This window comes from Bacillus sp. REN16 (assembly GCF_020731355.1).
Taxonomy (GTDB): Bacteria; Bacillota; Bacilli; order Bacillales; family Bacillaceae_L; genus Ferdinandcohnia.
In genome coordinates, this window is record NZ_JAJFZK010000018.1 from 1 (window position 1) to 54,956 (window position 54,956).

Genomic DNA, 54,956 nt, shown 5'->3' on the forward strand with positions numbered 1-54,956 from the left:
GCCGATGGTAGTTGGGACTTTGTCCCTGTGAGAGTAGGACGTCGCTAGGCACCCAAAAAGATCAGCCGTTATGGTTGGTCTTTTTATTTTGTGTTTATAAATTAACGGAGACTTACCTGAGTTAATAGTCGGAACCCTTCCGTCTAATTAATGTTTTTTACTAATAATAACTGGTATAAACGATATTTTTCCGTCTATGTCCTAGCTATCCAGGTGCTCAGGTGTTTTACCTATCTCCCTCTCTTACATCACCGCAAAAAATCAAAAGAAAAGTAATATTTGACCTTTTTAACGGTTCACATATTTTTTTACACTAAGACATACACAAACTAGCTCCCGAACTTCATAGATTACTAAATGAACTAAATTACAACTGTTCGTTATTTTTATAATTGTGTATACATTTCAGTGAATCCGGACAAAATATGTGTATGGAGGTGGAGGCAGTGAGTTCACTGGCAAATAGAAACCATTATGGGGAAACGTGTATTATATGTGAGCAAGAAAAAAATAGAGGCATACACCTTTATACAAGATTTATTTGTTTGGATTGTGAGCAAGATATTATCCGTACGGAAACAAATGATCCGAAGTATCAGTATTATTTAGATCGGCTTAAAAAGGTTTCAATCCCAGAAATATATTCATAGTTTCAAACCGCTTGTTATTGCTTTCGCGTTAGGTGTAATCTCAAGTGGTTATCGGACCTAGTAGTGTATAGGTCCCTTTTTTGTTTTATAATAAGAAAAAGTATAGTAGAAAGGTATATATCATTATGAACCAACAACAAACCCCATTGTTTGATGTGCTTGATCAACATGCGAAGTTGAGAACTCAATCGATGCATGTGCCAGGTCATAAATTTGGACAAGTATTTTCAAGTAAGGGATATTCCTATTTTCATAAAGTATTAGAAATTGATGCGACAGAATTGACTGGACTCGATGATCTGCATCAGCCTGAAGGGGCTATTTTGGAAGCAGAACGGTTAGCAGCAGATTTATATGGAGTGAACAGAAGTTACTTTTTAGTGAATGGTTCGACGGTGGGAAATTTAGCAATGATTCTTGCGTCGTGTTCAGGAAATGATACGATTCTAGTGCAACGGAATTCCCACAAATCGATTTTAAACGGGTTAAAGATGGCAGGAGCAAGACCTGTATTTCTTCATCCTACATATGATAATGAAGTACAGGCGGCCTCCTATGTTACTTTTAAAACGGTTAAAGAGGCATTCGATACATACAACCCTGTACAAGCAATTATCTTAACGAGTCCTAACTACTATGGAATGGTGAATCATCATGAATTAACCCAGATTATTTCATATGCACATAAGAAGGGTGCAGTGGTTTTAATCGATGAGGCACATGGAGCACATTTTATGCTAGAAGGTTTTCCTTCTTCTGCTATTTCTTTAGGTGCTGATCTTGTGGTGCATTCGGCACATAAGACTCTCCCAGCGATGACGATGGGTTCCTTTTTACATATAAATAGCAGCCGTGTAAAAAATGAAGAGGTCGAGTCGTATCTTCAAATTTTGCAAACGAGCAGTCCATCGTACCCAATTATGGCTTCACTTGATCTTGCGAGGCATTATCTTGCTGCTGTAAATGAAAAAGGCACGAATGAAATCATTGATACGATTTCCACTTTCACAAAAAGGCTCGAAGCAATACCACAAATAAAAGTCGTGATTTCGAAAAATCAAGAAGTGCAGACAGACCTATTAAAACTTACAATCCAATCACAATGTGAGCTAAATGGATATGAGCTGCAAAATGCGTTTGAAAAAGAAGGTCTGTTTTCAGAGATGGCAGACCCGAACAATGTGCTGTTTGTGTTACCATTATCTGAAGGCCATGATCTTGATGAAATTTTTAAAAAGGTAAGTCGTGCTGTTAAGGAATATGCGCCGAATAAACGTACTTTTATTGATTTAGATAATGAAGGAAAAGCAGTTTCCACGCTTGCACTTTGCTATAATGAAATAAAAGGTTACAATAAAAAAGTTGTTTCCTTTGAAGGTGCAATTGGAAACATTTCCGGAGAAATGATTATACCGTATCCTCCAGGGATTCCTGTCCTGATGGAAGGAGAAAGTGTGACCAAACGACACATTGAAATCCTAACTTCCTATGTTGAGACGGGGGCACATTTCCAAGGCGGGGATATGAACGGAAAAAATATTAAGATATTAGATATGTAAGGGGCTTGAACGAAAAGTGACAGGTTATTTTATTACATTTGAAGGTCCTGAGGGTGCGGGTAAAACAACCGTATTAGGAGTCCTCCAAGAAGAGCTTTCGAAAAAAGGATATGATGTCATTTCTACAAGAGAACCAGGTGGAATTGATATAGCAGAACAAATTCGTTCTGTTATTTTAGATAAGAATAATACGAAAATGGATGGTCGAACAGAGGCACTTTTATATGCGGCTTCACGCCGTCAACATTTAGTTGAGAAAGTCATTCCAGCTTTAGAAAAAGGAAAAATAGTCTTGTGCGACCGTTTCATTGATAGCTCCCTGGCTTATCAGGGCTATGCACGCAGCCTCGGAATTGATGAGGTTTTATCCATTAATGAGTTTGCGATCAATGGGCTTATGCCTTCATTGACACTTTTCTTTGACATTCAACCGGAAAAGGGTCTGACTAGAATTAAAAAGAATGATGAAAGAGAAGTAAATCGACTTGACCTTGAGAAACTTTCATTTCATCAAAAGGTATATGATGGATATTTAATGGTTGCTGATCGCTTTAAGGAGCGATTCCATACGATTAATGCGGAGAATTCACTTGAAACCGTGACAAAGGAAGCACTTGAAATCATTGAAATACATTTGAATAAAGGCTAATTATGTAAATTCCCTCAAAAGTCTGATGATTTTTGAGGTTTTTCTTTTCGTTCTGGCTATAATTGGTATAGAATAAAGACAACTATGGACATTCGCACATTTAGTTACCAAATTTCGTAATATGAAGAAACACGTAAAAGTGATAAAATAAAGGGAGGCAAAATGATGAAGCTAGTCGTTGCAGTTGTGCAGGATAAGGATAGCAACCGTTTGTCACAGGCATTAGTTGAACATAATTTTAGAGCTACAAAGCTTGCTACAACAGGTGGATTTCTAAAATCAGGTAATACGACGTTCCTTGTTGGAACGGAGGATATCCGTGTAAATAAATTATTAGATATCATCCAGGATAATTGCAAACATCGGGAGCAAATGATTGCCCCTGTATCACCAATGGGTGGAAATGCAGATTCCTTTGTTCCATTCCCGGTGAAGGTTGAAGTGGGTGGCGCTACGGTGTTTGTATTGCCGATTGATGAGTTTCATCAATTTTAACTTTATTCATTGGCACTAATACGCCAAGGCGCATTTGATTTGAGGTGTACTAAAGTCTCATGAAAATAAATCAGGATTTTCGTGTTAATCTAGACAAGAATCAGCCAGCCACATCCAATAAAGTTTCAGGAAATCTGAGCTTCGGCAAAATTGTCAATCAAGAAGGAAATAAGCTTCATATGGAACAATTGACAAAGTTGCTTTCACAAATTGATATGGCGGGAGAACGACTCTCCCGCTCTCAAACTTTTCAGGATTTGGCTTCATATAAATCCCTTGTGAAACGCTTTATCCATGAGGCTGTAGAGTATGGGATGGATGTTAAAGAATCCCGCAGCTGGAACTTTAATGGACAAGGGAGAACACATCAACTTGTTGAGAAAGTTGACAAGGAACTAATAGATTTAACAGAACAAATGGTTGACCAAGAAAAAGGGTCAATTGATATACTCGAAAAAGTGGGATTAATAAAAGGGTTATTAATCAACTTATATACGTGATTTGAAAGAGTGATATATGGTGGAAAAAACATGGGAACAACTTCAAGAATATCAGCCACTTGTATTAAAAATGGTTGAAAATAGTCTCAAGAAGAACAGAGTGGCCCATGCTTACTTATTTGAGGGAAGCCGGGGGACAGGCAAAAAGGAAGTAGGCTTTCTCTTAGCGAAAAGTCTTTTCTGTCAGCACCCAAATGGGTATAAGCCATGTAATGAATGTACAAATTGCCGCAGAATTACATCAGGAAATCATCCCGATGTCCATGTCATTGAGCCTGATGGCCTATCGATTAAAAAATGGCAAATTCAAGCGCTACAAGAGGAGTTTTCAAAAACAGGTGTGGAATCAAATCGTAAGGTGTATTTGATTAATCATGCTGACAAAATGACAACAAACGCGGCAAATAGTTTGTTGAAATTTTTAGAAGAGCCGGCAAGTCAAACAGTAGCCATTTTGTTAACTGAACAAATTCATTGGATCCTAAACACGATTTTATCCCGATGTCAGGTTTTATCTTTTCAGCCACTCGTTCCAAAGGTTATTTCGGAACGACTTATCGATGAAGGAATAACCCCTACGATTGCTTCACTTGTTGCTCATACAACCAATAATTTAGAAGAAGCACGTGAATTAAGTGTGGATGCTTGGTTTGGACAGTCCCGGTCAATAGTGTTACAATTATATGAAGTAATCCATACAAGGCCAACTCATGCTTTCTTTTTTCTGCAGGACCAGTGGTTGCCGCATTTTAAAGAAAAAGAGCAGCTTAGCTTTGGTTTAGATATATTATTGCTTATATTTAAAGATTTATTATATATACAGCTTGGTGATGAAAAAAAGCTTATTTTTCATGACCAGGTTACTAGCTTTAAACAATATGCACTTACAACGTCAACAAGACGTGTAAGTGATCAAATAACAGCAATATTAGAGGCGAAACGTCGTCTGCACACCAACATGAACCCACATTTATTAATGGAGCAATTGGTAATAAAGTTACAGGAGGGATATAAGCTTGTATGATGTAGTTGGTGTACGCTTTAAAAAAGCGGGTAAAATATATTACTTTGATCCAAATGGATTTACAATTCCTGACGGCGAATATGTCATTGTCGAAACGGTTAGAGGAATTGAATTTGGCAAGGTTGTCATAAATAAAAAACAAGTCGATGAAAACGACATCGTACTTCCGTTGAAAAAGGTGATCCGCATTGCGGATTCAAAGGATAAATTAATTGTTGAAGAAAATAAAGCTGCGGCTACCCAGGCCTATGATGTATGCCAGGAAAAAGTAGTAGAGCACAGCCTGGATATGAAGCTTGTTGATGTAGAATATACGTTTGATAGAAATAAAGTAATCTTCTATTTTACAGCAGATGGCCGTGTTGATTTCCGTGAATTAGTTAAGGATTTAGCGTCAATCTTCCGTACAAGAATTGAATTAAGACAAATTGGGGTACGAGATGAGGCCAAGATGCTTGGTGGAATTGGTCCATGTGGGAGAATGCTTTGTTGCTCAACCTTCCTGGGTGATTTTGAGCCGGTTTCAATTAAGATGGCAAAAGATCAAAACCTTTCATTAAACCCTACTAAAATATCAGGTTTATGCGGGCGGTTAATGTGCTGTCTAAAATATGAGAACGATGAGTATGAAAGTGCAAAAGAACAGCTTCCAGACCTTGGCGATGTGATTGAAACGACAAGTGGAACTGGGAAAGTTGTTGGACTCAATATTTTAGAACGGGTACTTCAGTTAGAATTAGTAGGCCGAGAGCGTGTTGTTGAATATACGTGGGAGGAATTACTGAAAGACGGAGCGGTTTCGATTCAAGCCACAGAATGACGAGGTGGAATGCGTGGACAAAAAAGATATTTTTGAATCTGTTAGTAGTATGGAGACCCAAATTGCAAATCTGTATACTCAACTAGGAGAATTGAAAGAACATCTTGGGCAATTACTTGAAGAGAATCACAATCTGAAAATGGAGAATGACCTTTTGCGTCGCCGACTAGATCAATCCATTTCAAAGAAAAAAGAAGAAAAAAATGATAAGACTTTACAAGAAGCAAGGCTAGTTGATATCGGTGAAGGATATGATAATTTAGCTAGACTATATCAGGAGGGCTTTCATATTTGTAATGTTCATTATGGAAGTGTCCGTTCTGATGGCGACTGCTTATTTTGTCTCTCCTTTTTAAATAAGAAATAGGTCCTTTCCAATTGGAGAGGGCTTTTTCATTTCCAAGGAAAAGCTTTATAATGATGATACATAGATAAAATGTAGGGAAGGAAACATAATGCAATGGTTCAATTACACGATGATGAACGATTAGATCATTTACTAGCAGAAAATTTACGAATCATCCAAAGCCCATCAGTCTTTGCTTTTTCATTGGATACGGTACTTCTAGCCAAATTTGTGTATGTACCGATTCAAAAAGGAAAGATCATTGACTTATGTACAGGCAATGGGGTGATCCCATTATTATTAAGTAAACGATCAAAGGCAGAGATAACAGGCATTGAAATTCAGGAACGAATTTATGATATAGCAAAACGGAGCATTGACTATAATGAGTTATCAAATCAACTTTCACTCATTCGTGGGGATATTAAGGATATGCCTGAAAAGCTAGGCCACGGAAAATATGACGTTGTGACCTGTAACCCACCGTATTTTCCAACACCAAAGGCAGATGAAATGAATAAAAATGAACATCTTGCAATTGCCCGCCATGAAATTTTTTGTACATTGGAGGATGTTGTCCGTGTTAGCAGCCAATTGGTTAGGCAGGGAGGGAAGGTTGCATTTGTTCATCGTCCAGGGCGATTAATGGACATCCTTACCTTAATGAGACAATATCGAATTGAGCCAAAGCGTTTACAATTCGTACATCCAAGATTCGGCAAAGAGGCAAACACCATTTTAATTGAAGGAATCAAACAGGGAAATGCCGACCTGAAGATTTTACCTCCACTCTATGTATATGATGAACATAAAGAGTACACAAAGGAAATAAGGACGATCTTGTATGGAGACGAATAAGCATTATTTTTATGTGGTGGAGTGCAAGGATGGAACCTATTACGCAGGTTATACAACAGATGTTCAAGAACGTTTGAAAAAGCATAATGAAGGAAAAGGGGCAAAATATACAAGAGGCAGAGCTCCGATTACGTTATTATTTGACCAGGAATTTGAAACAAAGGAAGAAGCGATGCGTGCAGAATATAGATTTAAACGATTAAAGCGGCCAGAAAAGGAACAGCTGCTGGCGATGGAAGGTGAGGAGCGGTATGTGGCAGCAAAAAAGCTTTCAACCAAATTATGAATATGGAACCTTATATCTCGTTCCAACTCCTATTGGGAATTTGGAGGATATGACTTTCCGAGCGATTAAGATAATGAAGGAATCTGCTTTTATTGCAGCAGAGGACACAAGGCAAACAAAAAAGCTTTGCAATTATTTCGAAATCGAAACACCGGTGATTAGTTATCATGAACACAATAAAAAGGTGAGCGGGGATTACATTCTGTCTTTATTACGTGAAGGAAAAGACGTAGCGCTTGTAAGTGATGCAGGAATGCCGACAATTTCCGATCCTGGCTATGAATTGGTCGTCGAAGCGGTTAAGGAAAAAATGTACGTCGTTCCACTACCGGGTGCGAATGCCGCGTTAACATCTCTGATAGCCTCTGGACTAAGTGCACAGCCTTTTTATTTTTACGGTTTTTTAGACCGAAATAAGAAGGAAAAACGAAAGCAGCTAGAGGGCTTGTTACATATTCAAGCCACGATGCTTTTTTATGAGGCGCCCCATCGTTTAAAAGAAACATTAAAGATCATGAAGGAGGTACTTGGAAACCGGAAAATCACCATTTCCAGAGAATTAACGAAGAAGTTTGAAGAGTTTATTCGTGGAGACATGGAAGAGGTTGTTACATGGACTGAAGAGGATACAATCCGCGGTGAGTTTTGTCTTGTTGTGGAGGGGGCCCAGCATAGTGAAGCAGAGATTTCCGAGGCTTGGTGGGAACATCTATCAATCGAACAGCATGTAAATCACTATGTTGAGAACAAATCCATGTCCTCAAAAGAAGCGATCAGGCAGGTCGCAAAAGACCGAAAACAGCAAAAGAGAGAAATTTATCAGGAATACCATGGTTTGTAAAACAAAAATCAAAAACGCCTTGGCGTTTTAGCCGCCCAGATTTTTTCGAGCTTGATCGAAAAGTTTCCTTTGAAAATCTGTGGCATCCGCCGAAGGCTTTTTTTTATTCGATAGGTCCCATCCTATCGAATAAAAAAAGCTTCTCTGCACGAGAAGCTCCTTTTATATCATCTATTATTTTACAGCTGTTAGGTTATCTTGAAGTTCTTTAAGGATTTGTTCAGCACCTTCACGGCTAAGAACGATCTTACCATTAGCAAGAGTGAAATTGTCATCAGAAATTTCACCTGTAATTTGGCAAGTCATATTTGGCTTGTATTTCTTTAAAATGATTTTGTCATCGTCAACATAAATTTCAAGAGCATCTTTCTCAGCGATATCTAATGTACGACGAAGCTCGATAGGGATAACAACACGACCTAATTCATCAACTTTACGAACAATACCTGTAGATTTCATTTGTTTTTCTCCTCTCAATATTTGTTTCTATTTATCTCTCTATATCGTCAATTTTCGACAAATTGATTTCTAGATAATAATATCAAGATTTCCATTTAACGTCAATCACTTTTAGCTACAATTCTTATAAAATATGTATAAAAATGGTACATGGTGTCTCATAACAGAAGGGTTTGATGGATTCTTCCACATTATAAATCTACTATTTTTGGAAAAAGACTGTACCATAATAGTGGAAAAACTGTAAAATAAACTTGCCAAAAATCTATAAATTTAAGTCGGATTTTGTCGAATAATGAATATGGATGCTTTTTGATCGCTGTCGAATTTTCTTTTCACTTTAATTTCCATATATAAAATCTGACTTGCAGACGATGTGTCAGATTTAACGTTGGCTGCGTGATTCGCCTTACAAGCGCTTGCGCTTTTCTCGTGCTTTAGGTATATTTTGAAGATATAATAGGAATAGATGAATTCGAGCTTTAACTTTTTTCAGTCCGCAAAAATCTTGGTAGGGACGAACTCAAAAAAATGTATCCAATACAGTAGGGGTAATCTCTATTGAAAAAAGTTAAAGCCTCCGGCGGATGCCTCAGATTTTCAAAGGAAGTTTTTCGAGCTTAGGATCAAAGACTAAGAGCGCCACGTCCTGTGGCAACGTCTTTGTGACCCACATCATGTGGGCCTAAAAAATCTGGGCGCAAATACGCCGTGGCGCATTTGATTAAGAGGAGGTTTACCGATGGCTCAAGAGAATAAAACATTTTACTTAACTACACCCATTTATTATCCAAGTGGGAAATTACATATAGGACACGCATATACAACTGTAGCAGCGGATGCTATGGCTCGATATAAAAGACTACGTGGATATGATGTAATGTTTTTAACAGGAACCGATGAGCATGGTCAAAAAATCCAACGTTCTGCAGCGGAAAAAGGTGTTACGCCCCAAGAATACGTGGATGAGATTGTGTCTGGGATTCAAGATCTATGGAAGAAGCTGGAGATATCTTACGATGATTTTATCCGAACAACAGAAGATCGCCATAAAAAGGCTGTTGAAAAGATTTTTGATCAACTTGTAAAGCAAGGAGATATTTACCTTGACCAATATGAAGGGTGGTACTGTACACCATGTGAGTCCTTCTTTACTGAGAGACAATTAGTGGATGGAAATTGCCCAGATTGCGGTCGTCCAGTTGAAAAGGTGAAGGAAGAGTCTTATTTCTTCAAAATGAGCAAATATGTAGATCGCTTATTAAAGTACTATGAAGAAAATCCTGAATTTATCCAACCTGAATCCCGAAAAAATGAAATGATTAATAACTTCATTAAGCCAGGACTTGAGGATTTGGCTGTATCAAGAACGACCTTCGATTGGGGAGTAAAAGTACCAGGTGATCCAAAGCATGTTATTTATGTATGGATTGATGCATTATCAAACTATATTACCACTTTAGGATATGGTACTGATGATGATGCCAATTATCAAAAGTACTGGCCTGCGGATGTTCACTTAGTAGGAAAAGAAATTGTTAGATTCCATACGATTTATTGGCCAATCATGCTAATGGCATTAGATTTACCATTACCGAAAAAAGTGTTTGCACATGGATGGTTATTAATGAAAGATGGCAAAATGTCAAAATCAAAAGGGAATGTCGTTGACCCTGTCACATTAATTGACCGTTATGGCCTCGATTCCCTACGTTACTACCTGTTACGTGAGGTTCCTTTTGGTGCTGATGGTGTCTTCACTCCAGAAGGCTTCGTCGAAAGAATCAATTTTGATTTAGCAAATGACCTAGGGAACTTACTTAACCGAACAGTTGCCATGATCGGACGATATTTTGATGGTACAATTCCAACATATCATGGAAATCAATCAGAATACGATACTCAGCTTGCGAATTTCGCGATTGAAACTATTGCAAAATATGAAGAAGCAATGGAGAAAATGGAGTTTTCTGTTGCACTTACTTCCCTTTGGCAGTTTGTTAGTCGTACAAATAAATACATTGATGAAACTAGAGCCTGGGTTGTGGCAAAAGATGAAGCGAAAAAGGATGAATTAGGCTCTATTATGAGTCACCTAGCTGAATCTCTACGTTTTACAGCTATCATGCTTAAACCATTTTTAATTAAAACTCCAGTAGAAATTTTTGTGCAGCTTGGAATGAATGACGATGCATTGAAAACATGGGATAGCCTAGCTGAATTTGGAATCAAGCAAGAAGGACTTCAAGTTACAAAAGGTGAGCCAATCTTCCCGCGTTTAGAAATTGCAGAGGAAGTTGAATATATTAAGGAAAAAATGCAGGGTGGTACGAAAAAAGAAGAGCCTGTAAAGGAAGTGGACCAAGCGGATGAAATCACAATCGAAGATTTCATGAAGGTTGAGCTTCGTGTCGCAGAGGTGCTTCAGGTAGAACCAGTGAAAAAAGCAGATAAGCTTTTAAAGCTGCAATTAGATTTAGGCTTTGAAAAACGTCAGGTTGTTTCTGGTATTGCTCAGTACTACACTCCAGAAGAATTAGTAGGTAAAAAGGTGATTTGTGTAACGAACCTAAAACCTGTAAAACTTCGCAGCGAACTATCACAAGGTATGATTTTAGCGGGATCTGTTGACGGAAAGCTATCAGTTGCAACAATTGACCAAAGCCTGCCAAACGGAGCTAAAGTAAAATAACAAAAAGGGACAGAGTGATCTGTCCCTTTTACATTCAAGTACATTAATAGCAAAGGAGTCTTAACTATGTTAATTGATACACATGCACATTTAAATGCGATCCAGTATCAAGAAGATTTAGAAGAAGTAATTGAAAGGGCACTCAGTGAAGATGTTGAAAGAATTGTTGTCGTTGGTTTTGACAGAGAAACGATCACAAGGGCGATTGAATTAGCGGATCAATATGAGTTTATCTATGCAACAGTTGGCTGGCATCCAGTAGATGCGATTGATATGACGGATGAAGATTTAAAGTGGATTGAAGAGCTTTGTGCTCATCCAAAAGTTGTGGCGTTGGGAGAAATGGGTCTTGATTACTACTGGGACAAGTCCCCGAAGGATATCCAAAAAGAAGTCTTCAGGAAGCAAATTGCTTTAGCGAAAAAAGTAAAACTACCGATTATTATTCACAATCGAGAGGCGACAGCCGACATTATTGAGATTCTGCAAGAAGAGAATGCGAGTGAAGTAGGTGGAATTATGCACTGTTTCACTGGCAGTATCGAGGTTGCCAAACAATGCATCGATATGAATTTTTACATCTCATTTGGTGGTCCAGTTACCTTCAAAAATGCGAAAAAACCGAAAGAGGTGGCAGCAGAAATTCCACTTGATCGCCTCTTAATAGAAACGGATTGTCCTTACTTAACGCCACATCCATTTCGAGGAAAACGAAATGAACCAAGCTATGTGAAATATGTAGCAGAGCAAATTGCAGAGCTAAAAGGCATCTCTTTTGAAGAAATTGCACAAAAAACATCCGACAATGCGAAACGATTTTTCGGCATAAAATGATAGCAATTTTTGTCAAATAATCGGGTAGCTTGTCCAATAATAAGTTGATTAGAAAAAGTTCTACATGTCTCCTTTGTCTCATATATATCTTTGTCGACAACTAATTCTTTCTTTTTAAAAACTCTTCTTGCATAATATTTTACAACGGTGATGTAAAAAAGAGGTGGGGTTGACAGATTAATATATCCTTTATATAATCCACTGAGAGAAGGAGGCGTTTTTCATTTGCTTAAAAACATGAAAAAACTGTTTTCCGAGTCAAAGCACAAAAAGAGATTGATAGTCTCGATAAGTAGTTTTATAGTCTTAGCAGGTGCCGGTACAGGTTATGCTGCATATGAAACCACCAAGGATACAGTTTCACTATCATTAAATGGAAAAGAGCAAGTTATAAGGACGCACGCAAACACGGTTGCTGAAGTTCTACAGGATTTAGAGATAGACGTCTCAAAGCATGATGAGCTTTCACCATCAATGGATACGGCAATCAAGGACAATTTAAAAGTCACGTGGCAAGAGGCAATTCCGGTTGAACTTGTAGTTGATAACCAACCGCAAAAGGTCTGGACAACAGTCAAAACTGTGGGTGATCTTTTCAAAGATGCAAAAGTAGAGATTACAGAGCATGATAAAGTCAATCCGAGTTTAGATACAAAGTTAACAAAAGATATAAAAGTAGAAGTTGAGAAGGCATTTCAACTAACCCTAAATGACGGCGGTACGGAAAATCAAGTTTGGTCCACTTCGACTACTGTCGCTGACTTTTTAAAAGGTCAAAATGTTGCACTAAATGAATTGGATCGAGTAGAGCCAGGAATGGAAGAACAGATTACAGCAAATAGTGTCGTTAATGTTGTACGAGTAGAAAAAGTCACCGATGTAGTGGAAGAATCAGTTGCCTTTGCTGTTGTTCGTAGAAAGGACAACAATATTGATAAAGGCAAAGAAAAGGTTGTAACTCCCGGTCAAGAAGGGAAAGTTGCAAAGCACTATGAAGTTGTTCTGGAGAATGGAAAAGAAGTTTCAAGAGATCTAATCAAAACAGAAAATCTAAAAGATAGTACAGATAAGGTTGTTGCAATTGGTACGCGTGAAATCGTGCAACAGGTTTCCCGTGGTACAGCGAGTGCAACGAATGAATTCTATGTTTCATCTACAGCCTATACGGCGTATTGTAGCGGGTGTTCAGGAACAACTGCTACAGGAATTGACCTTCGCGCAAATCCGAATGTAAAGGTTATTGCGGTTGACCCAAGCATTATCCCACTAGGTACAAAAGTGTATGTAGAAGGATATGGCTATGCTGTCGCTGCCGATAAAGGCACGAATATTAAAGGTCATAAAATTGACGTCTTTTTCTCAGAGAAATCTCAAGCCTATCGTTGGGGGCAACGAAAGGTTAAAATACAAATCTTAAATTAACTTGCTAAAAACAGAGGGATTTCCTCTGTTTTTTTATGTCTAGCTTCAGCGCCTAGCCCCTCGAGGTCATAAGCCAATCCGTCAAGAAGGATAAACTGCATCCTCCTCGCCGGCTTTTCTTATGCTTGTCGGGGCTGGGCAAGGCGCTTCCGCATTTCTTTTTATGTCTATGTCTTTTTTGTTATAATTATGTAATATTTGTATCTATATTGTTAGACGAAATAAAATGAGAAAGGTTTCAATAATAATGAAAATAAAAGAAATAATTGTTGTAGAAGGAAAAGACGATACGGTCGCAATTAAAAGAGCGGTCGATGCCGATACAATCGAAACGAATGGTTCAGCCGTTAATAAAGAAGTGTTAGAACGAATCAAACATGCGTATGAGGTAAGAGGTGTTATTGTCTTTACAGATCCAGATTACCCAGGAGAGCGAATTCGAAAGATAGTCGCAAATGCTGTGCCAGGTTGTAAGCATGCGTTTTTACCGAAAAGTGAAGCCATTGCAAAGTCGGGGAAAAAGGTAGGCGTTGAGCATGCCACCCCAGCAGCCATTCGTAAGGCCCTAGAAGATGTAAAACAGGAACAAGAGGACTTTCACTCAGAGATTGAGTTTGACGCTCTAGTGGACGCAGGATTGATTGGTGGAAGCATGGCGAAGGAACGAAGGGAAAACCTAGGCGTTCTTTTGAAAATTGGTTATACTAACGGAAAACAGCTTTATAAACGTCTACAAATGTTCCAAATTACAAAAGAGGCATTTGACCAAGCCGTGGAAAAAGTGTTACAGGGGGAAAGGCAACGTGATTAAAGATATAGCCACACCTATAAGAACGAGAGCGATTCTAGAAAAGCACGGTTTTTCTTTTAAGAAAAGCCTAGGACAGAACTTTTTAATTGACACGAATATTTTACATCGCATTGTTGACCATGCAGAAGTGACAGAAGAAACAGCTGCGATTGAAATTGGGCCAGGAATCGGTGCGTTAACTGAGCAGCTTGCTAAGCGTGCGAAAAAAGTTGTAGCATTTGAGATAGATGGGCGGCTTTTACCGATTTTAGCCGACACCCTATCGCCATATCCAAATGTTGAAATCATCCATGAGGATGTTTTAAAGGCGGATGTTCAGTCTGTCATAGATGAAAAAATGCAGGGGATCGACGATATCATGGTAGTCGCCAACCTCCCTTACTATGTAACAACGCCAATCATAATGAAATTGCTAACGGAAAAGCTCCCATTGAGAGGAATCGTTGTGATGCTCCAAAAGGAAGTGGCAGACCGAATTTCAGCTTCTCCTGGTACAAAGGATTATGGATCCCTTTCGATTGCCATCCAATATTACACAACTGCTGAAACCGTTATGATTGTACCTAAAACTGTTTTTGTTCCGCAGCCAAATGTCGATTCAGCAGTCATCCGTTTGTTAAAAAGAAAGGAACCAGCTGTTAAGGTAGAAAATGAATCGTTCTTTTTCGACGTGGTTCGTGCTTCTTTTGGACAAAGGAGAAAGACAATCTTAAATAACCTGACTTCCAATCTGCCAAACGGAAAGGCATCTAAGGAAGCAATAGAGGGCTGTTTAGCCGCATCAAATATCGATCCAAGACGCCGTGGTGAAACATTATCGATTGAGGAATTCGGGCGTTTAAGTGATGAATTATATAAAACTTTATACTAAGGGCTTACTGTTTCAGTAGGTCCTTTTTTCTATCCCAAAATGTCAGTCTCCTTTCTCCTCACCACTTATGGTTATGCTGCATAGGCTAACAAGAAGGCATCTCAATTGTGAAATAACCTCAGAAAGTTGGAGTGGGTGAGGATGGATATAAAAGTTGGCGATATTGTTGCACGCAAATCACATCAGTTTGATTTATTGTTCAAAGTAACAGAAATAACACATAACCAAACTGTTAATTTATATGGTGAGGATGTAAGGTTGATTGCAGATGCTCCGTATGATGACTTAGTCCTAGTAGACGAGGGAGAAAGACAAAAAAGGCAGCGAACGGATCGAGAAAAAGTGGATCATTCCTATCGATTGTTTCGACAGGATTATCAGTTAATTAGACAAAAAAATGAATACCATGCAACGGGCGGATATTCAAATGATGCAGAGTTTTTTCAAATTCCCGGAAGAGTTTTGCATATAGATGGTGACCCTAGCTACTTAAAGAAGTGCCTAGCGTTATATGAGAAAATTGGCATTCCCGTATATGGAGTCCATTGCCATGAAACGGAAATGCCTGAAAAGATTGATGAATTACTTGATAAATATAGACCTGATATTCTTGTTATAACGGGTCATGATGCTTATTCAAAATCAAAGGGTAAGGTTACGGAGCTCAAGGCATACCGCCATTCCCGTCATTTTGCTCAAACCGTTCGACAAGCCAGAAAAAAAGTTCCGCATTTAGATCAGCTTGTCATCTTTGCTGGTGCCTGTCAGTCTCATTTTGAGTCATTAATACGTGCAGGAGCAAATTACGCAAGTTCACCCTCTAGAGTCAATATACACGCCCTAGACCCTGTATATATCGTTGCTAAAATTAGTTTTACTCCATTTGATGAAAGAATTAATGTGTGGGACGTACTTCGCAATACATTAACAGGAGAAAAAGGTCTTGGTGGTGTTGAAACAAAGGGTGTATTACGAACCGGTATGCCTTATCAAAGATTGATGGATAATGAGGAAAACGGGGGTCTCTAACGGTGAATCGCTAGAGATCCTTTTGGTATTTTAATACATATTAAGGATAGTGAAAATTTTGTCGATGCAAAAAAATCTTGATTTATATACATATTGGCTGCGATTTTGAACATACTATCAGTTGTGTGTTGAGAAACTTGTTGGAAAAAACTTATTGACAAGTATTTTGTATCATTGTTATAATTTTAGTTTTGTTTGACGTTCGGTGATTTTTTTGGTATACTGATAAATAGTGAGGTGGAGTGAAATGGGAAAAACTTTGCTTGATATTAAACGGTCTTTAGATACAAATTTAGGTAAGCGACTTACCTTAAAGGCCAATGGTGGCCGTAGAAAGACAATAGAGCGCTCAGGAGTGCTCGCCGAAACGTACCCATCCGTATTTGTGATAGAACTAGACCAGGATGAGAATTCATTTGAGCGGGTTTCTTATAGCTATGCTGATATCCTTACAGAAACCGTTCAATTAACCTTCTTTGATGAGACATCCGGGAACGTAGCGATAAGTGGGCAGTAGACTTCATTGTTTACTGCTTTTTTATTTTGTCCGAAAAACGTGGTACTTTTTCATAAGTGTCACGTTTTTTTGTTTAAGAATATTGCGTCGTATTCTATGGATTTGCGTCCCCACGAGAAATTATGCGTCTCCACTGTTTAAAAAAAAGCAAATAGGATAATATTTGTTAATATAACAAACCCTTTTTATCCAAACACTAAGTATGTCGTAGATAACTTTATTCAGCTAGGACTGAATAAAGTTATAGCCTCCGGCGGATGCCACAGATTTTTTAACGGAAGTTTTTCGAGTGTATGATCAAAGACTAAGAACGCCACGGCCTGATGTCTTCGTCTTTGTGACCCACCTCGTGTGGGCCTAAAAAAATCTGGGCGCAAATACGCTGGGGCGTATTTGATAAAGGGGGTTGCAATTATTGGGAAGACGTCGAGGTATCATGTCAGAAGCCTTTAAAGAAGAATTAGCTAAGGAACTTGGTTTTTACGATACCGTTAAAAGTGAAGGTTGGGGTGCGATTCGATCACGCGATGCTGGAAATATGGTGAAGCGTGCAATTGAAATTGGACAACAACAGCTTGCCAATAAAGGACAAAACCAGTAAGTTGTGTTTTGAACTACGACGCCGAAGCTTAAATTGCTTCGGCTTTCTTTATATAGGAAAAAGGTCATCTTATACAAATTACATAAAAAACAGGCAAGACACTATTGTGTCACTGTTTTACGAGGTTTACTTTGTGGTACAATGGCAATATTGAATTTTACGTTTAAAGCAGGTGTTTTCATGAAATTATTAGTTAAGGCCCCAGCGAAGATCAATTTGGCGCTTGATGTTTTACACAAACGACAGGATGGCTATCATGAGGTGCGGATGATTATGACAACCATTGATCTATCGGATAGGCTTGAATTATCTGATTATGGGGGAAATGAAATTAAGGTCATTTCTCATAATCGTTTTGTACCAGATGACAGCCGCAACTTGGCATACCAAGCCGCCAGTTTACTTAAGAAACGTTATGGTGTGAAAAAAGGCGTTGTCATTTCGATTACAAAATCAATCCCAGTGGCTGCTGGACTAGCGGGTGGTAGCAGTGATGCAGCCGCAACGTTAAGAGGATTGAACAAATTTTGGGACCTTGGACTCAGTTTGGATGAACTAGCCTCAATTGGTGCTGAAATTGGCTCAGATGTTTCTTTTTGCGTATATGGGGGGACGGCACTAGCGACAGGTAGAGGGGAAATTATTTCCGAGTTGCCTGCACCTCCACATTGCTGGGTTATTTTGGCGAAGCCAACAATCGGTGTTTCAACAGCTGAAGTATACAGAAATCTTTCCATTGATCAAATTAACCATCCGGATGTCGACGGGATGATTCATTCAATCGAAACGAAGGATTTTACTGGGATTTGCGATCGAGTCGGCAATGTTTTAGAGGACGTAACCTTAAAGCTTCATCCTGAAGTGGCCCATATCAAAGATCAAATGAAGCGTTTTGGTGCAGATGCTGTGTTAATGAGCGGCAGTGGTCCAACTGTTTTTGGTCTTGTTCAAAGAGAATCGAGAATGCAACGTATTTATAATGGATTACGTGGTTTTTGTGACCAAGTTTATGCGGTAAGACTGCTTGGAGAACGAAATAGAGTTGAATGATACCGTACATTAGTGGTATATTATCTGTAAAATATTCGGATTTTGGAGGCAAGCCATGAAATTTAGACGGAGTAGTAGACTTGTTGATATGACAAATCACTTGCTTTTACATCCACAGCATCTTGTGTCTCTTTCCTATTTTGCTGACAAATACGATTCTGCTAAATCCTCTATTAGTGAAGATTTAACGATTATCAAGCAGACCTTTGAGCAACAAGGAATTGGGACATTAATTACAGTGGCGGGAGCAGCTGGTGGTGTGAAATTCATCCCATTGGTCGGAGAAGAAGAAGCAAGTGAGGTTGTCAGGGAACTTTGTGAGGTAATAGCAAATCCAGATCGACTTCTTCCAGGTGGATATTTATATTTAACAGATATCCTTGGTGATCCGAGAATTGTAAACAAAATCGGGAAAATCTTTGCCTCTGTTTATTCAAATTACGAGATTGATGTTGTCATGACTGTTGCGACTAAGGGAATTCCCCTTGCCTACGCAGTTGCTTCTTACTTGGACGTACCGGTAGTGATTGTAAGACATGGCAATCGGGTAACGGAAGGCTCTACCGTGAGTATCAATTACGTTTCCGGATCAACAAAGCGTATTCAGACGATGGTATTGGCAAAAAGAAGCCTGAAGGAAGGTTCTAATGTTTTAATCATTGATGACTTTATGAAAGCCGGCGGTACTGTTAACGGGATGGTCAGTATTCTGGAGGAATTCAATGCGAACCTTAAAGGGATTGGTGTTCTAGTTGAGTCTGAGGGAGTAGAAGAGAGGCTTGTGGATGAATACATATCCTTAGTAAAGCTAACAGATGTTGACGTGAAAGAAAAACAAATAAAAGTAGCGGTGGGTAATTATTTATCTTACCTGCAGCAAGTTGAAATCGAAGACGAGATGGGGGAAGAAGAATGAGACAAGTTCAAACAAACCAAGCTCCGGCAGCAATTGGCCCATATTCACAAGGAATTGTTGTTAATAATATGTTTTTTAGTTCAGGCCAAATTCCATTAACTCCAGCTGGCGAATTAGTGAGTGGTGGAATTAAAGAACAGACGGAACAGGTTTTTAAAAACCTTCAAGCTGTTTTGGCTGAAGCAGGTGCGTCTTTAGATTCGGTCGTAAAAGCTACTGTTTTTATTAAAAATATGGATGACTTTGCAGAACTAAATAACATTTACGGAGAGTTTTTTGCTGGACATAAACCAGCCCGTTCAACGGTTGAAGTAGCAAGACTTCCCAAGGATGTATTGGTCGAAATTGAAGTAATTGCGCTTATAAAATAAAAGGGATGTCAAAAATCCGGTTGAAAATGACACATCGAATTTCTGCGTTGGCTTGTTTTTCCGTTGCTCACGTATTAACTACATACGTTCCGCTACTCAAAACTGCGCCGCCTTGAACTTCTCGGTCCTTTTCATCCTACTTTTTGATCTATTAATTAAGACTTTTTTCACAAATATTCTGTTCATTCACAAAAAAGTATGAATCTTTTTAAAAAATTATTTAATATTTAGCAGGAGTTTCAGATTTTCCGTTGAATATGAATAATTAAGTTTTAATATAGTAAAAAAGGTGGTGAACAGAATGGAAGTGACAGACGTTAGATTACGCCGCGTTAATACTGAAGGTAGAATGAGAGCGATTGCATCAATTACGTTAGACCATGAATTTGTTGTTCATGACATTCGTGTCATTGATGGCAACAATGGTTTATTTGTTGCTATGCCTAGCAAACGTACTCCAGATGGAGAGTTTCGTGATATTGCTCATCCAATTAACTCAAGTACGCGTGGAAAGATCCAAGACGCAGTATTAGCTGAGTATCACCGTTTAGGTGAAGTTGAGGTTGAGTTTGAAGAAGCAGGAGCATCTTAAAAATAAACGTTTATTACATCGAAGAGCCTACATGAAAGACAGGCTCTTTTTCTTATCCCCTAAAAGCCCCTATAACCCATAAATAAAAACTTTCCAATCAAAAAAATCATGTACTTTCGTTAGTTTTCTTGAAAATGGTCTTTTTTTAAGATATATTCAGAATGGATATTAACGTTGATAAGGTTCGAATTGATATGGAGGCCTAAACATGACAAAAAGATATGGCGTAATTTTGGCCGCAGGGCAAGGAACACGTATGAAATCTAAGCTTTATAAGGTTCTGCACCCTGTATGTGGAAAACCAATGGTACAGCATGTAGTGGATCAGCTTGAAACATTATCCCTACAAAAGCTTGTGACAATCGTTGGACATGGAGCGGAAAAAGTAAAAGCACAAATTGGAGATAAAAGTGAATATGCTCTTCAAGATGAGCAATTAGGTACTGCACATGCAGTTATGCAGGCAGAAAACCACTTAGCAAACGAAAAGGGAGTAACATTGGTTGTTTGTGGTGATACTCCACTTATCCCAGCTGAAACAATGGAAGCTCTACTAGCGCAGCATGAAAAGGCTAATGCGAAAGCAACAATTCTTACAGCTGTGGCAGCAGACCCTACTGGCTATGGAAGAATAGTTCGCAATACAGAAGGACATGTTGAACGCGTTGTAGAACACAAAGATGCAACAGATGAAGAACGTACGATTACCGAGATTAATACCGGTACATATTGTTTCGATAATGAAGCTCTATTTGAAGCACTCTCAAAAGTTTCAAATGATAATGTGCAAGGAGAGTACTACCTTCCTGATGTGATTGAAATCTTAAAAAACAATGGTGAAATCGTAACTGCTTTCCAAACAGCTTCCTTTGAGGAAACGCTTGGGGTAAATGACCGTTATGCTTTATCACAAGCGGAAAAGCTTATGAAACAAAGAATTAATAAGCAACACATGATGAATGGTGTTACGATCATTGATCCTGACAATACGTACATTTCATCAGATGCTAAAATTGGTTCAGACACTGTTTTACATCCTGGAACAATGATTATTGGTGATGTTGAAATTGGGACAGAATGTGAAATCGGTCCAAATTCAGAAATTAAAAATTGCAAAATTGGTGATCGAACAGTAATCCGTCATTCTGTTGCACATGATAGTAATATTGGAAATGATGTGGCGGTTGGACCGTTTGCACATATCCGTCCTGCATCACAAATTAGCGATAAAGTTAAAGTAGGAAACTTTGTGGAATTGAAAAAGGCTATTTTCGGTGAAGGCAGTAAGGCTTCTCATTTAAGTTATATTGGGGATGCCGAGGTTGGTAAAAATGTAAATATCGGTTGTGGCTCAATCACTGTAAACTATGACGGAAAGAATAAATTTTTAACAAAAATTGAAGATGATGCCTTTATTGGTTGTAATTCAAATCTAGTGGCTCCGGTAACGATCGGAAAGGGAGCATATGTTGCCGCAGGCTCAACGATTACTAGTGAAGTGCCAAGCAACGCTCTTTCCATTGCAAGAGCACGTCAAGTCAATAAAGAGAATTACGTAGAACGTCTGAACGAAAAGAAAAATTCCTAATGGAGGTCGGGAGATATCATGTCTAAAGAATACCGTGACTCAAGTTTAAAGGTGTTTTCGTTGAATTCGAATGCACCTTTAGCAGAGGAGATTGCTAAATCGATTGGTGTTGAACTTGGAAAATGCTCTGTCACACGCTTTAGCGATGGAGAAATTCAAATTAACATTGAAGAAAGTATTCGTGGATGTGATGTTTTTGTCATTCAATCAACGAGTGCACCTGTAAATGAGCATATCATGGAAGTGTTGATCATGATTGATGCACTTAGACGTGCATCCGCAAAAACGATTAATATTGTAATGCCATATTACGGATATGCAAGACAAGACCGAAAGGCACGTGCGCGTGAGCCGATTACTGCAAAGCTCATAGCCAATCTTTTAGAAACGGCAGGGGCGGACCGCGTGATTACATTAGACCTTCATGCTCCGCAAATTCAAGGCTTTTTTGATATCTTAATTGACCACTTAATGGGTGTGCCAATCCTATCAGATTATTTTAAAAGCAAAGATTTGGAAGACATTGTCGTTGTCTCTCCTGACCATGGTGGGGTTACACGTGCTCGTAAAATGGCAGATCGTTTAAAAGCTCCAATTGCAATTATTGATAAACGTCGCCCAAGACCAAATGTAGCTGAGGTTATGAATATTGTTGGTAATATAGAAGGAAAAACAGCGATCTTAATCGATGATATTATTGATACAGCAGGAACAATCACATTAGCCGCAAATGCGCTTGTTGAAAACGGTGCTTCAGAAGTGTATGCATGCTGTACACATCCGGTTCTTTCAGGACCAGCGATTGAACGCATCCAAAATTCAAAGATAAAAGAATTGGTTGTCACAAATACAATTCTTTTATCTGAGGAGAAAAAGATCGATAAAATCAAAGAGCTTTCAGTAGCTCCATTAATTGGTGAAGCAATCATCCGTGTTCACGAGCAACAATCTGTCAGCACACTATTTGATTAATGAGAAAAGGATTAAGTGTCTAGAGTAAAGGTTCGATTTTCTTTTCAAAAAGAAGGTTTACTTCACCATCTTTAGGGGAAATTTAGTAATATGACTAAATCTTCCAAAGGATGGTGTATAACATGTCTGCAGTTTTAGAAGCGACAGAACGAGCAATAGATAAACATTCCACACTAACAAAAATTAGACAAGCTGGGAACTTTCCCGCGATTTTGAACGGTCCCAATCAAAGTCAGCCGATTTATGTAAGTAGTGTGGATTTTTTAAAAACGATTCGCGCTACTGGGCGAAATGGGATTATTAAGCTGTTAATTAACAATAACCAGCATTCGGTCATGCTGCACGACCTTCAAACCGAACCAATTAAAGGTGAAATCATTCATGCAGATTTCCAAATTGTGAATATGTCATCAGAGGTGACTGTTGATGTCAATATCAATTTAGTTGGGGAAGCTGCAGGTGTGAAGGATGGCGGAGTGCTTCAGCAGTCGATTCATCATGTGTCAATTTCTGCTCTTCCGGCTGATATTCCACAAACCATCGATGTTGATGTTTCACAGGTAGAGGTTGGGGATGTTATGAAGCTGGAAGATATAGATACAAAAGGCAAGTACACAATTAATCAGGACCTTTCACAGGTTGTAGCATCTGTTCTGGCTCCAAGACAGGAAGAAGAGATTAGTACAGGAGAGGAACAAGAGCCTGGTGAACCAGAAAACGCAGAAGGCAGAGAAACAAACGAGTCCGAGTAATGCAACTAAAAGGACTAAAAAGGTTTGGACGTAACCAAAACGGTTACGTCCTTTTGCCACAGGCACGCTAGTTTTTTACGTAAATAAATGGGGGAAATAACATGAAGCTAATTGTTGGGTTAGGAAATCCAGGTAGGCAGTATGAAGAAACAAGACATAATGTCGGCTTTAAGGTTATTGATGAGTTATCCGATCAATTGCATATCTCTCTTGACAAGTCGAAATTCAACGGGATGTTCGGACAAGGTGTAGTAAATGGGGAGAAGGTTCTACTTTTAAAGCCACTTACATATATGAATTTATCGGGAGAAAGTATCAGGCCGCTCATGGATTATTATGATATTCTAGTAGATGATATACTTATTATCTATGATGAGCTTGACCTTCCAGTAGGCAAAATCAGGCTTCGTGAAAAAGGAAGTGCTGGCGGCCATAATGGAATGAAGTCCATTATCAACCATTTAGGCACCCAAGAGTTTAAGCGCATTCGAATTGGAATCAACCGTCCAACAAACGGAATGAATATCGCCGATTATGTCTTAGGGCGTTTTCAAGCAGAAGAGTCACAGGATATTAAGGATGCGATCCAAAAAGCAGCAGAAGCTGCAGAAAAGTGGGTATCAACACCATTTTTACAGGTAATGAACGAATTTAACGCAAAGTAGTGTAGTATGATTAGGTAAGTGAATAAAGAATCGATTCGAGGTTTATACTAGAAGGTGTAAACTATGCACTAAGTTTTAGTGTCTAGCTTCAGGCGCCATCGGCTCTTTGGTCTAAGCCAATCGCTTCTGAAGGCAAAAAACGCCTTCTGTCAGCGCTCGTCTTATGCTTGTCGCCGATAAGCAGTCGCCTTACGCTTTTCTCTAGAGGAGGATTCTTATGTCACTACACTACCATTGTCGACATTGTGGTGTGAAGGTTGGTAGCATTGATAACTTGTCCCTACATAGTGAAAGTCTCGGATTCCATCAATTAACGGACGAAGAACGGCAAGAGATGATTTCATACCAATCAAATGGCGACATTCATGTAAAGACGATATGCGAAGATTGTCAGGAAACGTTACAACGAAACCCTGATTATCATCAATTTGAATCATTTATTCAATAAAATAAGAAAAAAGCTTTGGCCAACACCAAAGCGTTTTTCTATTTATGTAAGATAGAGACTTGAGATTCCTAAGTTCGATTGAAATCAAAGGAAATATGACGAACTTAGAGAGGGGGTAACCGAGTTGCTTAAGGGACTACAACAGTATGTTGGAAACAATGATGAGTTAAAATCGATTATTAACGGAATAGATGGGGGCTTACGGGAACAGTTAATTGCTGGTTTATCCGGATCTGCCCGCACTGTGTTTGCGGCAGCTCTTTATAGACAAACAGAACGACCTATTTTAGTTGTTACACATAATTTGTTTCAGGCTCAGAAAATCTATGAGGATCTAAATGGGCTTTTAGAAGAAGACGAGGTTTTCCTTTATCCAGTTAATGAATTAATCGCATCAGAAATTGGAATTGCAAGCCCTGAGCTAAAGGGGCAGCGAATTGAAGCTTTGAATTATTGGAGTCACCAATCCAAAGGTGTCATTGTTGCTCCAATTGCAGGATTGAAAAGGCTGCTTCCACCTAAAAAGCTATGGAATGAAAGTCAGTTGACATTTACTGTCGGACAGGATATTGAACTATCAGATATATTAGAAAAGTTCATTGAAATGGGCTATGAACGGGTATCAATGGTGTCTGCACCGGGTGAATACAGTGTCAGAGGTGGAATTCTCGATGTGTACCCGTTAACAGAGGAAAACCCGGTTCGGATTGAGCTATTTGACACAGAGGTTGATTCAATCCGCACATTCTCACTGGAGGACCAACGTTCGCAAGGAAAAGTTAACTCGGTCGTACTTGGACCTGCAACTGAAATTCTATTAACACCAACCCATTTAGAAAAAGCCGTAAATAAATTAGAAGAAGGGCTAGCCAAAAGCTTAAAGAAGGTTAAGGATGAGAAGGCAAAGGAACTATTAATAGAGAATATTTCATTCGAGCTCGAACAATTAAAGAATGGGCAAACGATTCAGCAAATGTTCAAATATCTATCCCTCATCTACGACCAGCCTGCTAGTTTACTAGACTATATACCTGCAAACGGGCTCGTTTTATTAGATGAAATTAGTAGAATCCAGGAAATGGCGGATAGTTTGGACAAAGAAGAGGCAGAGTGGGTGACAAGTCTTTTATCACAAGGTGAGATTATCCATAATAGTACATTGTCACACTCGTTCACAAAGCTTCTTCAGCAATCAACCAATCCATTGGTTTATTTATCGCTATTTTTAAGGCATGTACCACATACAAGCCCACAGAACATCTTGAATATATCCTGTAAACAGATGCAAAGTTTCCACGGCCAAATGCATCTTCTAAAATCAGAACTTGAACGTTGGCAGAAAGGGAATTACTCTGTAATTTTCCTCGGTTCAAATGAAGAACGGGTGAAAAAGCTTGAACAGGTCCTGTCTGACTATGAGATTCATGCAGTTACTAGTAAGAGTGATGGAGAGGTTTTGCTAGGAAATGCACAAATCATGCTTGGTGATCTTCAGGATGGTTTTGAATTGTCGTTACAACGAATCGCCGTTATTACGGAAGAAGAGCTTTTTAAGAAAAAAATGCAAAAGACGAAACGTAAGCAAAAGCTATCAAACGCAGAGCGGATCAAGAGCTATTCCGAATTACATGTTGGAGACCACGTTGTTCACGTCAACCACGGGATTGGGAAGTACTTAGGAATTGAAACATTAGAAATTAACGGAATTCATAAGGATTATCTGCATATTCGTTATCAAGGGAATGACAAGCTTTATGTTCCTGTCGAACAAATTGAGCAGGTGCAAAAATATGTTGGCTCTGAAGGCAAGGAACCAAAGATTTATAAACTAGGCGGTACCGACTGGAAGCGTGTGAAGAAGAAGGTTGAATCATCTGTACAGGATATTGCGGATGATTTAATTAAGCTATATGCTGAGCGGGAAGCAAGTAAAGGATTTGCTTTCTCTCCAGATGCAGAAATGCAAAGAGAATTTGAGGCATCCTTCCAGTATCAAGAAACAGAGGATCAGCTGCGATCAATCCAGGAAATTAAAAAGGATATGGAACGCGAGCGCCCAATGGATCGTCTGCTTTGTGGGGATGTTGGCTATGGAAAGACAGAGGTTGCGATTCGTGCTGCATTTAAGGCAATTATGGATGGAAAACAAGTAGCCCTCTTAGTTCCGACTACAATTTTGGCGCAGCAGCATTATGAAACGATTCGCGAAAGATTTCAGGATTTTCCGATTTCAATTGGACAACTAAGTCGTTTCCGTTCAAAGAAACAGCAAACAGAGGTTACAAAAGGGCTAAAGGCAGGGACGGTTGATATCGTCGTTGGTACCCATCGCCTTCTGTCTAAAGATATTACCTATAAAGATTTAGGTTTATTAATTATTGATGAGGAACAACGTTTTGGTGTAACACATAAGGAAAAAATCAAACAATTGAAAGCAAATATTGATGTGCTTACCTTAACAGCTACACCAATCCCACGTACACTTCATATGTCTATGCTAGGTGTTCGTGACTTGTCCGTTATTGAAACACCGCCTGAAAATCGATTCCCTGTTCAAACCTATGTGGTCGAATACAATGGTGAACTTATCAGAGAAGCGATTGAAAGGGAGATGGCAAGAGACGGACAGGTGTACTTCTTATATAACCGGGTTGAGGATATCGAACGTAAGGCGGAAGAAATCTCGATGCTTGTTCCTGATGCAAGAATTGCTTATGCACATGGTAGAATGACTGAGAATGAACTTGAAGCAGTGATTTTAAACTTCCTTGATGGTCAATATGATGTCCTAGTGACGACTACTATTATTGAAACAGGCGTTGATATTCCAAACGTGAACACGTTGATTGTTCAGGATGCGGATCGAATGGGCCTTTCCCAGCTTTATCAGCTCAGAGGTCGTGTAGGGCGTTCAAATCGTGTGGCATATGCGTATTTTACGTATCGAAAAGATAAGGTATTGAATGAAGTCGCGGAAAAACGACTCCAAGCGATCAAGGAATTCACGGAGCTTGGTTCAGGATTTAAAATTGCAATGCGCGACTTGTCGATTCGCGGTGCGGGGAATATTTTAGGAGCCCAGCAACACGGATTTATTGATTCTGTCGGATTTGATCTATACTCACAAATGCTAAAAGAGGCAATCGAGGAACGTAAAGGAGATGCAACAGCAGTTAAACAAACGAGTGTGGAAATTGATGTAGAAGTAGACGCGTATATTCCAGATGCGTACATTTCGGATGGCCGCCAAAAAATTGATATGTATAAGCGATTTAGAGGCATCACCTCAATGGAGGATGTTGAAGAACTCCAAGAAGAAATGGTTGACCGCTTTGGTGAATACCCAGCAGAAGTGGATTATCTTTTTGAAATTGCCAAGATTAAGGTCTATGCTTTAGCAGAGCAAGTGATCTCCATTAAACAGGTTAAACAGGAAATCACAATTCTTTTATCTGAACAAGCAAGTAGCCAAGTTGATGGCCAAAAGATTTTTAAATTAGGAAATACATTTGGTCGAATGATCAGTCTTGGGATGGAAGGCAGCAAGTTAAAAATAGTTATCCAAACAAAGGGATTAGATGTGAACCGATGGTTAGGAATTATCCATGATATGGTCAAAGGGTTACAAGGTGTAAAAAAAGAAAATGTAAATGCGGTTTAGCTTGGGGTAAGTGATCCTTCGGTACACAAAGATCTATTTAAACGACGACGAATAGAACCAAAGTATGAGTGGCCTCTAGTTCTGATGTATGGTTATTTTTTCCTATAATGAAAAATCACAATCATCGTGAATAGAACTCTGTTGGTGTAAGATACTAAACTCAACAACAAATGGTGATTTATTCAAAAGTATACAAAATGTTCATTAAGTGTTTGTTCAAAAGGAGGATGAAGAGGACCGAGATTTTCAAGGCGGCGCAGCTTTGAGGACCGAAGTGTATGCAGTTAATACATGAGGACCGGAGAAGCAAGCCAACGCAGAAAATCGATGCGTCATATTTACCGGAGTTTTGAACATTCCTATCAATCACCACTAATCTTTGATCATCAGATGAAAGTGAGGCATCATGAATGAAGGCAACTGGTATTGTTCGTCGTATTGATGATTTAGGTCGAGTAGTTATCCCGAAAGAGATCCGCAGAACGTTACGTATTAGAGAGGGAGATCCATTAGAGATTTTTGTTGATCGTGATGGAGAGGTTATTTTAAAGAAATATTCCCCGATTAGTGAATTAAGTGACTTTGCGAAGGAATATGCAGAGGCCCTCTTCGATAGCTTGGGGCATCAAGTACTTATTTGTGACCGCGACCAATTTATTGCGGTTACAGGAGGCTCCAAAAAAGAATACTTAAATAAAAACATAAGTGAGCTAATCGAAAAATCGATGGAGGACCGATCCTCTATTTTAGAAACAGAAGAACGCCAAATGTCCATCGTAGAGGGTGCCGATGAAACAATCTCATCATATACAATCGGTCCGATCATTGCAAATGGAGATCCAATCGGTGCAGTTGTGATTTTATCAAAAGAAAAGGCGCTTGGTGAAGTAGAACAAAAGGCAGTCGAAACGGCAGCCGGTTTCCTAGCGCGACAGATGGAACAATAATAGAAGATGTGATAAGTGAAAAGGTAGCTATTTTAGCTGCCTTTTCTTCCGTTACGAGGAAATTGTCCTACCTAGGACAGTCTTAGACAGGGAAGTATGTTATAATACACTCGAATTATTCGATTTGAAAGGAGATGGGCGATGAACGTCCAATCCGAGGAGCGGTCAAAACGAATTTGGGAGGGTGCATTTGTACTTGCCTTTGCCGGTTTGATCACCAAGATACTAAGTGCCGGTTACCGTATCCCTTACCAGAACATTGCGGGGGATATCGGCTTTTACATATATCAACAAGCATATCCAATTTACGGAATTGTTCTCGTGCTTTCTACATACGGATTTCCAGTGATTATTTCAAAGCTTCTTGCAGAGAAATTAGAGGAACATGACGTAGCTTCTGCCATGAAAATCCTCTATATCACCTTACTTACATTACTAGGACTGGGAATCGCGATTTTTAGTCTTTTATACTGGGGATCGGAAATTGTTGCTGGCTGGATGGGTGACAAGGAGCTCTCAGCACTGATTAAGGTGATTTCATTTTCCTTTTTACTCATGCCGTTTATTTCTGTCTTTCGCGGTTATTTCCAAGGTCATAAAAATATGGTCCCTACTGCTGTTTCACAAGTAACAGAACAATCAATTCGCGTTGTGACCATTCTATTGTTGTCCTTTATTCTACTTGAATATGGATATGGAGTATATGAGGCAGGGGCGGGAGCGATATTTGGTTCGATTACAGGCGGGTTTGCAGCAATATCCGTTTTATTGTTTTATTTGTTGAAGAGGAAGAAGACTGGTCAAAAACGATTATTTCAAAAAGCTTCAATCAAAACAATGGAGATAGTCAAAATCCTTTTCACCCAAGGAATGACGATTTGTATAAGTGCTTTATTGCTCATACTATTTCAGCTAGTCGATTCTTTCACTGTCTATTCCTTGTTAGTTTCAGGTGGAATGGAGGAAGAAGCAGCAAAACAAGTAAAGGGAGTTTATGACAGGGGTCAACCTTTGCTTCAGCTCGGAACAGTTGTAGCCACTTCTTTGGCATTATCACTTGTTCCACTCATCGCAAGTGCCAAGGCAAGAAAAGATATGGCTTTTATTCAAAAAAAGGTCGATTTAACATTCCGGCTAAGTGTTGTCGTCGGACTTGGAGCGGCAGTAGGTCTTGCGTGTGTCTTAGAGCCTACAAATATTATGCTGTTTCGAAATGATCTTGGAACTACGGTTTTAATGATTATCGGTTTTTCAATTTTATTTACGACATTGTCACAATCCATTACTGCAATATTACAAGGGCTTGGTCATCCGTTTATTCCTGCCATTGTTGTAATGGTTGGAATGCTTTTAAAATGGCTTTTCAATCTGATACTTATTCCTAACTTCGGGACCATGGGTGCGGCGATTGCAACCTTAGTTGCCTTTGGGGTGATAGCAGTTATACATATTTTTATCCTAGAAAGAAGGCTGCCAGGGGTAATGAGAAAATGGACATTTATTTACCATGTTCTTTTTGCCACATTTGCGATGGTGTTCGTGATTTTCTGTTATTCATGGGCCTTGCACCATTTTTTTCCGAGGGCAGCAGAAACTCGTACATTTGCAAGCTTTGAAGCATTGTCCTCTGTTTGTATGGGGGGAGTAATCTATCTTTATTTTATTTTAAGAGGGAGAGTGTTTTCAGAAGAAGAACTCTCGGAAATCCCGCTTGGATCAAAAGGAACCTTGCTAGTTAGGATATTTAGAGGGGGTAAGAACACATGATAACAGTTATCGGGTTAGGAGCGGGAGATTTATCACAGCTCCCACTTGGCATTTATCGAAAACTTTTAACAACTGAATATTTGTTTCTTCGGACGAAGGAGCATCCCGTGATTAAGGAATTAGAAGCCGAAGGAATTTCCTATCAATCCTTTGATGAAATTTATGAAAAGCATGACCAATTTGAGGAAGTTTATGATGAGATCGTTACTATTTTAAAAAATGAAGCAAAAACAAAGGATATTGTCTATGCTGTGCCAGGACATCCGATGGTAGCAGAAAAGACCACTCAACTATTACTTGGGGATAAAAACCTCAAGGTTCAAATTGAGGGTGGTCAAAGCTTTATTGATCCGTTATTAGCGTCATTGAAAATTGATCCAATTGAAGGATTCCAATTCCTAGATGCTTTAGCATTTACAAAGGATGAATTGCAGCTGTCTCAGCATATCATCATCTGTCAGGTATATGACCAATACATTGCGTCTAATGTGAAGTTAACGTTAATGGAGCAATTACCTGATGAACATGAAGTGTATATCGTAACAGCAGCGGGCAGTGCCAATGAAAAAATCACGAAAGCCCCTCTTTATGAATTAGATCGAGGAGTAGAAGTGAACAATCTGACAAGCGTCTATGTCCCGCCGGTGAAGGAAGAAGAGCTGCTATACCATGATTTTCGTACTTTTAGAAAAATTATTGCAGCGTTAAGAGGACCGGGCGGATGCCCGTGGGATCAAAAACAAACCCATGAGTCATTAAAAAAATACCTGTTAGAAGAAGCCTACGAAGTTCTTGATGCCATTGACAGCAAAGATGATGATCATTTAACAGAGGAACTAGGGGATGTGCTTCTGCAAATTCTCCTTCATGCCCAAATTGGGGAAGATGAGGGGATGTTTACCATTGATGACGTCATTCGTGGGGTTTCTGAAAAAATGATCCGAAGACACCCACATGTATTTGGGGATATTTCAGCAGAAACAGCAGAGGAAGTCGTGACCAATTGGGAGCAAATTAAAAAATTGGAAAAAGGCAGCGCTGCTGAGGAAAATTCGATTTTAGATGATGTCACAAAGGGTTTACCAGGGCTAATGAAGGCTGTTCAATATCAAAAAAAAGCAGCCAAAGTAGGATTTGACTGGGATGCTGTCGAACCTATGTGGGACAAGGTTTTTGAAGAAATACACGAATACAAGGATGCAGTAGCGAAAAAAGCAAAAGCAGAAGCCATTCAAGAGTTTGGAGATATTCTATTTGCGCTAGCCAACATCGCAAGATTTTATAAATTCGACCCAGAAGAAGCACTTGCGATGACGAACCAAAAGTTCGCGAGACGTTTTCAATTTATAGAAAATGAAATCAGAAATCAAGGGTTAAGATTTGAAGAGCAAACCCTAGAGCAGCTTGATGCCATCTGGGAAAAAGCTAAACACAATGGACTATAAAAATATAAAAGAGGTGAAACACATGCGATTGGATAAATTTTTGAAGGTTTCACGTTTAATTAAAAGACGTACACTGGCAAAAGAGGTAGCTGACCAAGGAAGAATCCTCATTAATGGCTTAGCAGCCAAGGCAAGCAGCAATGTAAAAATTGGGGATGAGTTAACCATTCGTTTTGGACAGAAAATTGTAACGGTGAAAATTGAAGACCTTAAAGAAACAACAAAAAAAGAAGATGCAAACAACCTTTACTCCTTAGTGAAAGAAGAAAGAGTAGAGGCTTAAACATTCGATATTCACCACAAGGCTTGTTCTAAAACCCACCATAAACTCATACATTTTACTATTAAACAAGTGGTCATTCTGACTGCTTAAGTATGAATGTGGGGGTTAAAAAATGAACCAATACTATGATGGAGCGCCATCCAATAAAGGAACCGCACAAGAGCATGATGTGATCATGAGAAGTCGCAAGCTTCTTGATATAACAGGTGTAAAACAAGTAGAAAGCTTTGATAATGAGGAATTTTTACTTGAAACTGTTATGGGCTTCCTAGCAATTCGTGGCCAAAACCTGCAAATGAAAAATCTTGATGTGGAAAAAGGCATTGTATCAATCAAAGGAAGGGTCTATGATATAAGCTATTTAGACGAACATTCCACGGAGAAGGCTAAAGGATTCTTTAGCAAGTTATTTAGATGACCCTTACCACCCAATTTTACACATTACTTGCAATGATTTGCATGGGGGGCTGGCTAGGAGCCTCCCTAGATACGTACCAGCGCTTCCTAAAGCGCCCGCGACGAAAGTATTTCTTCGTATTTATCAATGATATTCTTTTTTGGGTTGTACAAGGCCTGTTGTTCTTTTATACGCTTTTGCTGGTAAATGAGGGTGAACTGCGATTCTATGTATTTATCGCGATCCTATGTGGATTTGCCGCATACCAAAGTTTATTAAAATCAATATATGTGAAAATATTAGAACATATTATTCAAGCCATCATACGGTTATACGAATTTTTACTGCGAACCGGTGAATTACTCATCGTTCGGCCCATCAAAATGCTTTATAAGCTCATTATCGTGATCCTGTTGGGGATACTCAATATCCTCCTCGTGTTTGGGAAAGTCTTTCTCAAGATTTGTTTGATGATCCTTAAAATTTGTTTTGCTCCGATTAAGTGGATTGGAATCATGATCTGGAGACTGTTACCGTCCGCTTTTACGAAAAATGTAGAAAAGATTTTTCGAAAGTGTGCAGGATTATTCAAAAAAGTAGAGAATATCAAACCTATATTGGTAAAATGGTGGAAGAAGATAAGGAAACAATAGGAGGCATTCTTTACAATGAGTGCAGTAAGAAAGAAAAATGTAACACAGTTACAATCAACCTATATGGAAAAGTATAAACAACAAGAACAAGCCATTCAAGTGAAACGAAAAGGCTTGATTAGAAGATTGATTGCCTTTTTCGTTTTGGTGGCAATCATATCTTATGGGCTTATTACAATGGTGGTGTCGCAACATAAGACAATGAATGAAAAGGTTGCTGAAAAGGAACAATTACAAGAACAGCTAACCGCGCTTAAAGATGAGCAAGTTCTTCTTGAAGAAGAGGTCGTAAAACTCAACAGTGATGAGTATATCGAAAAAATAATTCGCAGGGATTATTTTCTATCTAAGGAAGGAGAAATTATTTTTAAAGTCGGTGATGGGTCTTAGTCTTATTGACACTTGATTTTTATATTATGTATAATGAAGTAAATAGATTTTTTTTCGAATTTAAGGAGGAGCATTTTTTTTATGTCAATCGAAGTAGGTAGCAAGGTTCAAGGGAAGGTAACAGGAATTACGAATTTCGGAGCGTTTGTGGAGCTTCCAGAAGGATCAACTGGTCTTGTCCATATTAGTGAGGTTGCGGACAATTATGTAAAAGATATTAATGAGCATTTAAAAGTCGGCGACCAAGTTGAGGTCAAGGTTATTAATGTTGAGAAAGATGGAAAAATTGGTTTATCCATTAAAAAGGCAAAAGAAACACCACAACCGCAACGCCCGCGTCACAATGGTCCGCGTAATAACAGAAACGACCAACGTAATCAAAACAAAACTGAAAACTTTGAACAAAAGATGAATCGCTTTCTGAAGGACAGTGAAGATCGTCTATCTTCCTTAAAGCGCAACACTGAATCAAAACGTGGTGGGCGTGGAGCAAGAAGAGGATAACCTGCTGCCGTAGCTTATATATATATATTAAGCACCCAATCCCGGGTGCTTTTTTGTATAAGATTAAGTACCAGAGCTGATGAATAGAGGGAAAAACTCCGCTTAATTTGTAACTATTACTAAAAAAGTCATAAATAGAGGGAAAAATTCCTTCTATATGCTTAAAAAGTGCCAAAATGGGGGATTTTTCATTACATAACCGGAAAATCTACTCTTATTTACTCCGAAACATGCTTCATTCTAAATTTAACCGGAAAATCTCCACTTATTTTACTTTTACTGGTTACTGGTAAGCGCAAGACATCTTATATCTCAATTATCCAAGGGAACCTCCTTTTAATGCATTACGGTATGAATAATAAGGTTTTTTTCCACTAAAAAAACTCACCAATTAATATGGCGAGTTTTTGGAGCTTTGTATGACCCGTACGGGATTCGAACCCGTGTTACCGCCGTGAAAGGGCGGTGTCTTAACCGCTTGACCAACGGGCCATCATAATTATGGTAGCGGCGGAGGGGATCGAACCCCCGACCTCACGGGTATGAACCGTACGCTCTAGCCNCATAATTATGGTAGCGGCGGAGGGGATCGAACCCCCGACCTCACGGGTATGAACCGTACGCTCTAGCCAGCTGAGCTACACCGCCATGATTTAGTAAAATGATAAGTTATACATACTGTACTAGTTTATCGTTCTGGCTTCGCCTGCTTCTCTTAACTCCGTTCTTCGTCGCATGTCCTCAATGAGGATGACTCGAAGAAGTAGGGACAAGCTGAGCTACACCGCCATGATTGTATTTACTTAGTGTTCGACAATCATTTTCTCAAACTCTAGTAAGTAAGCACAAGTAATATAATACCTTCTGTCTATTCGTTCGTCAATATCTTTTGTGTTAAAGGAAAATAATACAAAAATTCACACAATATACACATCAAATCTATAAAACTTTCCCTAAACCTATCAAATAAGACTGCTAAAATTCGTCATATGCCATTTATTTTGTAGGAAAACTAGACAAGCAGTCGAATGATTTTCACTTTCAATCCTGTTGTTTTGACAAATTATGAATTCCTCCAACTGTATAATAACAGCAACTATTAAATACGGGGAGTGTTTGTAAATGGAAAGAATAGAGAGGAATCTGAGCGGGCCGATCACTGAGGTAGACATTGAAAGAACACAGGATACTGTGTCCAGATGGTTTCATCGTTTTCAAGTCAAACTTGAAAATCTATTTTTATTAAACGGGCTTTTACTTGGAGTCGTTGGTTTTTTATTGGGACGAGCCCTCATCCTAAATGAATTAACCCCCTTTGCATTACCGTTTTTTGCGGCTGTCTTTATGATGAAAAAAGGAAAAGCTGGACTTGCGATGGTAGCTGTTATCGCGGGATCCTTTACGCTATCGGCAGAGGTGACCATTTTTACATTTCTATCAATTGTGCTTTTTCTTGGAATCTATAAAATTCTTCAAAGATTTAAAGTAGATTTGATCAAGGCGCTGCCGGCTCTTGTGTTAATTTCTTCTGCCATCGTAAAGGCGGGAGTCCTTTATGTAACTCAGGGAGCGATCACCATCCATGATGGGGTAATGATTGGTGTTGGATCCGGATTAGCCTTTATCTTAACCTTGATATTCCTGCAAAGTGTACCATTGTTAACAGAGAGACGAAGGAGACAAACCTTTAAAACAGAAGAAGTTATTTGTTTGATTATCTTAATTGCCTCTGTGTTAACAGGAACGATGGGATGGCTCGTATATGAGATGTCGATTTCAAATATACTTTCAAGATATGTTGTCCTCTTGTTTGCGTTTGTTGCAGGGGCAACGATCGGTTCAACGGTAGGGGTTGTAACCGGACTAATTCTAAGTTTGGCAAATGTAACAAGTTTGTATCAAATGAGTCTGCTTGCATTTTCTGGTCTGCTGGGCGGTCTCTTAAAAGAAGGTAAAAAAGCAGGGGTTGCATTTGGTCTCATTGTTGGAACACTATTAATTGGTCTTTACGGTGAAGGGGCTAGTCAAATTATTCCCACCTTATATGAATCCGGTGTAGCGATTTTATTGTTTTTATTAACACCAAAAAGTCTAATAAGCAAGGTAGCGAAAAACATACCAGGAACTCCTGAACATCATGCAGAACAACAGCAATATTTACGTAAAATTCGGGATGTCACTGCAAATCGTGTTTCGCAGTTTTCAACAGTATTTGAGGCTTTGTCCAACAGTTTCTCGGAATATGGGTATCCCAATGATGAAGAGGATGAAGGACGTGAAGTTGATCTGTTTTTAAGCAATGTAACGGAAAAAACCTGTCAATCCTGTTTTAAAAAGGAAGCGTGCTGGTCCAAGAACTTTAATAAAACATATGACTATATGAAGGATATTATGCATGGATGTGAAACAAATTCACTTCAGTACAATCACAAACTTACGAGGGATTGGGACAAGCATTGTCACCGCTCGAAAAAAGTAATTGATGCAGTTGAACAGGAGCTGATGTATTATCAAGCAAATCAAAAGCTTAAAAAACAAGTGAAGGAGAGTAGAAAGCTAGTAGCTGATCAATTATTAGGGGTATCACAGGTAATGAGTGATTTTGCCAAGGAAATACAACGTGAGGGTGAAAATCACCATCTGTTAGAAGAGCAAATCTTGGATGCGTTGCAGTCGTTTGGAATTCAAATTGGGCATGTTGAAATTTATAGTGTGGAACAAGGTAATGTTGATATTGAATTGAGTATTCCATATTGCAATGGAAGTGGGGAGTGTGAAAAATTAATTGCACCGATGCTATCGGATATTTTGGAAGAAACAATCCTTGTAAAAAATGAAGAATGCTCAGCATACCCAAATGGGTTTTGCCATGTGACACTTGGTTCAGCAAAAGCTTATGTGATTGATACAGGTGTCGCTCATGCTGCAAAAGGAGGCGGATTAGTATCAGGAGACAGCTTTTCAACCATTGAACTAGGTGCTGGAAAGCATGCGGTTGCCATCAGTGATGGGATGGGCAATGGTGAACGGGCTCATTATGAAAGCAACGAAACCTTGGAGTTATTAAAAAAGATTCTGCAATCTGGCATTGAAGAGAAGGTCGCGATTAAATCGGTTAACTCCATTCTCTCGTTACGAACAACGGATGAGATATTCTCGACCCTCGATTTAGCGGTGATCGATTTGCAGGATGCAAGTGCAAAGTTTTTAAAAATCGGCTCTACGCCAAGCTATATTAAGAGAGGAGATAAGATTAGTAAAATACAAGCAAGTAATCTACCAATGGGAATCATTGAGGAATTTGAAGTGGAGGTAGTAGATGAACAATTGAAGGCTGGAGACCTGTTAATTATGATGAGTGACGGAATTTTTGAAGGACCAAAGCATGTTGAAAACTATGATTTGTGGATGAAGCGTAAAATCAAAGAAATTCAAACAAAGGATCCTCAAGAAGTTGCAGATCTAATTATGGAGGAGGTAATCCGCACAAGATCCGGTCAAATTGAAGATGACATGACTGTTGTTGTGACAAAGATCAAGCATAATACACCAAAATGGGCAGCGATTCCCGCGTATGGGCATCAGAAAACGAAAAGCAAAGCAATTTGATTCTAGTAAAAGGTTTAAAAAATGTTTTATTCGTCCATCCTGTTACTACCTTAAGCAGGAGGGGATGAAACGTGCAAAAAGGCACTTTGAAGCAAATTCTATTAATTACGGACGGTTGTTCAAATCAAGGGGAAGATCCGATTGCAATGGCAGCACTTGCCAGAGAGCAAGGAGTAACCATTAATGTCATTGGTGTAGTGGAGCAGGATACAATTGATGAACAAGGAATGCAGGAAATAGAAGGAATGGCAACTGCTGGTGGAGGTGTTAGCCAAATCGTCTATTCTACGCAGCTGTCGCAAACGGTTCAAATGGTGACAAGACAGGCAATGACCCAAACTCTTCAGGGGGTGGTTAACAAGGAACTTCAACAAATCCTTGGAGCTAAGACATCAATGGAAGACCTTCCTCCGGAAAAACGCGGAGAAGTAATGGAGGTCGTCGATGAACTTGGTGAAACAGTTGATTTAGAGGTTCTGGTTCTAGTGGATACAAGTGCGAGTATGAAGCATAAATTACCAACTGTAAAAGAAGCCTTGCTTGACCTATCAATTAGCTTAAATGCAAGAATGGGAGACAATCAATTTTCTGTTTTCGTATTTCCGGGGAAACGGGTTGAAGTAGAAAGGGTATTAGATTGGACGCCAAGACTAGAATCCTTGTCTAGTATTTTTCCAAAGCTGACTACTGGTGGAATCACACCAACAGGACCGGCAATTCGAGAAGCACTTACCTACTTTAAGAAAAAACGATCATTAAGGAGCTTGTTATCTCGTGATGATGAACAATACTACGAAGAGTCAGGTATGTAAGGCTTCCCCTGGTACTGTCATTACTGGAAAATGGCATAAAAAATCATATCGCATTGTGAGACCTTTAGGACAAGGTGCTAATGGAATTGTCTACTTAGCTGAGAGTATTGATGGTCCTGTGGCATTAAAAATTAGTGAAAATGGAGTGACAATTACGTCGGAAGTAAATGTGTTAAAACACTTCTCTAAGGTCCAAGGCTCTGCCCTTGGACCTTCTTTTATAGATGTTGATGATTGGATTCGTCCAGGATTTTCGAGTCCAATCTCCTTTTACGTTATGGAATATATTCGTGGCGAAAGCTTTTTATCGTTTATTGAAAAAAGAGGAAAAGAGTGGACGGGCATCCTATGCTTGCAATTGCTATCTGATTTAGACCGGCTCCATCAGGAAGGCTGGGTTTTCGGGGACTTAAAACCTGATAATCTACTTGTTGCGGGAAATCCCCCAAAAATCCGTTGTATTGATGTTGGAGGAACAACTGTACAAGGAAGGGCGATTAAAGAGTTTACCGAGTTCTTTGATCGCGGTTATTGGGGGGCAGGCTCAAGAAAGGCGGAAGCCTCCTATGATTTATTTGCCGTTGCGATGATTATCATGAATACCGCCTATCCAAACCGATTTACACGGGCAGACCAACCGGTGAAGCAATTAAAATCCATTATTGCAAACACAGATTCCCTTCGAAAATTCGATACTGTGCTTAATCATGCGATTGATGGGAAATACCAACGGGCAGCTGACATGCGAAAAGATCTGGTCATGATGTTAAGTCAGGTTAAGTCGAGTCGGGTCAAAGTAGATCAGGATCCTATCCAAAAAAAACGGGCAACAAGAAAGTCACAAGTCAATTCAAAGGCAACTAGTCATTCACAGGCAAGGCCCAATTTATCAAGGGCAAATAGACAACTAAAGCCGAAAAAACAAAAAGGCGGGGTTCTTGAAACAGTATTATTACTGCTGTTTGTATCTCTCGGATATTTGCTTTATCTATATGGACAAATTCTGTAAAAAAGATTCGGAAAGTGATACGATAGCAGTATCAGTTACCAAAAGGGATGTTCCGGCAATGATTGAAAAAGTAAAAGAGTTTATTGAAACAAATGAATTAATAGATAAGGGTTCAACAATAGTAGTTGGGGTATCCGGGGGCCCAGATTCCCTAGCCTTACTTCATTATTTATTACATCATCAAAAGGAATCAACCCTAATTGCAGCCCATGTTGACCATATGTTCCGCGGGAAAGAGTCAGAAGAGGATTTACAATATGTAAAAGAATTTTGTGAAACCTATCAAATTCCTTTTGAATCAATCCAATTTGATGTGACATCCTATAAAAAGGAACACGGAATAAGCTCCCAAGTAGCCGCACGGGAAGTGAGGTATGATTTTTTTAATGAAATCATGCGAAAACACAATGCTGATTATTTAGCGCTCGGGCATCATGGGGATGACCAAATCGAAACGATATTAATGCGTCTAGTTCGAGGGAGTAAAGGAATTGGCTATGCAGGCATGCAGGTGAGCCGTCCATTTTCATGCGGGTTGATTATCCGACCGTTTTTAGCTGTCACAAGATCGGAAATCGAAGACTATTGCGGGGAATGGAAACTTTCACCAAGGCGCGATCCGTCAAATGAACAAGATGACTATACAAGGAATCGATTTAGACATCATGTTCTTCCATTTTTAAAACAAGAAAATCCGGCGGTACATGAACGTTTTTTGCAATTTAATCAGTATATGACAGAGGACAATGAAGTTTTAGATGAATTAACCATTGAAAAAATGAATAAAGTAATGAGGAGGAATGGAGATAGCGAAATAGAGATTGAAATTCCACCCTTTTTAACAATGCCAAAATCTTTACAAAGGAGAGGGATTCAACTAATATTAAACTATCTTTACAAAGAACTTCCTCCTTCTCTTTCTGCCGTACATATTGACAATTTGTTAACCTTCTTGGCGAATAATCATCCATCCGGAGAATTGCATTTTCCTGCAGGTTTACGAATTGTGAAATCTTATGAGAGTTGTACATATACTTATACGGATTGTAAGGAACAGTTAAGCCCCTATCGATTTCACATTGAAACACCTGGGCTTTATAAACTTGAAGATGGTAGTGAAATAAAGAGTCAAGTGTGGAAGGGCTATCCTCATGCGTTGGTTGGAAATGACTGTTTCGTCATTGATCCAGACACCATCCAATTACCAATTTGTGTCCGAACTAGAAAAATCGGCGATAAAATGAGACTAAAAGGAATGAATGGTTCTAAAAAAGTGAAGGATATTTTCATTGATAAAAAAATACCTCTTCACAGACGAGACCTTTGGCCAATTGTCGAGGATGATCAAGGAAAGATTTTGTGGCTTCCAGGATTAAAAAAATCACCATATGAAGCAACTAGTAAAACAAAATCGCACTACATAGTACTACAATACACGCAAATGATTTAGGGGGCTTTAAAAGAAATGAAGCAGGATATCGAGAAGGTTTTAATCAGCGAGGAAGAAATTCAGCAAAAAATCAAGGAATTAGGTAATACTTTAACAGAGGACTATAAGGACAAATTTCCTTTAGCCATCGGAATTTTAAAAGGCGCTATGCCTTTCATGGGCGATCTGTTAAAAAAAGTAGATACATACTTAGAAATGGATTTTATGGATGTATCAAGCTACGGAAACTCAACGGTATCCTCTGGTGAAGTAAAAATCATCAAGGACTTAGATGCATCCGTAGAAGGAAGGGATATTCTTGTTATTGAGGATATTATCGACAGTGGTCTTACATTAAGCTACATTGTTGAACTATTCCGTTATCGGAAAGCAAAATCCATTAAAATTGTGACACTTTTGGATAAGCCAACAGGAAGAAAAGCTGATATTAACGCAGATTATGTTGGTTTTATTGTTCCGGATGAGTTTGTTGTAGGTTACGGTCTAGACTTCGCTGAAAAATATCGCAATTTACCGTATATCGGTGTATTAAAGCCAGAAGTTTATTCAGAATAGTCCCTTGTTAAAGAAAAACTTGGACTTTTTTGAAACCAATTGGCAGATTAAACGTATATCATTTGAATAGCAATTATTAACTATGATACTATTTACTATAGTTTGTTCACCGCGGGAGGAGGTAAGGGATGAATCGGATTTTTAGAAATGTCATATTCTATTTACTCATATTTTTAGTCATTATCGGTGTGGTTAGCTTCTTCCAAGGAGCAGGCGGCCAGCCTGAAGTGATGAAATATGGCAAGTTTGTTCAACATCTCGAAGCTGGAGATGTAAAAAATATTACGATCCAACCTGAAAGAGGCGTCTATGAGGTTAGAGGTCAGCTAAATAGCTATGATAAGGATACATTCTTTGTCACTAACATTATTGGTAGCCAAAACGAAGTTGATCGGATTACACAAGCTGCGCAGAACGCAGATGTAGATGTCCTTAAAGCAAAGGAAACAAGTGGTTGGGTAACCTTCTTTACATCGATTATCCCATTTGTTATTATCTTTATTTTATTCTTCTTCCTACTTAATCAAGCTCAAGGCGGCGGTAGTAGGGTTATGAACTTTGGTAAGAGTAAAGCAAAGTTATATAGCGAAGAAAAGAAAAAGGTTAGATTTAAAGATGTTGCAGGTGCAGACGAAGAGAAACAAGAACTTGTTGAAGTCGTTGAGTTCCTGAAAGATCCCCGTAAGTATGCGGAACTAGGGGCAAGAATTCCAAAAGGGATCCTCCTTGTGGGACCTCCTGGTACCGGTAAAACATTGCTTGCGCGTGCAGCTGCTGGTGAAGCAGGTGTTCCATTCTTCACTATCAGTGGTTCGGATTTTGTTGAAATGTTCGTCGGGGTCGGTGCTTCACGTGTACGGGACCTATTTGAAAATGCAAAGAAAAATGCGCCATGTATCATTTTTATCGATGAAATTGATGCAGTTGGACGCCAGCGGGGTGCTGGTCTTGGCGGCGGTCATGATGAACGCGAACAGACCCTAAACCAATTGCTAGTTGAGATGGACGGATTCGGTGCGAATGAAGGAATTATCATCATTGCTGCAACAAACCGCCCAGACATTCTAGACCCAGCGCTTTTACGTCCAGGACGTTTTGACCGTCAAATTACAGTTGAACGCCCAGATGTTAAAGGAAGAGAAGCGGTATTACGCGTTCACGCTCGTAACAAGCCTCTTGATGAATCGGTTGATTTAAAAGCGATCGCAGCAAGAACACCAGGTTTTTCTGGTGCAGACTTAGAAAACTTACTGAATGAAGCAGCCCTTGTTGCAGCTCGAAGTAATAAGAAGAAAATCGATATGACTGATCTCGATGAAGCATCAGACCGTGTAATTGCAGGTCCGGCGAAAAAGAATCGTGTCATTTCGAAAAAAGAACGCAATATCGTGGCATTCCACGAAGCGGGGCATACCGTTATTGGAATGGTGCTTGATGAAGCAGATATGGTTCATAAGGTTACAATTGTCCCGCGTGGTCAAGCAGGAGGTTATGCGGTAATGCTTCCTAAGGAAGATCGTTACTTTATGACAAAACCTGAATTATTGGATAAAATCACCGGCCTTTTAGGTGGTCGTGTAGCAGAGGAAATCACTTTTGGAGAAGTAAGCACAGGTGCTCACAATGACTTCCAACGTGCTACGGGTATTGCTCGTAAAATGGTTACTGAATATGGGATGAGTGAAAAATTAGGTCCGCTTCAATTTGGTCAAGCACAGGGTGGCCAAGTGTTCCTGGGACGCGACATCCATAACGAGCAAAACTACAGTGATGCAATTGCCCACGAAATTGATCTTGAGATTCAACGCTTTATTAAAGAAAGCTATGAGAAAGCAAGACAAATTCTAACAGAAAATCAAGATAAACTTAAACTTATTGCTGAAACATTACTTGAGATTGAAACTTTAGATGCAGGCCAAATTAAGGGCTTGTTCGAAGAAGGTAAGTTACCGGATCGTCCAGTAGCCTTCGATGACGAAAATCAACCTAAAGAAGATGTAAAGGTTACAATTAACTCGAAAAAAGAAGAGGATGTAACAGACAGCGAAAATAAGGATAAATAAGAGAAATAAAAAGGTGTCTACAACCAAATGTAGGCACCTTTTTTTGCGCCGTTAAGACTCTTAATTTGTGGAATAATAAAAACGAGATGTGGTATGATGTTTGCATTAGTCAGGTTTAAAAGTCAGGGGTAGGGGGTACCACATGATTTTTGTTTTTGATGTAGGGAATACAAATATGGTTTTAGGGGTATATGAAAATGATGAGTTAAAACATCATTGGAGAATCGAAACCAGCCGAAATAAAACAGAGGATGAATATGGTCTCGTTATAAAATCACTATTAGCACATGAAGGGTTAACCTTTAACGATATTAATGGGATTATTATGTCCTCTGTCGTTCCGCCGATTATGTTTGCGTTGGAGCGAATGTGTTTAAAGTATTTTGGAATTAAGCCCTTAGTGGTGGGGCCAGGCATTAAGACAGGGTTAAACATTAAATACGACAACCCAAAAGAAGTAGGTGCCGACCGAATCGTCAATGCAGTCGCTGGAATCCATCTATATGGAAGTTCACTTATCATTGTCGATTTTGGTACAGCTACTACATTTTGCTACATAAATGAGAAAAAGCAATACATGGGTGGAGCGATTGCACCTGGAATTGCGATTTCAACCGAGGCTTTGTATTCAAGGGCAGCAAAGTTGCCAAGAATTGAAATTGCCCGTCCAGAAGGTGTGATTGGGCGAAACACTGTAAGTGCAATGCAGGCAGGTATATTATTTGGCTATGTGGGTCAGGTTGAGGGTATCGTCGCCAGGATCAAAGCCCAAGCTGTGGAGCAACCAAAGGTCATCGCAACGGGGGGGCTTGCTGGGCTGATTGCGGCTGAATCGACTTCAATTGATGTAGTTGATCCGTTTTTAACGTTAAAAGGGTTACATCTTATTTACCAGCGTAATAAAGAAACAAAATGAAATGACATCAGGTTTGATGACATGAAAAGGAGTAATTAAAATGAGTGATTATTTAATTAAGGCGTTAGCATATAATGGACAGGTTCGAGCATATGCAATTAATTCAACAGAAACAGTCGCTGAGGCTCAAAGACGCCATTATACATGGCCTACTGCGTCCGCAGCGCTTGGAAGAACAATGACTGCAGGCGTAATGCTTGGAGCAACGCTAAAGGGCGATGTTAAGCTGACCATTAAAGTTGAAGGTGGCGGTCCAATCGGGCTTATTCTAGTTGATACAAATGCAAAAGGGGAAGTAAGAGGATATGTAACGAACCCCCAAACTCATTTTGATTTAAATGAACATGGGAAGCTTGATGTGAGAAGAGCTGTTGGAACTGACGGAACTTTAACAGTTGTAAAGGATGTCGGTATGAGAGATCATTTCTCCGGGCAGGTTCCGATTGTATCAGGAGAACTAGGAGAGGATTTTACCTATTATTTAGTAACCTCTGAACAGACTCCATCATCTGTTGGGGTAGGAGTTTTAGTGAATCCAGACAATTCCATTTTAGCTGCAGGCGGATTCCTAATCCAGCTTATGCCTGGTACGAATGAGGAAACCATTACACAAATTGAAAAAAGACTGCAAGAAATCGAACCGATCTCCAAAATGATTGAAAAAGGACTATCTCCTGAAGATGTTTTGGCCGAAGTTGTTGGAGCGGATAACCTTAAAATTCTTGAAAAAATGCCTGTATCGTTTAATTGTCCATGTTCAAAGGAACGAATCGAAAGTGCTATCATTAGCTTAGGCGCTGAAGAAATTGAGGATATGATTGAAGAAGACGGAAAAGCAGAAGCACAATGTCACTTTTGTAACGAAACATATCATTTTTCAAAAGAAGAGTTAATAGAATTAAAAGACCAAGCAAAGTAAGGTAATGGGAGATGGGAAAAATGAATCAAAAAGCAATTTGGACAGTTATTGTTGCTCTCGTTATCACGAACTGTTTGTCAGTTGTATACTTTGTGACCAATCAATCAGGTGAAAAGTCTGCGGAAAAAACGGTGGAAGCAACAAAACCTGTTGTTGCAAGTGGGGAAGAAGAGGTAGTAGCCACAATTGGAGAAACATCGATTACACGGCAACAATGGTTACATGAGCTTGAAGACAGATATGGGAAACAAATTTTAGAAGGAATGATTGATGAAGAAGTTGTTCGTCAAATGGCTAAAAAGCATAACATTGCTTTGTCTGAGGATGCTGTTAACCGTGAGTTAACGTTAATCAAGACAATGTATAACACCATCGATCATGAGGAAATTAATAATGAGCATTGGAAAGAACAAATTGAGTTAAGCATTTTATTAGAAGAGCTTTTAACAAAGGATGCCGTTATTTCTGAAGAAGAAATGAAGCATTTCTACGAAGAAAACAAGCACTTATACGAAATTCCAAAGTCGTACCACATTTCCCATATTGTTGTAAAAACAAAAGAAGCGGCTGAACAAGTACGTGATGAATTAGAAAATGGTTCAAGCTTCACTGCCCTTGCAATGGAAAAGTCTACAGATGAGTTTTCGGCAAATCGGGGTGGGGAACTCGGGTTTGTGAATGCGGAGAATGGTTTTGCTCCAGAAAGCTATTTAGACATTGCTGACAAATTAAAACCAAATGAGTGGAGTAAACCTATTGAGGTTGAGGGTGGCTTTGCGGTCATTATCCTGCATGAAGTGATTGACGCCGTAACCTATTCATACGCCGATGTTAAAGATCAAATCAAGCGCCAAATTGCAATTGACCAAATGAATGGATCCATTTCAGTAGAGCCATTCTGGAAAGAGCTTGACGTTAAGTGGTTTTTTGAGAATCATCAATAATTATTTAGAAAGAATTCACAATTTACTAGTAGTAAATTCGTTGACTTTTTAGGTAGGAATTGCTAAATTGTAGATAAAACCAATAAAAATAGTAGGGATTGAGGGTGGAATCATGACAAAAGTAGCAAATTCAATTTATGAATTAATCGGTCAAACTCCAGTTGTAAAGCTTAACCACTTAGTTGATGAAGATAGCGCAGATGTATATGTAAAGCTTGAATTCTTTAACCCTGGAAGCAGTGTAAAGGATCGTATCGCTTTGGCAATGATTGAGGCTGCAGAGAAAAAAGGCGAATTGAAGCCTGGCGACACGATTATCGAGCCTACAAGCGGCAACACTGGTATTGGTTTAGCGATGGTTGCTGCTGCTAAAGGTTTAAAAGCAATCTTAGTTATGCCAGATACAATGAGTATGGAACGTCGTAATCTTTTACGCGCTTACGGTGCAGAGCTTGTTTTAACACCAGGTGCTGAAGGAATGCGAGGTGCCGTTAACAAAGCTGAAGAGCTTGTAAAAGAACACGGCTACTTCATGCCGCAACAATTCAACAATCCAGCAAACCCAGAAGTTCACCGTTTAACGACTGGTAAAGAAATTGCCGAGCAAATGGGTGATCAATTAGATGCATTTGTAGCAGGTATTGGTACGGGCGGAACAATCACTGGTGCTGGTCCTGTATTAAAAGAGAAATATCCAAACATCCAAATTGTAGCGGTTGAACCAGCTGATTCACCAATTCTATCTGGTGGAAAACCAGGTCCTCACAAAATCCAGGGTCTAGGTGCAAACTTTGTACCGAACGTATTAAACACAGAGGTATATGATGAAGTGTTTACTGTTAAAAACGATGAAGCTATCGAATATGCACGCCGTACGGGCCAAGAAGAAGGATTCCTTGTGGGGATTTCCTCAGGCGCAGCTATTTTTGCAGCTCTTCAAGTTGCGAAAAAATTAGGTAAAGGCAAAAAAGTTCTAGCAGTTGTTCCGGACAATGGTGAGCGTTACTTAAGCACTGTTCTTTATCAATTTGATGAGCAATAAAAATCAGAGTTTTATCCTTCGGGATAAAACTCTTTTTTCTATATACCACCTATAACATTATCATGTAAAATAGGGGTATAAGGAGTGTGGACCATGCCACAAAAGAGAGTATCTTTTGCGAAGAAAATACCATTGGCTTCAGACAAATGGTATGAGAAATATAAGGCCCTAACACGAAATGAACCTTACCACATGCTATTGGAAAGCGGGCGGGGTGGAACATATAGCATCATGGGATTAAAACCATTTGCTGTGGTCCAAGGAAAAAATCATAGATTATCAATCACGACCGAAAATGGAACAATAATCATGGAGGGTGATCCACTTACACATTTTATGAAGTGGATGAAAGCGCATCAAACAGATCACCGCCCAGATTATCCTGACTTTCAAGGTGGAGCGCTTGGATTTATTAGCTATGATTATGCAAGATACATAGAAAAACTTCCGAATCTGGCAGTGGATGACCTAGATACACCAGACTTATATTTCTTAGTGTTTGATGATGTGTTTTTATATAACCATATTGAACAATCAATCTGGTTGATCACCCATGATGAGACCCATCATGAAAGACGAGCTAACGAAAGATTACAAAGATATGAAGACCAATGGAATGCCCCCAATGAGAAGTATCTGCCTGCAACAATGATGCAGCAACAAGAAGAAAGTTTTTCAGTTTCATTTTCTGAACAGGAATTTATTAATGCGGTAGAGAAGGTAAGAGAATATATTTCCGAAGGTGACGTCTTTCAAATTAATTTATCCGTACGCAGATCAAAGAAGCTCAGAACCCATCCGCAGGGAATTTATGATACATTACGGAAGATTAACCCATCCCCATACATGGCCTATATGCAAGTGCCTGAATTTCAAATTGTCAGTAGTTCTCCAGAGTTACTGGTGAAGAAAAAAGGGAAAGTGGTCAGTACCAGACCAATAGCTGGAACGAGATCTAGAGGCAAGGATGAAGCGGAAGAACAGCGTTTAGCAAATGAGTTGATTCGCAATAAAAAAGAACGTGCTGAACATGTTATGTTAGTGGATCTAGAACGAAATGACCTTGGCAAAGTATGTGAATATGGTACAGTAAAAGTGGATGAATTCATGGTCATTGAAAAGTACTCCCATGTGATGCATATCGTTTCAAATGTACAAGGCATCTTAGCGGGAGGAAAAGACCTTACAGATATCATTAAAGCAACCTTCCCGGGAGGAACCATTACAGGCGCGCCAAAGGTTCGAACGATGGAAATCATTGAGGAACTTGAACCAGTCAGAAGAGGTATTTATACAGGTTCAATTGGATGGATTAGTTTTACGGGGGATATGGAGCTTAATATTGCAATTCGGACAATGATTGCGAAGAATGGCATGGCTCATGTACAAGCCGGAGCTGGCGTAGTCTATGATTCAAACCCGAAACATGAATATCAGGAGTCCTTGAAAAAGGCGATCGCGTTATGGAAAGCAAAAGAGCAGAGTGAAGTAGAGTTAGGAAAAAATTAGAGTATGAGGTGAGCTAGATGATCGTAATGATTGATAATTATGACTCGTTTACATTCAATTTAGTCCAATATGTTGGAGAATTAGGAGAAGAAATCATCGTCAAAAGAAATGATGAAATCACGATTCGGGAAATTGAGGAATTAAAGCCAGATTTAATAATGGTTTCACCAGGACCCTGCACACCGAATGAGGCGGGAATAAGTCTAGAGACAATCTCTTATTTTGCAGGCCGTATCCCGATTTTTGGCGTTTGTCTTGGTCATCAATCGATTGCACAGGCATTCGGAGGGGATGTCATTAAGGCGCAAAGGCTTATGCACGGGAAAACATCTGAAATTAAGCATGATGGCAAAACTATTTTTTTAGGTGTGGAACAGCCATTTACAGCAACACGTTATCATTCATTAATCGTAAAAAAAGAGACACTTCCAGAGTGCTTTGAAATATCTGCTGAAACAGAAGCTGGAGAAATCATGGCCATTCGCCATAGGGAATACCCAATTGAAGGTGTTCAATTTCATCCAGAATCGATTATGACCATAGCAGGTAAACAGCTGATTTCAAATGTTATACAACAATATATCAGGAATGAGAAGGAATCATGTACCTCTATTTAAATGGTGAAATTGTTACAAGAGAAAATGCACGTATTTCCCCATTTGACCATGGTTTTCTATATGGAATGGGTGTATTTGAAACATTTAGAATCTATGATGGTCATCCTTTTTTACTAGATGACCATCTTGTTCGTTTACAGGACGGACTAAATGAGTTAAAAATCAAAAAGTCAGTAGACCGAGCTCAAGTGATGGAGATCATAAACAACCTATTATCAGCTAATGGGTTAAAACAGGCGTATGTCCGCTTAAATGTATCGGCAGGAACAGGTGATGTCGGACTGCCAACTGGGGAGTACGAAGTTCCAACTGTTCTTGTATTTATGAAAGACATACCTGCTGTGTTGGAGGAGAAACAAGCAAACTTTTTACAAACAGCCCGAAATACTCCCGAGGGAGACATTCGTCTCAAATCCCACCATTTTTTAAATAATATTTATGGAAAAAGAGAGATCGGGAATAATCCAAATGTCGAGGGTATTTTTTTGACCAAAGAAGGCTACCTTGCCGAAGGGATTACATCAAATCTTTTCTGGGTTACAGGGGATAGGCTGTTTACACCGGCAGTCCAAACGGGGATACTAAATGGAGTTACACGTAACTTCGTCATTCAACTAGCGAAGTCTATCGGATTGAATGTACAAGAGGGATTCTACCATGCTGAAGATCTCCTTGGAAGTGATGAAGCCTTCATTACAAATTCAATTCAGGAAATAGTGCCGCTAACTGATATTGAAAATCATACATTACGCGGTAAAAAGGGCCCCGTCACAAAAAAACTACAGTACATATATTCAAAATACCGGAAAAACCTATGGAGTAAAAACGAAATAACAAAGGGGATTTGAAAATGGACCAAAACACAATGAAAAGACCAACCATAACATGTGGTCCGTATCAATTAGATTTTTCCAAAAAGACGATGATTATGGGGATTCTAAATATCACCCCTGATTCTTTTTCAGATGGTGGCTCCTACTTTGATTTAGATGCTGCTATCCATCACGCCAAAGGGATGGTCAAGGATGGTGCTGATATAATTGACGTTGGTGGTGAGTCGACGAGACCAGGGCATGAAAAAGTCTCTGATGAAGAAGAAATTGCAAGAGTTGTACCTGTTATTAAGGCATTAGTGAAGGAAGTTCACGTCCCGATTTCAATTGATACCTATAAATCAGAGGTAGCAAAGCAAGCGGTTGAAGCGGGTGCACATATCATCAATGATATTTGGGGTGCAAAAGCTGATCTGAAAATGGCGGAGGTTGCGGCAACCTATAATGTACCAATCATCCTAATGCATAACAGAGATAATAAAAACTATACGAATCTTATTGAAGATATGATTGTCGACCTAAATGAAAGCATTAAGATTGTAAAGACAGCTGGTGTAAAAGATGAAAACATCATCCTGGATCCAGGGGTAGGCTTTGCAAAAACCTTTGAAGGAAATATCGAAACAATCCGTCATCTGGACCGTTTTACTGAACTTGGTTACCCAGTCCTCCTTGGAACTTCACGAAAATCGTTTATTGGGCAAATTTTTGATTTGCCTCCACAGGAACGTGATGAGGCAACAGGTGCAACTACTTGCGTTGGCATTCAAAAAGGATGCGATATTGTCCGGGTCCACAATGTGAAGGTAAATGCCAGACTTGCTAAGATGATGGATGTTCTTGCAGGTAAGGGTGGAACCAATAATGGATAAAATTTATGTGAACCAAATGCAGTTTTACGGCTATCATGGGGTGTTCCCGGAAGAAACGAAGATGGGTCAACGCTTTTTTGTCGACCTAATGGTGGAAGTGGATGTCCAAAAAGCGGGAGAAACTGATAATCTAGATTACTCTGTTCACTACGGAGAGCTATACAATCTATGTAAAGAAGTCGTAGAGGGACAACCTTATAAACTACTAGAAGCCGTGGCTGAGAAAACTGCCGCTGAAATTTTAAAGCATTTTCCTTTGGTTTTAAGCTGTACAATTAAAGTCATAAAACCAGATCCGCCAATACCTGGGCACCTTCAATCGGTTGCTGTTGAAATCACAAGGAGTCGCTTGTCATGAATACAGCATATATCGCTCTAGGAACGAATATCGGGGAACGGGAAGACTATTTACACTTGGCATTAAAAGCAATCCAAGATCAAAACATTAAGATTATTGATTTTTCGTCAATTTATGAAACAGATCCTGTTGGATATGAAGATCAAGATCTGTTTTTAAATATGGTCATTGAAGTGGACACTGGTTTATCAGCATTTGATTTACTGCAGGTTTTGCAAAATATTGAACTCACATCTGGAAGGGAACGGAAAATAAGATGGGGACCAAGGACATTAGACCTTGATATCTTACTTTACAATCGTGACGTTATTGAAACAGAGCGTCTTATCGTTCCGCATCCCCGTATGACAGAGCGGGCTTTTGTTTTGGTCCCGTTAGTTGAAATTAACCAGAATCTACAAATTCCGGCAGTAACGAAATCAATATCCTTACTACTAGAGGAATTACAAGACAGAGAAGGTGTACGTATATGGAAGCGGAGAAGTGGGGAAGGCGTATTCGGGCTTTTCGAAAGTTGAAGGGTTATACTCAAGAAAGTTTGGCAAAAGACCTTGGGGTATCTGTTTCCCTTGTTGGGGAAGTAGAGCGTGGAACACGGATGCCAAGTAAAACATTTTTACAAGAGGTTGCGGACATACTAAAAGTACCGCTAGAAGACTTAACACCAAAAGGTTAAGCAGTGTCTCTTTTACAAAGCACCGTCAAGTAGCGGAAGAAAACAATAAAACAGTGAGATGGTTGTTTGACATCAAAAGTTACCTACACTATAATACCCGTAAGTAACCCACTGCCAGTTTTTTGCTGGCAGTTTTTCTGCTTTACGTTTATATTGAAATAGGACAAGTTATAAGCATTCGTTTTATTTATAGATTATGGTAACAAAATAGGAGTTGATAAAATTGAATCATGAGGAATTAAATGACCAATTGATTGTCAGAAGAGAAAAGTTACATACTTTACGAGAAATGGGGTTTGACCCATTCGGTAAAAGATTTGAAAGAACGCATAGTACACGCGAACTTATCGATCTTTACGATGAGTTTACGAAAGAACAATTGGACGAAAAAGCGGTTAATGTAACGATTGCTGGTCGTATTATGACGAAACGCGGAAAAGGTAAAGCTGGTTTTACCCATATCCAAGACCTCACTGGTCAAATCCAACTATATGTACGCTTAGATTCAGTTGGAGAAGAGCAGTATGAGGTTTTTAATATTACAGATTTAGGGGATATTGTTGGTGTATCAGGTACTGTCTTCAAAACAAAAGTAGGCGAACTTTCTATTAAAGTGTCATCATTTGAGCTTTTATCAAAAGCCTTACGTCCATTACCTGACAAATTCCATGGCTTAAAAGACGTTGAACAACGTTACCGTCAACGCTATCTTGACTTAATCATGAGTCCGGAAAGCAAAGAAACCTTTATTACAAGAAGTAAAATCATTAGAGCGATGAGACGTTATTTAGATGATCACGGTTATTTAGAGGTAGAAACACCGATGATGCATTCGATTCCTGGTGGTGCATCTGCACGCCCGTTCATTACTCATCATAATGCTTTAGATATCGAACTATATATGCGGATTGCGATTGAACTACACCTAAAGCGCCTGATCGTAGGCGGTTTAGAAAAGGTATATGAAATTGGCCGGGTATTCCGTAATGAAGGTGTCTCTACACGTCATAACCCTGAATTTACAATGATTGAATTATATGAAGCTTACGCTGATTATAGGGATATTATGAGTCTTACAGAAAACCTAGTAGCGCATATTGCACAAGAAGTTCTAGGTACGACAACGGTCACTTACGGTGAGAATGAAATTGACCTAAAACCAGAGTGGAAACGACTCCACATGGTAGATGCGATTAAAGAATACGTAGGCGTAGACTTCTGGAAGGAAATGAGCCTGGAAGAAGCAAGGCAATTAGCGAAAGAAAATAATGTTGAGATTAATGATAACATGCAATACGGTCACATTGTGAACGAGTTCTTCGAGCAAAAAATTGAGGAAAAACTTATTCAACCAACATTTATATATGGACATCCAGTAGAAATTTCACCGCTTGCAAAGAAAAATGCAGAGGATCCTAGATTTACGGATCGCTTCGAGTTATTCATTGTAGGTAGGGAACATGCCAACGCATTTACAGAATTAAACGACCCTATTGATCAACGTCAAAGATTCGAAGCTCAACTTAAAGAAAGAGAGCAAGGAAATGACGAAGCTCATATGATGGACGAAGATTTTGTAGAAGCATTAGAATACGGTTTACCGCCAACAGGTGGATTAGGAATTGGAATAGACAGACTCGTTATGCTCTTAACGAATTCCCCATCTATTAGAGATGTACTACTCTTCCCGCAAATGCGCCATAAGTAAGTTGAAAAGTAGAGTGGATTTCCACTCTATTTTTTTTATGCTTGTCGGGCAGAAAACTTTTCTAATATAATTTTTTTATTAAAATATCTTGCATAAGAACTTCCAAGGTGGTATATTAAATATCTGCCGCAGAGATGTGGCAACGAAATAAAAAAACAACAAAAAAGTTGTTGACTATCGAAAAGATAGATGTTATTATTATAAAGTTGCTTCAAGAGAGCAACTGATAAGAGTAACGAAATGAATCTTCAACAATTTGCTGTTCGCGCACTGACATGCGCTTGCGATTACTCAGCACAAAGCTGCGATGAAGATTAATCAAGAAGTTGCTTAGTTCTTTGAAAACTGAACACAATACAAGCGTCAACGTTTTAAATCTAAGTAACAAAACTATTGAGC

At 39.2% G+C, this 54,956-nt stretch carries 57 protein-coding genes and 2 tRNA genes; 55 read left to right on the forward strand and 4 right to left on the reverse strand.

The features are described 5' to 3' along the window. Positions 1–446 precede the first annotated feature (446 nt). From LKW28_RS19140 to rsmI, 11 genes are all read left to right on the forward strand, one after another. The gene (locus LKW28_RS19140) at positions 447–650 is read left to right on the forward strand and encodes a sigma factor G inhibitor Gin (RefSeq protein ID WP_420708913.1); all 204 of its coding nucleotides are present in this window, start codon (positions 447–449) and stop codon (positions 648–650) included. A gap of 125 nt (positions 651–775) precedes the next feature. Beyond that, positions 776–2,209 carry an aminotransferase class I/II-fold pyridoxal phosphate-dependent enzyme gene (locus LKW28_RS19145; protein WP_229142046.1) on the forward strand — a complete coding sequence of 478 codons (1,434 nt, stop codon included), beginning with the start codon at positions 776–778 and terminating at the stop codon, positions 2,207–2,209. 16 nt (positions 2,210–2,225) lie between these two features. Then, on the forward strand, positions 2,226–2,858 hold the full coding sequence (gene tmk, locus LKW28_RS19150) for a dTMP kinase (protein ID WP_229142047.1): 633 nt from the start codon (positions 2,226–2,228) through the stop codon (positions 2,856–2,858). 165 nt (positions 2,859–3,023) lie between these two features. After that, positions 3,024–3,353: a cyclic-di-AMP receptor gene (locus LKW28_RS19155; protein ID WP_229142048.1), complete on the forward strand. Its 330-nt coding sequence runs from the start codon at positions 3,024–3,026 to the stop codon at positions 3,351–3,353. A 59-nt stretch (positions 3,354–3,412) separates the two neighbouring features. Continuing rightward, the gene (locus LKW28_RS19160; protein WP_229142049.1) at positions 3,413–3,853 is read left to right on the forward strand and encodes a YaaR family protein; all 441 of its coding nucleotides are present in this window, start codon (positions 3,413–3,415) and stop codon (positions 3,851–3,853) included. A 19-nt stretch (positions 3,854–3,872) separates the two neighbouring features. After that, a complete protein-coding gene (holB, locus tag LKW28_RS19165; protein WP_229142050.1) occupies positions 3,873–4,877 on the forward strand; it encodes a DNA polymerase III subunit delta' in 1,005 nt (334 codons plus the stop codon). Continuing rightward, on the forward strand, positions 4,870–5,697 hold the full coding sequence (locus LKW28_RS19170; RefSeq protein ID WP_229142051.1) for a PSP1 domain-containing protein: 828 nt from the start codon (positions 4,870–4,872) through the stop codon (positions 5,695–5,697). The genes holB and LKW28_RS19170 overlap by 8 nt, the downstream gene beginning before the upstream one ends. A gap of 13 nt (positions 5,698–5,710) precedes the next feature. Next, positions 5,711–6,064, forward strand: a complete 354-nt coding sequence (yabA, locus tag LKW28_RS19175) for a DNA replication initiation control protein YabA (protein ID WP_229142052.1) — start codon at positions 5,711–5,713, stop codon at positions 6,062–6,064. A 93-nt stretch (positions 6,065–6,157) separates the two neighbouring features. Beyond that, complete coding sequence (locus LKW28_RS19180) at positions 6,158–6,901, forward strand: tRNA1(Val) (adenine(37)-N6)-methyltransferase (RefSeq protein WP_229142053.1); 744 nt, start codon at positions 6,158–6,160, stop codon at positions 6,899–6,901. Next, positions 6,888–7,187 carry a GIY-YIG nuclease family protein gene (locus LKW28_RS19185; protein WP_229142054.1) on the forward strand — a complete coding sequence of 100 codons (300 nt, stop codon included), beginning with the start codon at positions 6,888–6,890 and terminating at the stop codon, positions 7,185–7,187. Before LKW28_RS19180 ends, LKW28_RS19185 begins: the two co-directional genes overlap by 14 nt. Beyond that, positions 7,153–8,028, forward strand: coding sequence for a 16S rRNA (cytidine(1402)-2'-O)-methyltransferase (rsmI, locus tag LKW28_RS19190; protein ID WP_229142055.1), 876 nt, complete (start codon positions 7,153–7,155; stop codon positions 8,026–8,028). The genes LKW28_RS19185 and rsmI overlap by 35 nt, the downstream gene beginning before the upstream one ends. A 174-nt stretch (positions 8,029–8,202) precedes the next feature. On the opposite strand, the gene LKW28_RS19195 is transcribed toward rsmI, so the two are convergent. Continuing rightward, positions 8,203–8,487, reverse strand: a complete 285-nt coding sequence (locus LKW28_RS19195; protein ID WP_229142056.1) for an AbrB/MazE/SpoVT family DNA-binding domain-containing protein — start codon at positions 8,485–8,487, stop codon at positions 8,203–8,205. Positions 8,488–9,229: 742 nt separating this feature from the next. Between LKW28_RS19195 and metG the strand changes: the two genes are divergently transcribed. From metG to LKW28_RS19325, 26 genes are all read left to right on the forward strand, one after another. Further along, positions 9,230–11,179, forward strand: coding sequence for a methionine--tRNA ligase (metG, locus tag LKW28_RS19200; protein WP_229142057.1), 1,950 nt, complete (start codon positions 9,230–9,232; stop codon positions 11,177–11,179). Positions 11,180–11,245: 66 nt separating this feature from the next. Continuing rightward, positions 11,246–12,013: a TatD family hydrolase gene (locus LKW28_RS19205; RefSeq protein ID WP_229142058.1), complete on the forward strand. Its 768-nt coding sequence runs from the start codon at positions 11,246–11,248 to the stop codon at positions 12,011–12,013. A 225-nt stretch (positions 12,014–12,238) separates the two neighbouring features. Next, entirely contained in the window at positions 12,239–13,435 is a 1,197-nt protein-coding gene (locus LKW28_RS19210) for a G5 and 3D domain-containing protein (RefSeq protein ID WP_229142059.1), read from the forward strand. 247 nt (positions 13,436–13,682) lie between these two features. Next, positions 13,683–14,246, forward strand: coding sequence for a ribonuclease M5 (gene rnmV, locus LKW28_RS19215; protein ID WP_229142060.1), 564 nt, complete (start codon positions 13,683–13,685; stop codon positions 14,244–14,246). Then, positions 14,239–15,117: a 16S rRNA (adenine(1518)-N(6)/adenine(1519)-N(6))-dimethyltransferase RsmA gene (gene rsmA / locus LKW28_RS19220; RefSeq protein WP_229142061.1), complete on the forward strand. Its 879-nt coding sequence runs from the start codon at positions 14,239–14,241 to the stop codon at positions 15,115–15,117. The genes rnmV and rsmA overlap by 8 nt, the downstream gene beginning before the upstream one ends. Before the next feature lie 141 nt (positions 15,118–15,258). Next, positions 15,259–16,146, forward strand: a complete 888-nt coding sequence (yabG, locus tag LKW28_RS19225) for a sporulation peptidase YabG (RefSeq protein ID WP_229142062.1) — start codon at positions 15,259–15,261, stop codon at positions 16,144–16,146. A gap of 247 nt (positions 16,147–16,393) precedes the next feature. Beyond that, positions 16,394–16,663, forward strand: a complete 270-nt coding sequence (veg, locus tag LKW28_RS19230) for a biofilm formation stimulator Veg (protein WP_229142063.1) — start codon at positions 16,394–16,396, stop codon at positions 16,661–16,663. A gap of 415 nt (positions 16,664–17,078) precedes the next feature. Further along, entirely contained in the window at positions 17,079–17,264 is a 186-nt protein-coding gene (locus LKW28_RS19235; protein WP_229142064.1) for a small, acid-soluble spore protein, alpha/beta type, read from the forward strand. A 180-nt stretch (positions 17,265–17,444) separates the two neighbouring features. Further along, the gene (ispE, locus tag LKW28_RS19240) at positions 17,445–18,314 is read left to right on the forward strand and encodes a 4-(cytidine 5'-diphospho)-2-C-methyl-D-erythritol kinase (RefSeq protein WP_229142065.1); all 870 of its coding nucleotides are present in this window, start codon (positions 17,445–17,447) and stop codon (positions 18,312–18,314) included. A gap of 55 nt (positions 18,315–18,369) precedes the next feature. Further along, the gene (gene purR / locus LKW28_RS19245; protein ID WP_229142066.1) at positions 18,370–19,230 is read left to right on the forward strand and encodes a pur operon repressor; all 861 of its coding nucleotides are present in this window, start codon (positions 18,370–18,372) and stop codon (positions 19,228–19,230) included. Further along, a complete protein-coding gene (locus tag LKW28_RS19250; RefSeq protein WP_229142067.1) occupies positions 19,227–19,601 on the forward strand; it encodes a RidA family protein in 375 nt (124 codons plus the stop codon). Before purR ends, LKW28_RS19250 begins: the two co-directional genes overlap by 4 nt. Positions 19,602–19,902: 301 nt before the next feature. Further along, on the forward strand, positions 19,903–20,193 hold the full coding sequence (spoVG, locus tag LKW28_RS19255; RefSeq protein WP_010285377.1) for a septation regulator SpoVG: 291 nt from the start codon (positions 19,903–19,905) through the stop codon (positions 20,191–20,193). Positions 20,194–20,401: 208 nt separating this feature from the next. Further along, complete coding sequence (glmU, locus tag LKW28_RS19260) at positions 20,402–21,781, forward strand: bifunctional UDP-N-acetylglucosamine diphosphorylase/glucosamine-1-phosphate N-acetyltransferase GlmU (RefSeq protein WP_229142068.1); 1,380 nt, start codon at positions 20,402–20,404, stop codon at positions 21,779–21,781. An 18-nt stretch (positions 21,782–21,799) separates the two neighbouring features. After that, positions 21,800–22,753 carry a ribose-phosphate diphosphokinase gene (locus LKW28_RS19265; protein ID WP_229142069.1) on the forward strand — a complete coding sequence of 318 codons (954 nt, stop codon included), beginning with the start codon at positions 21,800–21,802 and terminating at the stop codon, positions 22,751–22,753. 122 nt (positions 22,754–22,875) lie between these two features. Further along, entirely contained in the window at positions 22,876–23,505 is a 630-nt protein-coding gene (locus tag LKW28_RS19270; RefSeq protein ID WP_229142070.1) for a 50S ribosomal protein L25/general stress protein Ctc, read from the forward strand. A gap of 101 nt (positions 23,506–23,606) precedes the next feature. Beyond that, complete coding sequence (gene pth / locus LKW28_RS19275; protein WP_229142071.1) at positions 23,607–24,170, forward strand: aminoacyl-tRNA hydrolase; 564 nt, start codon at positions 23,607–23,609, stop codon at positions 24,168–24,170. 217 nt (positions 24,171–24,387) lie between these two features. Next, positions 24,388–24,618, forward strand: coding sequence for an anti-sigma-F factor Fin family protein (locus tag LKW28_RS19280; protein ID WP_229142072.1), 231 nt, complete (start codon positions 24,388–24,390; stop codon positions 24,616–24,618). Between the two features lie 124 nt (positions 24,619–24,742). Beyond that, positions 24,743–28,279: a transcription-repair coupling factor gene (mfd, locus tag LKW28_RS19285; protein WP_229142073.1), complete on the forward strand. Its 3,537-nt coding sequence runs from the start codon at positions 24,743–24,745 to the stop codon at positions 28,277–28,279. 410 nt (positions 28,280–28,689) lie between these two features. Beyond that, entirely contained in the window at positions 28,690–29,226 is a 537-nt protein-coding gene (gene spoVT, locus LKW28_RS19290) for a stage V sporulation protein T (RefSeq protein ID WP_229142074.1), read from the forward strand. Between the two features lie 141 nt (positions 29,227–29,367). Then, on the forward strand, positions 29,368–30,993 hold the full coding sequence (locus LKW28_RS19295) for a putative polysaccharide biosynthesis protein (RefSeq protein WP_229142075.1): 1,626 nt from the start codon (positions 29,368–29,370) through the stop codon (positions 30,991–30,993). After that, positions 30,990–32,438 carry a nucleoside triphosphate pyrophosphohydrolase gene (mazG, locus tag LKW28_RS19300; RefSeq protein WP_229142076.1) on the forward strand — a complete coding sequence of 483 codons (1,449 nt, stop codon included), beginning with the start codon at positions 30,990–30,992 and terminating at the stop codon, positions 32,436–32,438. Before LKW28_RS19295 ends, mazG begins: the two co-directional genes overlap by 4 nt. A 22-nt stretch (positions 32,439–32,460) precedes the next feature. Continuing rightward, positions 32,461–32,721, forward strand: coding sequence for an RNA-binding S4 domain-containing protein (locus LKW28_RS19305; RefSeq protein ID WP_229142077.1), 261 nt, complete (start codon positions 32,461–32,463; stop codon positions 32,719–32,721). Positions 32,722–32,833: 112 nt separating this feature from the next. Continuing rightward, positions 32,834–33,139 (forward strand): sporulation protein YabP, encoded by a 306-nt coding sequence (gene yabP, locus LKW28_RS19310; RefSeq protein WP_229142078.1) that lies wholly within the window; start codon positions 32,834–32,836, stop codon positions 33,137–33,139. Beyond that, positions 33,136–33,771, forward strand: a complete 636-nt coding sequence (gene yabQ / locus LKW28_RS19315; protein ID WP_229142079.1) for a spore cortex biosynthesis protein YabQ — start codon at positions 33,136–33,138, stop codon at positions 33,769–33,771. Before yabP ends, yabQ begins: the two co-directional genes overlap by 4 nt. 15 nt (positions 33,772–33,786) lie before the next feature. After that, positions 33,787–34,161: an FtsB family cell division protein gene (locus tag LKW28_RS19320; RefSeq protein ID WP_229142080.1), complete on the forward strand. Its 375-nt coding sequence runs from the start codon at positions 33,787–33,789 to the stop codon at positions 34,159–34,161. Between the two features lie 81 nt (positions 34,162–34,242). Continuing rightward, positions 34,243–34,665, forward strand: coding sequence for a S1 domain-containing RNA-binding protein (locus LKW28_RS19325; RefSeq protein ID WP_229142081.1), 423 nt, complete (start codon positions 34,243–34,245; stop codon positions 34,663–34,665). A gap of 420 nt (positions 34,666–35,085) precedes the next feature. Here LKW28_RS19325 and LKW28_RS19330 read toward each other — a convergent pair. Both LKW28_RS19330 and LKW28_RS19335 read right to left on the reverse strand, forming a co-directional pair. Then, positions 35,086–35,157 (reverse strand) — tRNA-Glu (locus LKW28_RS19330). A gap of 79 nt (positions 35,158–35,236) precedes the next feature. Further along, positions 35,237–35,313, reverse strand: a tRNA-Met gene (locus LKW28_RS19335). 474 nt (positions 35,314–35,787) lie between these two features. On the opposite strand from LKW28_RS19335, the gene spoIIE reads away from it, so the two are divergent. The 18 genes from spoIIE to lysS all read left to right on the forward strand — a co-directional run bounded on the left by spoIIE (position 35,788) and on the right by lysS (position 54,557). After that, positions 35,788–38,274, forward strand: a complete 2,487-nt coding sequence (gene spoIIE / locus LKW28_RS19340) for a stage II sporulation protein E (RefSeq protein ID WP_229142082.1) — start codon at positions 35,788–35,790, stop codon at positions 38,272–38,274. A 71-nt stretch (positions 38,275–38,345) separates the two neighbouring features. Then, on the forward strand, positions 38,346–39,086 hold the full coding sequence (locus tag LKW28_RS19345; RefSeq protein WP_058000262.1) for a vWA domain-containing protein: 741 nt from the start codon (positions 38,346–38,348) through the stop codon (positions 39,084–39,086). Next, positions 39,052–40,095, forward strand: coding sequence for a protein kinase domain-containing protein (locus LKW28_RS19350; protein ID WP_229142083.1), 1,044 nt, complete (start codon positions 39,052–39,054; stop codon positions 40,093–40,095). Before LKW28_RS19345 ends, LKW28_RS19350 begins: the two co-directional genes overlap by 35 nt. Before the next feature lie 58 nt (positions 40,096–40,153). Beyond that, a complete protein-coding gene (tilS, locus tag LKW28_RS19355; protein WP_229142084.1) occupies positions 40,154–41,545 on the forward strand; it encodes a tRNA lysidine(34) synthetase TilS in 1,392 nt (463 codons plus the stop codon). A 15-nt stretch (positions 41,546–41,560) separates the two neighbouring features. Next, positions 41,561–42,100 carry a hypoxanthine phosphoribosyltransferase gene (hpt, locus tag LKW28_RS19360; RefSeq protein WP_229142085.1) on the forward strand — a complete coding sequence of 180 codons (540 nt, stop codon included), beginning with the start codon at positions 41,561–41,563 and terminating at the stop codon, positions 42,098–42,100. 128 nt (positions 42,101–42,228) lie between these two features. After that, positions 42,229–44,163: an ATP-dependent zinc metalloprotease FtsH gene (gene ftsH / locus LKW28_RS19365; RefSeq protein WP_229142086.1), complete on the forward strand. Its 1,935-nt coding sequence runs from the start codon at positions 42,229–42,231 to the stop codon at positions 44,161–44,163. A gap of 142 nt (positions 44,164–44,305) precedes the next feature. Continuing rightward, the gene (locus LKW28_RS19370; RefSeq protein ID WP_229142087.1) at positions 44,306–45,079 is read left to right on the forward strand and encodes a type III pantothenate kinase; all 774 of its coding nucleotides are present in this window, start codon (positions 44,306–44,308) and stop codon (positions 45,077–45,079) included. A 40-nt stretch (positions 45,080–45,119) separates the two neighbouring features. After that, entirely contained in the window at positions 45,120–45,998 is an 879-nt protein-coding gene (gene hslO, locus LKW28_RS19375) for an Hsp33 family molecular chaperone HslO (RefSeq protein ID WP_229142088.1), read from the forward strand. 20 nt (positions 45,999–46,018) lie between these two features. Then, positions 46,019–46,942 (forward strand): peptidyl-prolyl cis-trans isomerase, encoded by a 924-nt coding sequence (locus tag LKW28_RS19380; protein WP_229142089.1) that lies wholly within the window; start codon positions 46,019–46,021, stop codon positions 46,940–46,942. Between the two features lie 112 nt (positions 46,943–47,054). Then, entirely contained in the window at positions 47,055–47,984 is a 930-nt protein-coding gene (gene cysK / locus LKW28_RS19385) for a cysteine synthase A (RefSeq protein ID WP_229142090.1), read from the forward strand. A 93-nt stretch (positions 47,985–48,077) separates the two neighbouring features. Next, positions 48,078–49,493, forward strand: coding sequence for an anthranilate synthase component I family protein (locus LKW28_RS19390; protein ID WP_229142091.1), 1,416 nt, complete (start codon positions 48,078–48,080; stop codon positions 49,491–49,493). Positions 49,494–49,510: 17 nt separating this feature from the next. Next, complete coding sequence (gene pabA, locus LKW28_RS19395) at positions 49,511–50,110, forward strand: aminodeoxychorismate/anthranilate synthase component II (protein ID WP_229142092.1); 600 nt, start codon at positions 49,511–49,513, stop codon at positions 50,108–50,110. Continuing rightward, complete coding sequence (gene pabC / locus LKW28_RS19400) at positions 50,095–50,958, forward strand: aminodeoxychorismate lyase (RefSeq protein ID WP_229142093.1); 864 nt, start codon at positions 50,095–50,097, stop codon at positions 50,956–50,958. The genes pabA and pabC overlap by 16 nt, the downstream gene beginning before the upstream one ends. Positions 50,959–50,960: 2 nt before the next feature. After that, on the forward strand, positions 50,961–51,815 hold the full coding sequence (folP, locus tag LKW28_RS19405) for a dihydropteroate synthase (RefSeq protein WP_229142094.1): 855 nt from the start codon (positions 50,961–50,963) through the stop codon (positions 51,813–51,815). Further along, the gene (gene folB, locus LKW28_RS19410; RefSeq protein ID WP_229142095.1) at positions 51,808–52,173 is read left to right on the forward strand and encodes a dihydroneopterin aldolase; all 366 of its coding nucleotides are present in this window, start codon (positions 51,808–51,810) and stop codon (positions 52,171–52,173) included. The genes folP and folB overlap by 8 nt, the downstream gene beginning before the upstream one ends. Next, complete coding sequence (gene folK, locus LKW28_RS19415) at positions 52,170–52,691, forward strand: 2-amino-4-hydroxy-6-hydroxymethyldihydropteridine diphosphokinase (RefSeq protein WP_229142096.1); 522 nt, start codon at positions 52,170–52,172, stop codon at positions 52,689–52,691. The genes folB and folK overlap by 4 nt, the downstream gene beginning before the upstream one ends. Continuing rightward, positions 52,643–52,849: a helix-turn-helix domain-containing protein gene (locus tag LKW28_RS19420; protein WP_229142097.1), complete on the forward strand. Its 207-nt coding sequence runs from the start codon at positions 52,643–52,645 to the stop codon at positions 52,847–52,849. The genes folK and LKW28_RS19420 overlap by 49 nt, the downstream gene beginning before the upstream one ends. Positions 52,850–53,063: 214 nt before the next feature. Then, positions 53,064–54,557: a lysine--tRNA ligase gene (gene lysS / locus LKW28_RS19425; protein WP_229142098.1), complete on the forward strand. Its 1,494-nt coding sequence runs from the start codon at positions 53,064–53,066 to the stop codon at positions 54,555–54,557. A gap of 211 nt (positions 54,558–54,768) precedes the next feature. Here lysS and LKW28_RS19430 read toward each other — a convergent pair. Beyond that, positions 54,769–54,956, reverse strand: a 188-nt coding sequence (locus tag LKW28_RS19430) for a hypothetical protein (protein WP_229142099.1), incomplete at its 5' end; no start/stop codon positions are given.

Excerpts from the sequence above, each read along its gene's own strand:
- LKW28_RS19145 (WP_229142046.1), top strand. The coding sequence starts at position 776 with ATGAACCAACAACAAACCCCATTGTTTGATGTGCTTGATCAACATGCG.
- LKW28_RS19155 (WP_229142048.1), top strand. The coding sequence starts at position 3,024 with ATGAAGCTAGTCGTTGCAGTTGTGCAGGATAAGGATAGCAACCGTTTG.
- LKW28_RS19160 (WP_229142049.1), top strand. The coding sequence starts at position 3,413 with ATGAAAATAAATCAGGATTTTCGTGTTAATCTAGACAAGAATCAGCCA.
- LKW28_RS19180 (WP_229142053.1), top strand. The coding sequence starts at position 6,158 with ATGGTTCAATTACACGATGATGAACGATTAGATCATTTACTAGCAGAA.
- LKW28_RS19185 (WP_229142054.1), top strand. The coding sequence starts at position 6,888 with ATGGAGACGAATAAGCATTATTTTTATGTGGTGGAGTGCAAGGATGGA.
- rsmI (WP_229142055.1), top strand. The coding sequence starts at position 7,153 with ATGTGGCAGCAAAAAAGCTTTCAACCAAATTATGAATATGGAACCTTA.
- LKW28_RS19195 (WP_229142056.1), bottom strand. The coding sequence starts at position 8,487 with ATGAAATCTACAGGTATTGTTCGTAAAGTTGATGAATTAGGTCGTGTT.
- metG (WP_229142057.1), top strand. The coding sequence starts at position 9,230 with ATGGCTCAAGAGAATAAAACATTTTACTTAACTACACCCATTTATTAT.
- LKW28_RS19205 (WP_229142058.1), top strand. The coding sequence starts at position 11,246 with ATGTTAATTGATACACATGCACATTTAAATGCGATCCAGTATCAAGAA.
- rnmV (WP_229142060.1), top strand. The coding sequence starts at position 13,683 with ATGAAAATAAAAGAAATAATTGTTGTAGAAGGAAAAGACGATACGGTC.
- yabG (WP_229142062.1), top strand. The coding sequence starts at position 15,259 with ATGGATATAAAAGTTGGCGATATTGTTGCACGCAAATCACATCAGTTT.
- veg (WP_229142063.1), top strand. The coding sequence starts at position 16,394 with ATGGGAAAAACTTTGCTTGATATTAAACGGTCTTTAGATACAAATTTA.
- ispE (WP_229142065.1), top strand. The coding sequence starts at position 17,445 with ATGAAATTATTAGTTAAGGCCCCAGCGAAGATCAATTTGGCGCTTGAT.
- purR (WP_229142066.1), top strand. The coding sequence starts at position 18,370 with ATGAAATTTAGACGGAGTAGTAGACTTGTTGATATGACAAATCACTTG.
- LKW28_RS19250 (WP_229142067.1), top strand. The coding sequence starts at position 19,227 with ATGAGACAAGTTCAAACAAACCAAGCTCCGGCAGCAATTGGCCCATAT.
- spoVG (WP_010285377.1), top strand. The coding sequence starts at position 19,903 with ATGGAAGTGACAGACGTTAGATTACGCCGCGTTAATACTGAAGGTAGA.
- glmU (WP_229142068.1), top strand. The coding sequence starts at position 20,402 with ATGACAAAAAGATATGGCGTAATTTTGGCCGCAGGGCAAGGAACACGT.
- LKW28_RS19265 (WP_229142069.1), top strand. The coding sequence starts at position 21,800 with ATGTCTAAAGAATACCGTGACTCAAGTTTAAAGGTGTTTTCGTTGAAT.
- LKW28_RS19270 (WP_229142070.1), top strand. The coding sequence starts at position 22,876 with ATGTCTGCAGTTTTAGAAGCGACAGAACGAGCAATAGATAAACATTCC.
- pth (WP_229142071.1), top strand. The coding sequence starts at position 23,607 with ATGAAGCTAATTGTTGGGTTAGGAAATCCAGGTAGGCAGTATGAAGAA.
- LKW28_RS19280 (WP_229142072.1), top strand. The coding sequence starts at position 24,388 with ATGTCACTACACTACCATTGTCGACATTGTGGTGTGAAGGTTGGTAGC.
- spoVT (WP_229142074.1), top strand. The coding sequence starts at position 28,690 with ATGAAGGCAACTGGTATTGTTCGTCGTATTGATGATTTAGGTCGAGTA.
- LKW28_RS19295 (WP_229142075.1), top strand. The coding sequence starts at position 29,368 with ATGAACGTCCAATCCGAGGAGCGGTCAAAACGAATTTGGGAGGGTGCA.
- mazG (WP_229142076.1), top strand. The coding sequence starts at position 30,990 with ATGATAACAGTTATCGGGTTAGGAGCGGGAGATTTATCACAGCTCCCA.
- LKW28_RS19305 (WP_229142077.1), top strand. The coding sequence starts at position 32,461 with ATGCGATTGGATAAATTTTTGAAGGTTTCACGTTTAATTAAAAGACGT.
- yabP (WP_229142078.1), top strand. The coding sequence starts at position 32,834 with ATGAACCAATACTATGATGGAGCGCCATCCAATAAAGGAACCGCACAA.
- yabQ (WP_229142079.1), top strand. The coding sequence starts at position 33,136 with ATGACCCTTACCACCCAATTTTACACATTACTTGCAATGATTTGCATG.
- LKW28_RS19320 (WP_229142080.1), top strand. The coding sequence starts at position 33,787 with ATGAGTGCAGTAAGAAAGAAAAATGTAACACAGTTACAATCAACCTAT.
- LKW28_RS19325 (WP_229142081.1), top strand. The coding sequence starts at position 34,243 with ATGTCAATCGAAGTAGGTAGCAAGGTTCAAGGGAAGGTAACAGGAATT.
- spoIIE (WP_229142082.1), top strand. The coding sequence starts at position 35,788 with ATGGAAAGAATAGAGAGGAATCTGAGCGGGCCGATCACTGAGGTAGAC.
- LKW28_RS19350 (WP_229142083.1), top strand. The coding sequence starts at position 39,052 with ATGATGAACAATACTACGAAGAGTCAGGTATGTAAGGCTTCCCCTGGT.
- tilS (WP_229142084.1), top strand. The coding sequence starts at position 40,154 with ATGATTGAAAAAGTAAAAGAGTTTATTGAAACAAATGAATTAATAGAT.
- hpt (WP_229142085.1), top strand. The coding sequence starts at position 41,561 with ATGAAGCAGGATATCGAGAAGGTTTTAATCAGCGAGGAAGAAATTCAG.
- ftsH (WP_229142086.1), top strand. The coding sequence starts at position 42,229 with ATGAATCGGATTTTTAGAAATGTCATATTCTATTTACTCATATTTTTA.
- LKW28_RS19370 (WP_229142087.1), top strand. The coding sequence starts at position 44,306 with ATGATTTTTGTTTTTGATGTAGGGAATACAAATATGGTTTTAGGGGTA.
- hslO (WP_229142088.1), top strand. The coding sequence starts at position 45,120 with ATGAGTGATTATTTAATTAAGGCGTTAGCATATAATGGACAGGTTCGA.
- LKW28_RS19380 (WP_229142089.1), top strand. The coding sequence starts at position 46,019 with ATGAATCAAAAAGCAATTTGGACAGTTATTGTTGCTCTCGTTATCACG.
- cysK (WP_229142090.1), top strand. The coding sequence starts at position 47,055 with ATGACAAAAGTAGCAAATTCAATTTATGAATTAATCGGTCAAACTCCA.
- LKW28_RS19390 (WP_229142091.1), top strand. The coding sequence starts at position 48,078 with ATGCCACAAAAGAGAGTATCTTTTGCGAAGAAAATACCATTGGCTTCA.
- pabA (WP_229142092.1), top strand. The coding sequence starts at position 49,511 with ATGATCGTAATGATTGATAATTATGACTCGTTTACATTCAATTTAGTC.
- pabC (WP_229142093.1), top strand. The coding sequence starts at position 50,095 with ATGTACCTCTATTTAAATGGTGAAATTGTTACAAGAGAAAATGCACGT.
- folP (WP_229142094.1), top strand. The coding sequence starts at position 50,961 with ATGGACCAAAACACAATGAAAAGACCAACCATAACATGTGGTCCGTAT.
- folB (WP_229142095.1), top strand. The coding sequence starts at position 51,808 with ATGGATAAAATTTATGTGAACCAAATGCAGTTTTACGGCTATCATGGG.
- folK (WP_229142096.1), top strand. The coding sequence starts at position 52,170 with ATGAATACAGCATATATCGCTCTAGGAACGAATATCGGGGAACGGGAA.
- LKW28_RS19420 (WP_229142097.1), top strand. The coding sequence starts at position 52,643 with ATGGAAGCGGAGAAGTGGGGAAGGCGTATTCGGGCTTTTCGAAAGTTG.